Consider the following 56901-nt stretch of genomic DNA (forward strand, 5'->3'; position numbering starts at 1 on the left):
CAGCGATGCGTTGAGCTAACCGGTACTAATGAACCGTGAGGCTTAACCTTACAACGCCGAAGATGTTTTGGCGGATTGAGAGAAAGATTTTCAGCCTGATACAGATTAAACAGAATTTGCCTGGCGGCACTAGCGCGGTGGTCCCACCTGACCCCATGCCGAACTCAGAAGTGAAACGCCGTAGCGCCGATGGTAGTGTGGGGTCTCCCCATGTGAGAGTAGGGAACTGCCAGGCATCAATTAAGTGAAGAGCCCATCCTGACGGATGGGCTTTTTGCGTTTTTGTGGTCTGCGAATGACCGGACAGGAGTTGATCCTTATCCGGCCCCATATTTTACTCATGTACCAGATGCAATAACGGATAAGGTTTACCAAGATCGTCCGTCTCTGAACGCCCCGTCACCTTAAAGCCCATCTTCTGATAAAATCCGACCGCTTGCTCATTCTGCTCATTAACGTTGGTCGTCAACTTTGGCGCCAGCGTTAGCGCGTGTTCAATCAGTAATTTACCGACTCCACAGCCGCGGACCGTAGGGTCAACGAATAGCGCATCCATATGTTCACCCGTAAGAAGCATAAAGGCGACGGGCTCATCTTTCTCCGTTACCGCCACCCACAGCGGCGCTTCGGGTAGAAATGAACTCACCAGCGTTTCGAGTTCCACTCTATACTCTTTTGACAGGAAATCGTGTGTGGCATCAACCGACCGACGCCAGATCGCAACCAGTTTTTCCCCTTCATCATGCCGTGAACGGCGGATACTAATAACCATAATTGCTCCTTTTATTTGTTCTTATATTCTAACCTAAAAATCTCCGTGAAATTTTCTCACCCTGCACCTGCAGGCTCGACATTCACCTTATTCCTGGGTATCTTCAGCTGTCTGGATGTCTAAACGTTTATACGTATGCTATGAGGTAATAAAGTTATGCCAATTCGGGTGCAGGACGAGCTACCGGCCGTCAATTTCTTGCGTAATGAAAACGTCTTTGTGATGACGACAACTCGCGCGACGACTCAGGAAATCCGCCCGCTGAAGGTGCTCATCCTTAATCTGATGCCGAAGAAAATCGAGACTGAGAATCAGTTTCTGCGACTGCTTTCCAACTCTCCTCTGCAGCTTGATATCCAGCTGCTGCGCATCGATGCTCGCGAATCGCGTAATACCCCGGCGGAACACCTCAACAACTTTTACTGCAACTTTGAAGATATTTGCGATCAGAACTTTGACGGCCTGATTGTGACCGGCGCGCCTTTAGGGCTTGTTGAGTTTAATGACGTTGCCTACTGGCCGCAGATCAAGCAGGTACTGGAGTGGGCAAAAGATCATGTCACCTCCACGCTGTTTGTCTGTTGGGCGGTACAGGCTGCCCTTAATATTCTCTACGGTATTCCTAAACAGACCCGCTCTGAAAAGATTTCCGGCGTATATGAACACCATATCCTGCAACCTCATGCCTTGTTAACCCGCGGCTTTGACGATAGCTTTCTGGCCCCGCATTCGCGCTATGCCGATTTCCCGGCGGCGCTGATTCGCGACTACACCGACCTGGAGATTTTGGCGGAGACGGAAGAGGGGGACGCCTACCTGTTCGCCAGTAAAGATAAACGCATCGCCTTCGTGACCGGTCACCCGGAATATGACGCCAATACCCTGGCCAGCGAGTTTTTCCGCGATGTGGAAGCGGGCCTCGATCCGCAGGTTCCGTACAATTATTTCCCGCAAAACGATCCGCAGAACAAACCGCGCGCCACATGGCGAAGCCATGGCAATCTGCTGTTTATCAACTGGCTGAATTATTACGTCTACCAGATCACGCCATACGATCTACGCCATATGAATCCGACTCTGGATTAATCTTCTACACAACGCGATCCTAAAGCGTTTCAGCATTTTGCCTCTGGCACCTTCGGGTGCCTTTTTTATTTCCGAAACGCAGCTCATATTGTAATTAAACTTTATTTATATTGTTATCAATAGGTTAACTTTTAATTAAATTAAAAATGGAAATTGTTTTTGATTTTGAAAAATAAATGCGTAGTCTTAATTGTGCTGAACGAAAACTACACAACGATCTTACGTTCGCGCCAACTGGATCAACCAAGAGGAGCAGCACATGACGCAGCAGGCGACAATTACTGACGAACTGGCTTTTAGCCAGCCATATGGCGACCAGGAAAAGCAAATCTTAACGCCTGAGGCAGTGGAGTTTCTGACCGAGCTGGTGAGCCGCTTTACGCCAGAGCGCAACAGACTCCTGGCGGCGCGTATCCAGCAGCAGCAGGCAATTGACGACGGAAAGCTTCCTGATTTTATTTCGGAAACAGCTTCCATTCGTAATAGTGAATGGAAGATCCGCGGCATTCCGGAGGATTTGCAGGATCGGCGGGTGGAAATCACCGGGCCGGTTGAGCGCAAGATGGTGATCAATGCGCTCAATGCGAATGTGAAAGTCTTCATGGCGGATTTCGAAGACTCGCTGGCGCCCGAATGGAACAAAGTCATTGATGGGCAAATTAACCTGCGCGATGCGGTTAACGGCACCATCAGCTACACCAATGAAGCCGGCAAGATTTATCAGCTCAAGCCGAACCCGGCGCTACTGATCTGCCGCGTTCGCGGTTTGCACCTGCCGGAAAAACATGTGACCTGGCGCGGTGAAGCCATTCCCGGCAGCCTGTTCGACTTCGCACTCTATTTCTTCCATAACTACAAAGCGTTACTGGAAAAAGGCAGCGGCCCCTATTTCTATCTGCCGAAGACTCAGGCCTGGCAGGAAGCGGCGTGGTGGAGTGAAGTCTTTAGCTTTACGGAAGACCGTTTTGAGCTGCCGCGCGGCACCGTTAAAGCCACCTTGCTGATTGAAACGCTGCCCGCCGTATTCCAGATGGATGAAATCCTACATGCCCTGCGCGACCATATTGTTGGCCTGAACTGCGGGCGCTGGGACTACATCTTCAGCTATATCAAAACGCTGAAGAACCACCCTGATCGCGTTCTGCCGGATCGTCAGGTAGTGACGATGGACAAACCTTTCCTCAGCGCCTATTCGCGATTGCTGATTAAGACCTGCCACAAGCGCGGCGCGTTTGCGATGGGCGGTATGGCGGCCTTTATCCCCAGTAAAGACTCTGAACGCAACAATCAGGTGCTGAATAAAGTAAAAGCCGATAAGTCGCTGGAGGCGAATAACGGCCATGACGGTACCTGGATCGCCCATCCCGGGCTGGCTGACACCGCGATGGCCGTCTTTAACGGTGTACTGGGCGAGAACAAAAATCAGCTGTCGGTTACCCGTGAAGACGACGCGCCGATTACCGCTGAACAGCTGCTGGCCCCCTGCGAGGGCGAACGAACCGAAGAGGGCATGCGCGCCAATATTCGCGTGGCGGTGCAGTACATCGAGGCGTGGATCTCCGGCAACGGCTGCGTACCGATCTATGGCCTGATGGAAGATGCGGCAACGGCCGAAATCTCCCGCACCTCGATTTGGCAGTGGATCCATCATGAGAAAACCCTCAGTAACGGCACACCGGTAACCAAAGCGCTGTTCCGCCAGTGGCTGGCCGAAGAGATGCGGGTGATTCAGGACGAACTGGGCGAGTACCGCTACAGCAGCGGGCGTTTTGATGAAGCCGCTCGCCTGATGGAACAGATCACCACCTCCGACGAGCTGATCGATTTCTTAACCCTGCCGGGCTATCGCCTTCTGGCCTAATTCACCACACAACAATATGGAGCATCTGCACATGAAGACTCGTACCCAACAAATCGAAGAATTAAACAAAGAGTGGACGAAACCGCGCTGGGAAGGGATTACCCGCCCATACAGCGCCGAGGACGTGGTGAAGCTACGCGGCTCGGTCAATCCAGAGTGTACCCTGGCGCAGCTGGGCGCGGCAAAGATGTGGCGACTCCTGCACGGCGAAGCGAAAAAAGGCTACATCAACAGCCTGGGCGCGCTGACCGGCGGGCAGGCGCTGCAGCAGGCGAAAGCGGGCATTGAAGCGATTTATCTTTCCGGCTGGCAGGTCGCGGCGGACGCCAACCTGGCTTCCAGCATGTATCCGGATCAATCGCTCTATCCGGCAAACTCGGTACCGGCCGTTGTCGATCGGATCAACAACACCTTCCGCCGCGCGGATCAGATCCAGTGGTCTGCGGGCATTGAGCCGAACGATCCGCGTTATACCGATTATTTCCTGCCGATCGTCGCCGACGCGGAAGCGGGATTTGGCGGCGTGCTTAATGCGTTCGAGCTGATGAAATCGATGATTGAGGCCGGTGCAGCGGCCGTACACTTCGAAGACCAGCTGGCATCGGTGAAGAAATGCGGCCATATGGGCGGCAAAGTACTGGTACCCACGCAAGAAGCGATTCAGAAACTGGTTGCCGCGCGCCTGGCGGCGGACGTGATGGGCGTGCCGACCTTGGTGATCGCCCGTACTGACGCCGATGCGGCGGATTTAATTACCTCAGACTGCGATCCTTACGATCGTCAGTTCATCACCGGAGACCGTACCAGCGAAGGGTTCTTCCGCACCCATGCCGGTATCGAACAGGCGATCAGCCGCGGGCTGGCCTACGCGCCCTATGCCGACCTGGTGTGGTGTGAAACTTCCACCCCGGACCTTGAGCTGGCAAAGCGCTTTGCCGATGCGATTCACGCGAAATATCCGGGCAAACTGCTGGCCTACAACTGCTCGCCGTCGTTTAACTGGCAGAAAAAGCTGGATGATAAAACCATTGCCAGCTTCCAGCAGCAGCTGGCGGATATGGGCTACAAATATCAGTTCATCACCCTGGCCGGTATCCACAGCATGTGGTTCAACATGTTCGATCTGGCGCACGCTTACGCCCAGGGCGAGGGCATGAAGCATTACGTTGAAAAAGTCCAGCAGCCGGAGTTCGCGGCGGCTAAAGATGGCTACACCTTTGTCTCTCATCAGCAGGAAGTGGGTACCGGCTACTTCGATAAGGTGACCACCATTATCCAGGGCGGAACATCGTCGGTGACGGCGCTGACCGGCTCGACGGAAGAGTCGCAGTTCTGATTGCTGCCCGGTGGCGCTGCGCTTACCGGGCCTACGAAAGCGGTAGGCCGGATAAGCGTACGCGCCAACCGGCATGACCGGATGCTGGATGGGGGAAAGCGATGACGCGTGGCCTGGAATTATTGATTGCTCAAACTATTTTGCAGGGTTTTGACGCCCAATATGGTCGTTTTCTTGAAGTGACTTCCGGCGCCCAGCAGCGCTTTGAACAGGCTGACTGGCATGCCGTCCAGCAGGCGATGAAGCAGCGTATTCACCTTTACGATCACCATGTCGGCCTGGTCGTCGAACAGCTGCGCTGCATTACCGATGGTAAAAATACCGATACCGAATTTTTGCTGCGGGTGAAAGAGCACTATACCCGCCTGCTGCCGGATTACCCTCGCTTCGAAATTGCGGAGAGCTTTTTTAATTCCGTCTATTGCCGGTTGTTTGACCACCGCTCGCTGACTCCCGAGCGGCTTTTTATTTTCAGCTCGCAGCCGGAGCGGCGCTTACGTTCCATCCCGCGGCCGCTGGCTAAAGATTTCTTCCCGAACCGGGGCTGGGACACGTTATTACGCAAAGTGTTATCCGATCTTCCTCTCCGTCTGCCGTGGCAAAACAGCGCGCGCGATATCGGATATATCACCGCTTGCCTGCAGGAAGCGCTTGGCAGCGAGCTGCTTTCCCGCTCGCATCTGCAGGTGGCGAATGAACTGTTTTATCGCAATAAGGCGGCCTGGCTGGTGGGTAAACTCGTCACGCCGATGGCGACGCTGCCTTTTCTTCTCCCCATCCATCGTTCCGATGAAGGTGAACTGTTTGTCGATGCCTGTCTGACAACGCACGCCGAAGCCAGCATCGTTTTTGGCTTCGCCCGCTCCTATTTTATGGTTTACGCGCCGCTGCCCGGCGCGCTGGTTGAGTGGCTGCGCGAGATTCTCCCGGGTAAAACCACCGCCGAACTGTATATGGCGATTGGCTGCCAGAAGCATGCGAAAACCGAGAGTTATCGGGAATACCTGCACTACATTTCCCGCAGCGATGAGCAATTTATTGAAGCGCCGGGGATCCGTGGAATGGTGATGCTGGTGTTTACTTTGCCGGGATTTGACCGGGTATTTAAGGTCATTAAGGACCGCTTCGCGCCGCAAAAAGAGATGACCGCCGCCCACGTGCGCGCCTGCTATCAGCTGGTCAAAGAGCACGACCGCGTGGGACGGATGGCCGATACCCAGGAGTTTGAGAACTTTGTGCTGGAGAAACGGCAAATTGCGCCCGAACTGATGACCCTGCTGCAAACCGAGGCCGGAGCGAAAATTACCGATCTCGGCGATCGCATCGCCATCAGCCATCTTTATATCGAGCGGCGGATGGTGCCGCTCAATATCTGGCTGGAGCAGGTCGACGGTCAGGCGCTGCGCGATGCGGTGGAGGAGTACGGGAACGCCATTCGACAGCTGGCCGCCGCCAATATTTTCCCCGGCGATATGCTCTTTAAAAACTTTGGCGTCACGCGTCACGGCCGGGTGGTGTTCTACGATTATGATGAAATTTGCTATATGACGGAAGTGAACTTCCGCGAGATCCCGCCGGCGCGCTACCCGGAAGATGAACTCGCCAGCGAGCCCTGGTATAGCGTCTCGCCGGGCGATGTTTTCCCGGAAGAGTTTCGCCACTGGCTGTGCGCCGATCCGCGCATCGGGCCGCTATTTGAAGAGATGCATGCCGACCTGCTGCGCGCCGACTACTGGCGGGAGCTGCAAACGCGCATCCGCAACGGCCACGTGGAAGATGTCTACGCCTATCGCCGCCGTCAGCGCTTTTGCGTGCGTTACGGCAATCTGCAGCAGGCGGGGTAACAGGCGGGCTGGCTCAGGCCGCTTCGATAACGGCAAACTCTTCGTATACCAGCTCCATATCCGGCGCCCAGGTGCCCTCTCGTTCAAAGAAGGCCTGATGCGCCGATTGCCAGTAGGCGAGGCTCAAATCGCCTTCGCCTTCCCGCGCGGCGAGCTCCGGGCTCATTTCGTTAAAACGGATGAGCCTGAGCGTCAGGGTGCGTATCACGCAGACGGCTTTCCCTTTGCCGTCCAGCACAATGTGATATGCCCCTGGCGTCACGGGCGGCTGTTCCTGCTGATAGCTGACAAGCGAGCCGCAGGTGCCGCGCTTTTTCCCCGCGACGACCAGGGCCGCCAGCTCGTCGGCCAGCGCCGCGGAATCGCCGAAAGACCAGCAAAAAGCGGAAGGGTATTTATCCTGCCAGTAGGATTTCAGATCGCTCATTTAGCGCACTCCGCCGTAGGCCAGCGTGACTTCTTTCGCCGCCTTAATCACCATCGCGCCGAACTCGGTCACGCGATCATCGGTAATGCGGGAAATGGGCCCGGAAATAGAGATGGCGGCGAACGGCTCACGATGTTCATCATAAATGCATGACGCCACGCAGCGTAGGCCAAGCGCGTGTTCTTCATCATCAAACGAGTAGCCGCGTTTGCGCGTCTGGGCCAGGTCCTCTTTCAGATGCACCGGCGATACCAGCGTGGCGTGGGTATAAGCGTGCAGGCCTTGACGGTGCAGCAGACCGGTGACCTGATCTTCACTCAGTTGCGACAAAAACGCTTTTCCGGCGCCGGAAGCGTGCATCGGTAGCTTACCGCCAATCGGCGCCGACATGCGCATCAGCTGGGTACACTGCACCTGATCGATAATAATCGCCTGATGGTCGCTCTGGTCCAGCACCGCGAGGTTAACCGTTTCGCCGGAGTCTTCCATCAGCTGACGCAAAATCGGATGGACGATCGCCAACAGATTACGGCTTTGCAGGAAGCTGCTGCCGACGACGAAAGCATGCGCGCCTACCGACCAGTGTCCCAGCTCACCGACCTGACGAACAAAACCCAGCTGCTGCATGGTCGTCAGCAGGCGGTGCGTCGTGGAGTTAGGCAAACCAGCCTGCTGGGCCAGCTCGGTCAGCGCCACGCTGCCGTGGGATTCAGCAATCCATTCAAGCAGTTTCAGTCCGCGAGTCAGGGACTGAACTTGTCCGCCAGCCGGAGCGGCGGCGGGAGAGGCAGGTTTTCTGCCGCGTTTTGCGGGAGCGGGGGTCGCCATCGCGGACTCCTTTTTTCTGTATCGTGGAAATGATTTTCGTTTTATTTGGCGATAATGCAATCACTACCCGACTGATCGGATGAGTGAAGCTGAACATGTCTCATCTTGCCCGCTGTTCTCTTTTCCACCCCTTCGGTTTGTGCCAGTATGGTCTGTTGAGTTTTTTCGGTCTGGTTGAGCGTTGTCGGGAGCGAGTGTGAGCAGCAAAGTTGAGCAACTGCGTCAGCAGTTAAAAGCACGTATTTTGGTTCTGGATGGGGGCATGGGCACCATGATCCAGAGCTATCGTCTGAGTGAGCAGGACTTTCGCGGCGAACGCTTTGCCGACTGGCCGTGCGACCTGAAGGGCAACAACGACCTGCTGGTTCTCAGCAAGCCGGAAGTGATAACCGCTATCCACGATGCCTATTTCGAGGCCGGGGCGGATATCATTGAAACCAACACCTTTAACTCGACGACCATCGCGATGGCGGATTACCAGATGGAATCCCTGTCGGCGGAGATCAACTTTACGGCGGCGAAACTGGCCCGCGCCAGCGCCGATGCCTGGAGCGCCCGCACGCCGGAAAAACCGCGCTACGTCGCAGGCGTTCTCGGCCCGACTAACCGCACCGCGTCTATTTCTCCGGACGTCAACGACCCGGCCTACCGCAACATCACCTTTGACGGGCTGGTGGAAGCCTATCGTGAATCCACCAAAGCGCTGGTGGAAGGCGGGGCGGATCTGATTCTGATTGAGACGGTGTTCGATACCCTCAACGCCAAGGCGGCGATCTTTGCGGTTAAAGAGGAGTTCGAAGCGCTGGGTGTCGATCTGCCGATTATGATCTCCGGCACCATCACCGACGCCTCCGGGCGCACGCTGTCCGGCCAGACCACCGAAGCTTTTTATAACTCGCTGCGCCACGCCGATGCGCTGACGTTCGGCCTCAACTGCGCCCTCGGGCCGGATGAGCTGCGCCAGTACGTGCAGGAGCTGTCGCGTATCGCCGAGTGCTACGTCACCGCCCACCCGAACGCCGGTCTGCCAAACGCTTTTGGTGAATACGATCTGGACGCCGACACGATGGCGGCGCAAATTCGCGAATGGGCTGAAGCCGGATTCCTGAATATTGTCGGCGGCTGCTGCGGCACCACGCCGGAACATATCGCCGCCATGAGCCGCGCGGTGGCCGGCCTGCCGCCGCGCCAGCTGCCGGAAATTCCGGTAGCCTGCCGTCTTTCCGGCCTTGAACCGCTGAATATCGGCGACGACAGCCTGTTTGTGAACGTCGGCGAACGAACCAACGTGACGGGTTCAGCGAAGTTCAAACGTCTGATTAAAGAAGAAAAATATAACGAAGCACTGGACGTTGCCCGCCAGCAGGTCGAAAGCGGCGCGCAGATTATCGATATCAATATGGATGAGGGGATGCTCGATGCCGAAGCGGCGATGACGCGTTTCCTCAACCTGATCGCCGGTGAGCCGGATATCGCCCGCGTGCCGATTATGATCGACTCTTCCAAATGGGAAGTTATCGAAAAAGGCCTGAAGTGTATTCAGGGTAAAGGCATCGTTAACTCCATCTCGATGAAAGAGGGCGTTGAGCCGTTTATCCAGCACGCGAAAAAGGTGCGCCGCTACGGGGCCGCCGTGGTGGTGATGGCCTTTGATGAAGTGGGCCAGGCCGATACCCGCGAGCGGAAAATTGAAATTTGCCGCCGGGCGTACAAAATTCTCACCGAAGAGGTGGGTTTCCCGCCGGAAGATATCATCTTTGACCCGAATATTTTCGCCGTGGCGACCGGAATTGAAGAGCACAACAACTACGCCCAGGACTTTATCGGCGCCTGCGAAGATATCAAACGCGAACTGCCGCACGCGCTCATTTCCGGCGGCGTTTCTAACGTGTCGTTCTCCTTCCGCGGCAACGACCCTGTGCGCGAGGCGATTCACGCGGTATTCCTTTACTACGCCATCCGCAACGGTATGGATATGGGTATCGTCAACGCCGGCCAGCTGGCGATTTACGACGATCTGCCCGCCGAGCTGCGCGACGCGGTTGAAGATGTGATTCTGAACCGCCGCGATGACGGCACCGAACGCCTGCTCGATCTGGCGGAAAAATATCGCGGCAGCAAAACGGATGACACTGCCAACGCCCAGCAGGCGGAGTGGCGCAGCTGGGACGTCAAAAAACGCCTCGAATACTCGCTGGTGAAGGGCATTACCGAATTTATCGAACTGGATACCGAAGAAGCTCGCCAACAGGCCGCGCGTCCGATTGAGGTTATCGAAGGGCCGCTGATGGACGGCATGAACGTGGTCGGCGATCTGTTCGGCGAGGGGAAAATGTTCCTGCCGCAGGTGGTGAAATCCGCCCGCGTAATGAAGCAGGCGGTGGCCTACCTTGAACCCTATATCGAAGCCAGCAAAGAGAAAGGCTCCAGCAACGGCAAGATGGTGATCGCTACCGTGAAAGGCGACGTTCACGACATCGGTAAGAACATTGTCGGCGTGGTGCTGCAGTGTAATAACTACGAAATCGTCGATCTTGGCGTGATGGTGCCTGCGGATAAAATCCTGAAAACCGCCCGTGAAGTGAACGCCGATCTGATTGGCCTCTCCGGGCTGATTACGCCGTCGCTGGATGAGATGGTCAACGTGGCGAAGGAGATGGAGCGTCAGGGCTTTACTATTCCGCTGCTGATCGGCGGCGCCACTACCTCGAAAGCGCATACGGCGGTGAAAATCGAGCAGAACTACAGCGGCCCGACGGTCTACGTACAGAACGCCTCGCGTACCGTCGGCGTGGTCGCTGCGCTGCTGTCCGCGACCCAGCGTGATGATTTTGTCGCCCGAACCCGCAAAGAGTACGAAACGGTACGTATTCAGCACGGCCGTAAAAAGCCGCGCACCCCGCCGGTCACGCTGGAAGCCGCGCGCGATAACGATCTGGCATTTGACTGGGAAAGCTATACGCCGCCGGTGGCCCATCGCCTGGGCGTGCAGGAAGTGGAAGCCAGTATCGAAACCCTGCGTAACTATATCGACTGGACGCCGTTCTTTATGACCTGGTCGCTGGCCGGGAAATATCCGCGCATTCTGGAAGATGAAGTGGTGGGCGAAGAGGCGAAGCGCCTGTTCAGCGATGCCAATGAGCTGCTGGATAAGCTCAGCGCCGAGAAGACCCTGAATCCGCGAGGCGTAGTGGGGCTGTTCCCGGCTAACCGCGTCGGCGACGATGTCGAAATCTATCGCGATGAAACTCGCACGCACGTGCTGACGGTGGGGCATCATTTACGCCAGCAGACCGAAAAAGTTGGTTTTGCCAACTACTGCCTGGCGGATTTTGTCGCCCCGAAACTGTCAGGAAAAGCGGATTATATCGGCGCCTTTGCGGTGACCGGCGGCCTTGAGGAAGACGCGCTGGCCGACGCCTACGAAGCGCAGCACGATGATTACAACAAGATTATGGTGAAGGCGATTGCCGACCGCCTGGCGGAAGCCTTTGCCGAATATCTGCATGAGCGGGTGCGCAAGGTCTACTGGGGCTATGCGGCGAACGAGAACCTCAGCAACGAAGAGCTGATCCGCGAGAACTACCAGGGGATTCGCCCGGCGCCGGGCTATCCGGCCTGCCCGGAGCACACTGAAAAGGCGACGATCTGGGCGCTGCTGGAGGTGGAAAAACACACCGGCATGAAGCTGACGGAGTCCTTTGCCATGTGGCCCGGCGCGTCGGTTTCCGGCTGGTACTTCAGCCATCCTGACAGCAAGTACTTCGCGGTGGCGCAAATTCAGCGCGATCAGGTGGAAGACTACGCGTTACGAAAAGGAATGAGCGTGGCGGAAGTGGAGCGCTGGCTGGCGCCTAATCTGGGGTATGACGCTGATTAATTTGTAAAGTGGTCACCTTTTCTTACAACTAACAGGGCGCTCAATGAGCGCCCTGTCTCTTTATTGAGCGTAAACCCTTATACTTAAGAGCTTGAGATCGTTGTGGAGCGGATAAGCGAAGCGCCATCCGGCCTGTAACGGTTTATGAGTTCGGGAACGAATAAATATAAGGAGAAGCTGATTCCGTGTTAACTCTGCTACACCTGTTGTCCGCCGTCGCTCTACTGGTGTGGGGCACCCATATCGTCCGTACTGGCGTGATGCGCGTCTACGGCGCTCGCCTGCGCAGCGTACTCAGCAGCAGCGTAGAGAAAAAACCGCTCGCCTTCTGCGCGGGGATCGGCGTTACCGCGCTGGTCCAGAGCAGCAACGCCACCACCATGCTGGTCACCTCTTTTGTCGCCCAGGATCTGGTGGCGCTGGCCCCTGCGCTAGTGATGGTGCTGGGCGCTGACGTCGGTACCGCGCTGATGGCGAGGGTGCTGACCTTCGACCTGTCGTGGCTTTCGCCGCTGCTGATTTTTATCGGCGTGATTTTCTTCCTTGGCCGCAAACAAACGCGCGCGGGCCAGCTCGGGCGCGTGGGGATTGGCTTAGGACTGATTCTGCTGGCGCTGGAGCTGATCGTCCAGGCGGTGCATCCCATCACCCAGGCCAACGGGGTACAGGTGATTTTCGCCTCTTTGACCGGCGATATTATGCTGGATGCGCTGATCGGCGCGGTGTTTGCCATCATCAGCTATTCCAGTCTGGCGGCGGTGCTGCTGACCGCGACGTTAACCGCCACCGGCGTGATTTCGTTTCCGGTGGCGCTGTGCCTGGTGATCGGCGCCAACCTCGGCTCCGGACTGCTGGCCATGTTAAACAACAGCGGCGCCAATGCCGCCGCGCGCCGCGTTGCGCTCGGCAGCCTGCTGTTTAAGCTGGTGGGCAGCCTGATTATCCTGCCGTTTGTGCATCTGTTGGCAAACGTCATGGATGAACTCCCGCTGCAAAAATCCGAGCTGGTCATCTATTTCCACGTCTTCTACAACCTGATCCGCTGTATCGCCATGGTGCCGTTCGCCGGGCCGATGGCGAATCTCTGTAAGCGTCTGATTCGCGATGAGCCGGAGCTGGATGCGCGACTGAAGCCGAAGCACCTGGATACTTCGGCGCTGGATACGCCCGCGCTGGCGCTGGCCAATGCCGCCCGTGAAACCCTGCGTATCGGCGATGCCATGGAGCAGATGCTGGAAAGCCTGCGTAAAGTGATGCACGGCGAGCCGCGTGAGGAGAAAGAGCTACGGCGGATGGCGGATGATATCAACGTGCTTTACACCGCGATTAAGCTCTATCTGGCGCGGATGCCGAAAGAGGAGCTGGCGGATGAGGAGTCCCGCCGCTGGGCGGAAATTATCGAAATGGCGCTCAACCTCGAGCAGGCTTCGGATATTGTCGAAAGGATGGGGAGCGAAATCGCCGATAAATCGCTGGCCGCGCGCCGCGCATTCTCTATGGAGGGGCTGAAAGAGCTGGACGCGCTCTACGATCAGCTGCTCAGCAATCTGCAGCTGGCGATGTCGGTCTTCTTCTCCGGCGACGTGCCGAGCGCCCGCCGCCTGCGACGCAGCAAGCATCGTTTTCGCATTATGAACCGCCGCTACTCACACGCGCACGTTGACCGCCTGCATCAGCAAAACGTGCAGAGTATTGAAACCAGTACGCTGCACCTCGCGCTGCTGGGCGATATGAAACGTCTTAACTCGCTGTTCTGCTCAGTAGCCTATAGCGTGATGGAGCAGCCGGATGAGGACGATGAGCGCGATGATTATTAAGCGCTGATGAGCCGCCTGACATCCCCGGTTCGCGCTGCGCTTAGCCGGGCTACAGGATTACCGCCGTCTGCGGGCCGGTAGCCCGGGTAAGGCGTTTACGCCGCAACCCGGGGAATGCGCTGGCCCACGGACATCTGCGGAACGGTAGCCCGGACAGGCGCAACGCGCCGCCTCCGGGACAAGAGCAAGCAGGGATCAGAAACGATGGCCAGCGTTGAGGGTTACTGCTTCTTCTCCGGCTCTGAACACCAGCGTCGGATTCGGGCCGCCGAGGGTGGCGTGGCCCTGCGTCACCTGAATCCAGTTGCCTTCCGGCAGACCGATAATCGTCAGCTCTGGCGCAACCACCAGCAGCTCGCGGATCCGCTGCTCGCGGGTCTCGCCTTTATGGCCTTCCGGCAGCGCGTTGGTGAAATGCGGATTAATTTGCAGCGGGAACAACCCCAGCGCAGCAAAACCGTTAGGGTCGACAATCGGCATATCGTTAGTGGTGCGAATCGTCGGACAGGCCAGGTTAGCGCCCGCGCTCCAGCCGATATACAGCGCTCCGCGCTTCACCACATCCACCATCGGCGCCAGCAGGCCGCGTTCGCGACACTCTTTCAGCAGCTGAAAGGTGTTGCCGCCGCCGACGATAACTATCTCCGCATTCGCAATCGCCGACACCGGGTCCGCGACGCTGTGAATACCGGTGACCGTGACGCCCATTGGGCTGAAGACGGCGGCGGTTTTCGCGGTGTAATCGTCCCAGGTTTGCGTTACCCCGGCGAAAGGAATAAATACCGCAGAACGGCGGCCGTTTAGCTGCCCGGCAATGGTCGGCAGCGCATGTTCCAGCCAGGCTTTGCCCGGCAGCGTTGAGTTACTCAATAGCAGCAGTTCCATCATTTCTCCATTTGGCCAGATGATTATTCGGGCAGGGATGTTATCACAGGATATCTTACCGCTTGCTGACGTGGCTCACGCTGAGACGCGCTGAGCATAGCGGAACGGCGATTATTGGCGCAGCGACTCTCTGAATTAATCTGGAAAGCGCCTCGCAGACTGACTCTACCGGGCGTGACAGGTTAGCGGGAACCGCTTAGTTTTACGTTGATGATTCACAGGCAAAGGAATAGAAAATGCTCGTTTATTACGCTAATCTGAGGCATGTCATGCGCATTACCATGGGGGCTATCATGCGCACTACGTCGAACGTTAAAAAATCAGTCAATGTCTCGCTTTCGCCTGAAATCCTGGAAGAGGCGCGTAAACTTAAAATCAACATTTCGGCGGTTTTAACGGAAGCTTTACTTGAGAAATTTCGTGAGCACAAACGTGAAGAGTGGTTACGAGACAATAAGAAATCGATCGATACGATTAACCAATGGGTAGAAGAAAACGGTTCGTTTAGTGATTTTCAAAGGCCGTTCTGATGGAACAATATTGCGCTTATGAGAATACGGGAAGCGGTAAAAAGGTTTTCCCTTATTTAATCAACCTGCAGCATCCGGTCGCGAATGTCCTGAAGCATATCCTGGTTGCCCCTGTGATAGAACAAAACCAACTACCTGATACCCAGCCTCCGACCAAAATTTGTCCCGTGATTACGATTGCCGGTCAAACTTATATTGTGATGACGCATATGATGGCGGGTTTGCCGCAAAAAGAACTGGGCAAGTGCGTTGCTGATTTGACGGCGGACAGGGCTGCGCTGCGCGATGCAATCGACTTTCTGATCAACGGTTATTAGGGCGCCCTCCCTGGCGCTCTCCGTTTTGCCCCTACCCTCTGGCAAAGGCCGCGGCTTCAGCCACCAGCGCCGCGTCCGGACGCACGCCGGTGTAGAGCGCAAACTGCTCCACCGCCTGCAGGGCAATCACCTCCGCGCCGCTGATAACGCGCTTGTCCAGCCTCTGCGCCAGCCTGATAAGCGGGGTTTCCGGCGGTAGCGCGACCACGTCAAATACCACGGCGGCCCGTTCCACCATTGTCTGGCTAAAGGCCAGGGTTTCGCTTTCCGCACCGCCCGCCATACCGAGCGGGGTGACGTTAACCAGAATATCCGCCGCGATTCCCTCCGGCCTGGGCTGCCACTGAAAACCGTACTGCTTCGCCAGCGCCAGGCCGCGCTCGCGATGGCGGGCGGCGATAATCACATCGCGGAAACCGGCATCGCGGAAGGCGGCGATGACCGCTTTGCCCATCCCGCCGCTGCCCTGGATCATCACTTTGGCGGAGGCGTCGAGCCGATGGCTGTCAATCAGGCTTTTTACCGCGATATAGTCAGTATTCAGCCCGGTCAGCCTGCCGTCGTCGTTGACGATGGTGTTGACCGAATCAATCACCTTTGCCGAAGGGTCAAGCGCGTCGAGAAACGGTATACAGCTCTCTTTAAACGGCATCGAGACCGCGCAGCCGCGAACGCCTAATGCGCGCACGCCGTTTACCGCCGCGGCAATGTCCTGGGTCGTAAAGGCTTTATAGATATAATTCAGCCCGAGCTTTTCATACAGATAGTTATGAAAGCGGGTGCCGAAGTTGCCCGGGCGACCGGCCAGCGACATGCACAGCTGCGTATCGCGATTAATCATGAGCAATATCCTCCGTGTGGGCCAGCAGATACTCCTCCGCCTCTTTTGACCAGATACCGTGATGGCGCTCCATGATCGCCGCCAGCTGCGGATCGCGGATTTCTCCCAGCGGAGTCAGCGGGATATTTTTCCCGGTATAGACCAGCTTTTTACCGCCGCCAACCGCCGGTAAATCCAGGGTCGTCTCGCCCGCCGCGTTCAGCCCCAGAATATGTGTCACCACCTTCGCGGCCTGGACTTTTTTCGCCTGCATCAGCGCGACGGCGGCGCGCATATCGTCGGTATTGCCCCCGGAGGTGCCAACGTAGTGGGTAAAGGCGTAATGCACATCGTAAAAATTGATCGGCGCGCTGAACTGCTTATCCTGCGGACCGGCGAAGAAGTTCAGGCAGCCGTCTGCGGCCAGCAGCGAGGAAGCCAGGGTGATGAGCTGTTCATTTGGGACGAAGACGAAGATATCGTCAAAACCGTGGCCGCCGGAGAGCGCCATCAGCGTTTCGCGGCTGGCGTCACGCCCATCAAGATAGTGAATCAACGTTTGCGGCTCGGAGGGATAGTGCTGGCGCGCATAGCTGAGCTTGGGCTTATTGGTGTCGGTGACCACCAGCAGCGCCGGATTGATCGGGCCATGCAGCGCGTAGTCGATAGCCAGCAGCCCCATCGGGCCGGTGCCGCCGAGGATCAGCGTGCGCCCCTGTGGGCGAATGCCCATCACATGGTTATAGCTGCCTTCCTGCAGATGATAGTTGGCGTTGAACGCGCCGATCACGCAGGAAAGCGGTTCCACCAGCGAGCCTTCAAACCAGGTATCGCCTTCCCAGGAAAGCAAACAATCCTGTTCCATCACCTCGTTGGGGATCACCACGTGGGTGGCTTCGCCGCCGATCCACGGGAAGGAATAGCCGGGGCAGTCCGGGCGATCCGGCAGCTGCAGGTTGGCCTGAATAACATAGCGTTGACCAGCGCGAAACTTGTGCTGCCACTTTTTGCCGACGGCGATAATTTCCCCGCAGAACTCATGGCCGATGATGATCGGGTTGGTCGCCACATCGTCCGGCACCTTTTTGTGGTCCTCGCCCTGGTTCGCCTCTTTCCATGAGGAGAGGCACAGGCTGTCGGTGACCACCCGGGCGAGGATTTCATCATCCTGCATCGCCGGGAGTTCGAAGGTTTCCAGGCGCAGGTCGCGTTTGCCGTACAGGCGCAGGGCTGTTGTTTGCATATTTACCACCTCATCCCCTTCATCTTTCACATTACGGGTACGTTCGGTTGCCGCCTTGCCGTACTGCGAAATCTGTTGGGGCTAACTTGTTGAAGTAGCCCCGGCATCGTCGGGGCGGAATAATCAGGACAGGAAGCCCAGCGCGTTACCGAGTATCCCCAAACCGAACAGGGCGAAAATCAGCCATACCGGGTTCACTTTCTTATTGAGCAGACGCACCATCAGCAGGGTCAGGCCCAGGGCCAGCAGGCCGGGGCAGAGCTGATCGAGGATGTTCTGTACGGTCATGGTGACGGTCGAGCCATCGGCGCCCGGCGTTTGCGAGACCACTAGCGGTACGTTGATAGTGGTCCACTTGGTGACCAGCACGCCCATTACAAACAGGCCAAGAATGGAGGCGCCTTCGGTCAGTTTTTGCAGCAGGTTACCGCCCATCTCGCTGACGATATTGACCCCTTTACGGAAGCCAAGCTGCAGCCCGTACCACTTCATAGCCAGACGCACCGCATTGAAAATAAAGAAGAACAGCAGCGGGCCAACCAGGTTTCCGGAGAGCGCCAGCGAAGCGCCGAGGGCGGCGGTAATCGGCCGCAGCGTGCCCCACACCAGCGGGTCACCCACCCCGGCCAGCGGCCCCATCAGGCCGACTTTGATCCCGTTGATGGCGCCATCGTCGATAGCGGCGCCGTTGGCCCGCGCTTCCTCCATCGCGACGGTCACGCCAATCACCGGCCCGCACACCGCCGGGGTGGTGTTAAAGAACACCAGATGGCGCTTCAGCGCGGCGACCTGATCCTCCTTCAGCGGATAGAGGCGCTTGATGGCCGGGATCATGTCGTAGCAAAAGCCAAGCCCGTGAATACGCTCGAAGTTGAATGACGCCTGCTGCAGGTTGGAGCGCAGAAACATGCTCACCAGGTCGCCTTGGGTAATTTTTCTCTGTTCCATGTTGGGCTCCATCAGTCGTCAAGCTGGTCAAGGGCGGTGGAAGAGGTGGCGGCAGCCTGCGGTTCGGATTTGCGCCACTGTGGATTGAGCTGGATATAAATCAGCGCGATGATGACCCCTACGCCGCCGAAGGCCAGCAGGCTGAAATCGAGATAGCCGCCCGCAAGGAAGCCGAGGAAGAAGAAGGGCATCAGATACTTCACGCCCATCATGCGCAGCACCATGGCGTAGCCGACCACCACGATAAAACCGCCGGCGATTTGCAGACCGCGGGTAACGAATTCCGGGATGGCGTTGAGCATATTGCTGACCATATCCGCGCTGACAAACAGAGAAACGATGAGTGCGGGAATGGCGACGCGCAGCGCCTGAACGCCCAGCGCCGATACGTGCAGCAGATCGATTGTCCCGAAGCGCGCTTCTTCTGCTGCCTTATCCGCCGCGTGCTGAAACACCACGGTAAGGGTACGGGCGAACACGGTGAGCACCTGGCCCGCCGCGGCGACCGGCAGCGCAATCGCTATTCCGGTAGCGATACTTTGCTGGCCGACAATCACCAGGATAGCGGAGATAATGCTGGCTAACGCCGAATCCGGAGACTGCGCCGCGCCGACGTTCATCCAGCCGAGCGCGATCAGCTCCAGCGTGCCGCCGAGCATAATCCCGGTTTTTAAATCGCCGAGAATTAAGCCAATCACGGTACAGGCGATTAATGGGCGATGAGTCTGGAATTCATCCAGCACGCTGCCCATCCCGGCAATACAGGAAAAAATAAATATGGCGATGATTTGTAGGGTACTTATTTCCATAATTTGTCACCTTGAGGGTATAGAAATCCCTGCCTGTTACGGCATTTACACGCTGTCCTTCAGGCTGCCTCTTTGTTGACGACACTTTCTCGCCCCAGTCACATAGTTATCTATGCTGCTGGTGACTCGCTCATTTGTCGCCGCGATGCATCCAGAATGACAGTGTGTAATAAAACAGGAGCCTTTTATTATTCTGTTACGGACTGCTCTGCTATTTTATCGAGAATATTAACTGACGGATCCGAGGCTACGACGCGTAAATCAAGATTAACACCCAACTTATCTAACTGCTGAAAGGCATTAATATCCGCCTCGTCTAATGAGACCGCTTTGGTTAATTGTTTTTTACCCGGACGCCAGGCCATGCCGCCAATATTCAGGGTGGCTATGTTGACGCCCTGCTGCACCATGGTTAGTACATCCTGCGGGTTGGTGAATAAATAAAAAACGGTTTCGTCCTGATATTGCGGGTTGTGATAAACGGCGACGGCTTTCTCAAGATTCACCACGTTGACCTTCATGCCCGGAGGCGCGGCCTGGCGAAGCAGCGTGCGGCGAACGTCGTCATTATAAACGTCGTCATTACAGATAATAATGCGCTGGGCGTTAGCCACTTTTGACCAAACGGTGGTGACCTGGCCGTGAATCAGGCGGTCATCAATGCGTGCGAGCGTAATGTTCATCAGAAATCCTCCTCAACGGTTTCCGGCTGCCGCCAGGTGACGCAGCACTGGCTGGCGATGGTCTCAAGATGTTGGCACAGTTCTTCCGCATGCATCGTTTGCTGGTTATCCACCAGCTCCAGAGCCAGCGGTAGCGACAGGCCGCTGATGACCCGGAGCCGCGGGTTGCGCATCGCCAGCCCGGCGGCGGCGTTCCACGGGCTGCCGCACTGGAGATCGACGGCGATAAGCCACTCCTCCTCTTTGTGAGTACTTACCAACTTTTCAAGCTTATCGGCGATATCGCCCGCGTTTTCTCCCGGTACAAATTCCACGGCGCTAACGTTGACATCGCCGTAGACCATGCGCACCGAGTCGAGCATGGCGCAGGCTAGCTGGCCGTGGGCGCAGAAGATGACGTTAACCATTTTCCCCCCTTAGCCGCGCGTTTTTCCGCCGGCGATGTTAGTGGTTACTCCGGTCATGTAGCTGGCGCGTTCTGAGAGTAGATAGCAAACAAAATCAGCCACTTCAGTGAGTCGACCGGAGCGGCCAAGAGGAATAGAATTTTTGCTATAGCCTTCGCGCAGCTGTTCGACGGTAATATTACGGGTCCAGGCCAACGCTTCTTCATACTCCGGGGTACGCAGGCCGGTTTTTTCCAGAATGCCCGGCGCGACGCCCACCACGCGGATACCGTGCTTGCCCAGCTCTTTCGACCAGGAGCGGGTAAAGCTGTTCAGCGCGGCCTTGGTCGCGGCATAGCAGCTCTGGCCTTCCGAGCCTTCGAGGCCGCTTTCCGACGAGACGTTAACAATCACGCCGCTGCGCTGTTTAACCATCTGGCGCGCCACCGTCTGCGACATCAGGAACACGCCTTTCTGGTTGATATTGACCATTTTTTCGAATGCCGCTTCATTTAATTCATAGCGACCGGATGGTGCTTTCTCATCGACTAATAAGCGCGGGAAGTTAACGCCAGCGTTATTGACTAAACCATCGATGCGGCCAAAACGTTGAATAATATGGTCGACGGTTTTATGTACTTCGCTGGCGCTGGATATATCGGTAGGCCAGAAGTTATAATTACCGCTACTCTGATGCTTATCGCCACCGTGAATATCGATCATCTGCACGTTCGCACCCTGGGCTAATAACTCATCGACAATCGCCAGGCCAATTCCTGATGCGCCGCCGGTCACGATAATTATTTTTTCTTTTAAATTTAACCATGTATTCATTATCGACTCCTGTTTCTTTAGATAAAGGGATCCCCCGCAGCAGCGCTGCGTGAAAACATATTCCTGAAATTTACTTCAGTAATGACTCAGCGGTTTCTCGATTCGTCACCAGACAGTTAATGTAATGACCGTTTAAGGCACCAAGGATGCCGGAGTATTTTTCCGCGCCCATCGCGATGCCTACCGAATAGCGCGCCTGTCTGAGTTTCGCCATCTCAATAGAGAGCGTTTTCTCACTCATGGCGGTCTCTACCATCAGGCCATCAATATTATAAAAGCGTGAGCAGATATCTCCGGCAACCTGGCGGGCGTTGAGATCGTCGCTCTCTTCACTGCCGTAAAACGCGTGCCAGTTTGCGCCGTCGCGGATCGCCGGGGAACCAATCCCCACCAGCGCGACGTCCAGGTTATCCCAGTAGGAGGCAATCGTTTTAAAGTGCTGTGACTGCATAATACCGTTGCGAATCAATTTATTATCGAGAAGTGCCGGAAAGTCGGCGAGATGAGATTCCGCTTTCAGCTTCGCCGCTGCGCCGTAGGTTAGCGTATTCACGTGGTAGCGGCTTTCCAGTTTGCCGGAGGGGCCGCCGATAATCGGCACGCAGATAACCTGGCGGGACTGACCGGCCTGCGGCAGATTCTCCACCAGCGCGCGCACCGCCCGCCCCCAGGAGAAGCCGACGATATCGCCCGGCTCCAGCAGCCTATCAACCAATTGCGCGCCATGCTGGCCGATGAGATTGAGCTGATCCTCCTCCTGTAGAGCGTCGCTGGCCGCCACCACCACCTCTTTGAGGGCAAATTTTTGTTTTAGCTGCTGCTCAAGCCACAGATTTTCGTTGTAGTCATAGTTGATGGCGATAGTGACGATGCCCTGCTCGCGGCCGCGTTTCAACAGGCGGCTGATGGTGGTGCGATATATCCCCAGTTCGCGGGCTATCTGCGCCTGGGTCATATCCTGCTCGTAATAGAGCTGGGCGATTTTCACGATCAGACGAATATCGTCGCTGTTTTCCATCGTCACTGTCGGCTCCTGCACATTTGTGCAAATGAGAGAATGGCTGTCATGATCTGATATAACCCCATCAGCGGCCCGCTTCAAAGAAATTTTCCTCTATTTCAAGAGGGTGTTCTGACCGTTTGTGTTGCACATTTGCTTTGCTGGCAGGAGGTTGACGGCACGTTTGTGCCAGGCATGCTAACAGCCTGATTCTGCGTTATTTCGCTCAGTAAAGTTGCCGGGATCTCAAGAGTACACTTTTGTGTTGAAAGGCGGGGCAGATCACACTTAGCGCCAGGCGACGCGCGCGCGATTCTTTTTTATCGCCCGCAAGGTAGGGTATATTTCGCTTTTACAGGAGATTTTATGCTGCCCGACTCATCAACCCGACTTAATAAATACATCAGCGAGAGCGGAATTTGCTCGCGCCGTGAAGCCGATCGCTTTATTGAACAAGGCAACGTTTTTATCAACGGCAAGCGCGCCACCATTGGCGACCAGGTTAAAGCTGGCGACGTGGTAAAGGTCAATGGCCGGTTGATTGAGCCGCGCGAAGCGGACGATCTCGTCCTGATTGCGCTGAATAAACCGGTTGGCATCGTCAGCACCACCGAAGACGGCGAGCGCGACAATATTGTGGATTTCGTTAACCACAGTAAACGCATTTTCCCAATCGGTCGTCTGGATAAAGACTCCCAGGGGCTGATCTTTCTGACCAACCATGGCGATCTGGTGAATAAGATCCTGCGCGCTGGTAACGATCACGAAAAAGAGTATCTGGTCACCGTTGATAAGCTAATAACCGATGAGTTTATCCGCGGTATGGGCGCGGGGGTACCGATTCTCGGCACGGTGACGAAGAAGTGCAAAGTGAAAAAAGAAGCGCCGTTTGTATTTCGCATCACCCTGGTGCAGGGGCTGAATCGCCAGATTCGCCGGATGTGCGAACACTTTGGCTATGAAGTGACGAAGCTTGAACGGACGCGGATCATGAACGTCAGCCTGACGGGGATCCCGCTGGGAGAGTGGCGCGATCTGACCGATGATGAGCTGATCGATCTCTTTAAACTGATTGAGCGCTCGTCTTCAGAAGCGAAACCGAAGGCAAAAGCAAAGCCGAAAACGGCCGGCATCAAGCGCCCGGTGGTGGCGATTGAAAAAAGCGGCGAGAAATCTTCCCGCCCGGCGTCGAACGGCAAACGCTTTACCGCGCCGGGGCGCAGAAAGAAAGGGCGTTAACGTCTGCCGCGGGTCGGCGTATTGGCCGACCAGGAAAACGAGGCCTCTGCATCCGGTTTGTATGCCTGCTTTTTCTTCAGCTGGCGGGCTTTTTTCGCCTCGGTTTCCCGCTGGAGCATCAGCTTATCGATGTACTCTTTTTTCACGCTATTGGTTTCCGCGTTAGTCAGCGGACGGCCGTGGGCGATGCGCGCGCGGTCGAGCAGGGTTTTCAGTTCTCGCTGTTCGCGCTCGGTCATCTCTTTTTGGGTGATGCGGGGGAGTGCCATAGTCGTGCCCTCAGTTAGCCTATGGCTTCAGTGTACGGTATTGGGGCTGACGTCTCACGGTAAATTATTGTGCCTCGCAGAAAATCCCTGAGGCGGTGCTGCGCACCTGTCCGGGCTACAAAACCCGCAAGCTGCACGGACCGTAGCCCGGCTAAGCGCAGCGCAAGCCGGGAAAATTACGGGTTGTTAGCTCTCTTTTACCGTTTTACGCGATTTATCAACAATAGGCTTTCCTGACCAGTAACCGGCCAGCAGCGAGCCGGACAGGTTGTGCCAGACCGAGAACAGCGCGCCGGGCAGCGCGGCCAGCGGGCCAAAGTAGATTTTCCCCAGCGCGGCAGCAAGGCCGGAGTTCTGCATTCCCACCTCGATCGCCAGCGTGCGGCAGGTGGACTCGTCAAAGCCAAACAGCCGTCCGCCCCAGTAGCCGCCGAGCAGGCCGATGGTGTTATGCAGGATGACGGCGATAATCACCACAAAGCCTACGGAAGCGATATGCGACGCGGAACCGGCCACCACGGCGCAGATAATCGCCAGAATGCAGACCATCGAAAAGGCCGGCAGGAACGGCTCAACCGCCTTGACCACTTTCGGCAGCAGATGATGCACGACCAGCCCCAGCGCAATCGGGATCACCACGATTTGCAGAATGCTGAGCAGCATCCCCATCACGTCCACCTGAATATGCGCATCTACGTACAGACGCGTCAGCAACGGCGTGGCGACCACACCGACCAGCGTGGAAACCGACGAGATGGTGACCGAAAGCGCGACATCGCCTTTTGCCAGAAAGATCATCACGTTGGATGCCGTACCGCTGGCGACGCTGCCGACCAGCACCATCCCGGCGGAGAGCTCCGGCGGCATATGAAAAATCAGCGCCAGCAGCCAGGCGGCGAGGGGCATCACCAGGTAGTGGAGAAAAATGCCTGCGGCGACCGGCGCGGGGCGGGAAAGCACGCGCTTAAAATCGTCGACTTTCAGGTGCACGCCCATACCGAACATAATCAGCATCAGCAGCGTCGGGACCCACGGGCCAACGGGAGTGAAAGTGGATGGCGTGTAATAGGCGATAACCGAGAGCAGCAGCGCCCATAATGGGAACAGCCGCGTAAGCGTGGCGAGCATGTTGTTTTCCTTGCACGTAAGTTGTGTTTGCTTGTTATAGACCGGCCGGGATCGAGCCCGGCCATCGCTATTGTTTATCGTGCTAAGACATATTATTCAAACAAATTATGCTCATGTTCCGCTGCGGACGATCTCCCAACTGAGTCCGAAGCGCGCTAAATACTTGCGCAGACGGTCGGCATCGTTGGGATTGGCCTTTTTCTGCCGGGAGACGGCGAACAGCTCGCGTCCGGCTTCGGAGAGCGAAGCGCTGCGTTGGCAGACCGCCAGCACCGTTTCCAGCTGGCGGCGATCGAACAGATCGATTTCCATCGCAATATCAGCAGAAGATGTCGTGAGCTGCCAGCTCGCTTTCAGCAGCATTATCTCCTCTTCCGCAACGGCCAGCGTAATGCGCCCCTGCTCGGCCAGGGTCGCCATGCGCGTCACGGACGAACTAAGTTCGCGGAAATTGCCGCGCCATTGCGCCTGCGGCGAGCAGGCAAAGGCCAGATAGCGCTCGCGGGCGTCTTTATCGAAGCGGATCTGCGTCTGCCGCTCGTTGGCCAGTCGGCGTAATTCATACTCCACGTTCGGCGCAATATCTTCCCGCCGCTGCGCCAGGCCGGGGAGGGCAAAGCGCCACATATTGATGCGCGCATAAAGATCTTCGCGAAAGCGCCCCTCTGCCACCCACTGCTGCATATCGCGATGCGTGCCGGCGATCAGCTGGAAGTCGCTGTGCACCTCTTTATCCGAGCCAAACGGAAAAAAGGTTTTTTCTTCGATGGCCTTCAGCAGCATGGCCTGCTCATCCAGCCCCAGCTCGGCGATTTCATCGAGAAACAGCACGCCGCCGTCGGCTTCGCGTAATAGCCCGGCGCGAGGCGTCACCGCGCCGGTAAACGCGCCTTTGACATGGCCAAACAGCGTGGACATGGCGTTATCGCCGCGCAGCGTGGCGCAGTTCACCGCCATGAATTTTCCCGCCACCCGATGCCGTGACTGACGAAGCTGAAAAATACGTTTGGCGAGGACGGATTTACCAGCGCCCGTTGGGCCGGTAAGCAAGATCGGATCGGTCGATCGGATCGCCACGCGCTCAATACGATCGATAAGCGCGTTGAACGTCGCGTTCCGCGTCTCGATGCCTGCCTTCAGGAAGGAGACTGACTGCTGCTGCTCGCGCTGAAAGCGGCTGGTGAGCGCCGTATAGCGGCTTAAGTCCAGATCGATCACCGAGTAAATACCGGCGGCGACGGCTTCATCCGCTGCGCTTTTCGGCGCAGGGCTGGTCTGCAGCAGGCTGGCGGGGAGGTAGCGCGCTTCGGTCAGCAGGAACCAGCAGATCTGCGCCACGTGGGTCCCGGTGGTGATATGCACCAGATACTCTTCGTTTTCGGTATCAAAGCGATAGTGGTTGGCAAAGTCGAGAAACGCCGCGTAGACCTCTTCAAAATCCCAGGGATCGTTTATCTCAACCGTATGCGGGCGCACTTCGGTATGCGGCGAAAGCTGGGCGATATCGTCAATCAGCTTTTGCGCCATGCTTTCATCACGCGGCTGGTGGAGGAGCTCCAGCCGGTCGACGGGAAAATCGGCCTGCTGGCATAGCCCCACGGTGGGCCGCCATTTTTTAAAGCGGTTCGCTCGCTTGCCGCGTTTATCCAGTACCGTTCCGAGGACGCCTATCACCACTCGCCGCTTTTTCATGTTTATCCCAAAAGATAAGTATCGATATTTCAAGATAAAAAAACCTGCTGGCGTGAGCAAGCGTCACGGTGTGCTTTAAAAATAAAAACTTTACTAATTAATTAGTTAAAAAATAACTTTCGCCATTTTTGTTTTTGGCACGCATCTGGCAATAGTCCTTTCGTCACGATGCTGAAGACGCAGGGGATTAAACCCCGCCGGCACGCCAGGAACGGTACAGACCGTTTTTCGGGCGCGTTCCGTCAGCCGATGACCACCAATGGGTTCGATTCCCGATTTCATCTCCAATGAAAACTGGTTGTTAATCATAAAAACACAACGGGGTTGTGCGCAGTCGGCACTCCCCAAAGCAGGCCGCCGGTAAAGGCGCCGTGCCGCAGGCAAAAGGGAGTTCCCCTGCGGCTCCGCCCCTGCACCCGCGCCTGATTAACTGTTAAGGAATAAAAAATGACGAAAAAAATTACGGTACGTAAAGGTCAGCTTGGCCTTTTATCCCGCCAGGGTGACTACTATCAGGTTCTGGAAGCAGGCGAGCACCGCCTGCCGTGGTTCAACGTTCCTGACGTGCTGATCGTAAATCGGGACGGCAGCGAGGTGCCGGAAGCGCTGGCGGAGTATTTACGGCGCTTTCAGCCTGAATGGGTTGAACGCTACTGCCTGGCGGCGGATTTGACGGATATCGAAACCGGGGCGCTGTATGCCAACGGTGTGCTGCAGGACATTTTACCGCCTTCGACGCGCCGGCTGTACTGGTCCGCCGGTGACGAGATGCGGCTGCTACGTATCGATACCCGCCAGGTTGAGGTTCCGGCTGACATCATGAATGCGGTGCTGCAGCCGCGACGTCACGGGGCGGTAAAAGGCCGCGAAGCGATCCTCACCGTATCGGTGCCGGCGTGGCACGTCGGGGTGCTGAAAATCGACGGCGAGACGCAAGCGCTGCTGCAGCCTGGCCTGAGCGCGTACTGGAAGGTCAATCATCTGGTGGAAGCGGAAGTGGTCGATACCCGCCTGCAGGTGCTGGAGGTTGGCGGCCAGGAGATTCTGACCAAAGATAAAGTGAACCTGCGTTTAAATCTGGCGGCGAACTGGCGCTACAGCGATGTGCTGCAGGCGTTCGGACAGCTGACGAAGCCGCTGGATCATCTGTATCGCGAGCTGCAGTTTGCGCTGCGTGAAGCCGTCGGGACGCGAACGCTGGACGAGCTGCTGGAAGATAAGAAAATCATCGATGAGGTGGTGAGCGCGCAGGTTACCGAGCGCATGGCGGCATTTGGCATCGACGTCGCCTCGCTGGGCGTGAAGGATATTGTGCTGCCCGGCGACATGAAAGCCATTCTGTCGCAGCTGGTGGAAGCGGAGAAATCGGCGCAGGCGAATGTAATCCGCCGCCGTGAAGAGACCGCGGCGACCCGTTCGCTGCTCAACACCGCGAAGGTGATGGAAAATAACCCTGTCGCGCTGCGCTTAAAAGAGCTGGAAACGCTGGAAAGAGTGGCGGAACGTATCGATAAAATCTCGGTCTTTGGCGGTCTGGACCAGGTGCTGCATGGCCTGGTGAATCTAAAAGGATAATGAAAATGACGTATCACGGTGTGAATGCCGTTATGCGCCATAAGGTGCAACGGCAGTTAACGGACGTGGAGCGGCGCTACGGCGTCAGAGTGCTCTACGCCTGTGAATCCGGTAGCCGAGGCTGGGGCTTTGCTTCGCCGGACAGCGATTATGATGTGCGGTTTCTCTACGTTCATCCGCTGGAGTGGTATCTGCGGGTGGACGCGCCGCGCGATGTTATCGAGCTGCCCATTGACGATGAGCTGGACGTCTGCGGCTGGGAGTGGCGCAAAGCGCTGGGTCTGCTGAAAGGGGCGAATCCGACGCTGATCGAGTGGCTGGATTCACCGGTGGTGTATCGGCAGGATGACGCGACGGTTAAGGCGCTTAAAAAACTCATCCCGCATTGGTTTTCTCCGGTACGCGCCCGCTGGCATTACTACTCGATGGCCAGGAAAAATTTTCGCGGCTATCTGCAAGGCGAACACGTGCGGCTGAAAAAGTACTTTTACGTACTGCGCCCGCTGCTGGCCGTCCGCTGGGTTGAGGCGGGAAAAGGCGTACCGCCGATGCGCTTTGATCAACTGCTGGCGGGAAGCGAGCTGGAAACGGGGCTGCGTGAGGAAATAAACGCGCTGCTGGAACGTAAACAACGTGCGGGAGAGGCGGAGTACGGCCCGCGGCGACCATTACTGCATGCGTTTATTCAGTCCGAGCTGCTCAGAGGCGCGATCCCTCCCTCGCTGCCGGATAGCCGGACAGGGGATATTAGGGAGTTGGACAGATTGCTGATGACCACGGTGATGGGGAACTAAAAATGGCCCGGCAGAAATGACGGGCCATTTTTTCGCCATTACTCGAACAGATTATGATGCAGCTTCTGCACCACTTTTTCGGCATCCGCTCCCGGCACCAGGAAGCACAGGTTGTGGCTGGATGCGCCATAGCAAATCATTCGAATGTTGAACGGATCCAGCACGCCAAACACCTCTTTACCGACGCCGCACGCTTTCGACAGCTCATTACCAATGATGGCGACCAGCGCCAGATCCTGCTCGACCTCAACCCGGCACAGAGAGGAAAGTTCGGTCAACAGCCCTTGGGTGAGCAGGGTATCGCCAGCTGACGTCGAACCGGTGGTATCCATGGTTAGCGCCACGCTCACTTCCGACGTGGTGATCAGATCGACGGAGATGCTGTGACGCGCCAGAATACTAAACACTTCGGCCAGAAAACCACGCGAGTGCAGCATATTCAGGCTGTGCAGGGTTAGCAGCGTCTGCTTGCGGCGCAGCGCCAGCGCGCGGAACAGCGGCGGGTTTTTGGTGTTTTTGCACACCAGCGTGCCGCCGGCCTTCGGCTCTTTGCTGGAGCCGACGAATACCGGAATATCGCTGCGCACGGCAGGGAGCAGGGTGGCCGGATGCAGGACCTTCGCGCCAAAGGTCGCCATTTCCGCCGCTTCTTCAAAAGCGATAACGTCAATGCGTTTGGCTGCCGGCGCGACGCGCGGGTCGGTGGTGTAGATACCAGGAACATCGGTCCAGATATCGACGCGGGTGGCGTTTAGCGCTTCGCCGAGCAGCGCGGCGGTATAGTCGCTACCGCCGCGGCCCAGGGTGGTGGTACGGCCTTTGGCTTCGCTGCCGATAAAGCCCTGGGTGATCACCAGCCCTTCCGCAAGGCGCGGGGTCAGCTGCTGCTGGGTTAATTCAGATAAGGCGGCGATATCCGGTTCCGCGCGGCCAAAGCGGTCGTTGGTGCGCATAATTTTGCGTACGTCGAACCACTGGGCGGCGATACCGCGCTCGCGCAGGATCTCGACAAACAGCAGGGTAGACATCAGTTCGCCGTGGCTGACCAGCTCGTCGGTTAACGCGGTTGAACTGGCCAGGGAGGCAGCTTCCGCCAGGGTGGTGATGTTTTCCAGCAGGCGCTCTATTTCATCGCGGATCACGTTCGGATAGCGCAGACGCTCCAGAATATTGAACTGGATTTGACGCATGGCATCGAGTTTCGCGAAACGTTCGCCGGGTTCCAGCCCTTCCGCTAATGCGACCAGCAGGTTGGTCACGCCCGCTGAGGCGGAAAGCACCACCACGCGGGTATTGGCATCCAACAGCGCGACGTCTACGCTGCGGTTCATGGCATCAAAATCGGCAACGCTGGTGCCGCCGAACTTGGCTACAACTAAATCTGTCATAACAACCTCGTGTCAGGGGGCCTGACTTATTAAAACGATTCCAGAAAACCAATCCTGGCGGGGCTGGACGCAACCGGATTGCAATAAAATGTCTTAATAAGCCAGGCCAAATTATTCAGCCATGGCACAAGGGAAGAGCGAAAAACAGGGTGGGCGCAGAGCGATAAACAAACTACGATGTCACCCAGAAGTGCTCCACCTTGTAGACCCGCTTGCCGATGCTTTGTATCAGCTGGCGAGTATGAAACGCCCGACTGCGAACGTTTCTGGTGACAACCCAGGGGATTCAGCCCCTGTGGCCGGTGATGAGCGTAACCAGACGCTTATTCACCTCGGCGTTGCTCCCCCTCACGTATTTTCCCCGGACTGGCTCCTCCAATACGGTTACCTGGGCAACGCACCTCTTCTGGCAATTACCGACGTCTTTCACTTTGCCAGGGGGACGCGGGACATTATACCCCCCTGCAATACCCTTTCGCTGTAGCGTGAAATGCGCGATCCATACATACCTACGTATACGTAAATACTGCCGTTATATAAAGGCTTCAGGCGAAGTATGTCAACGTCAGGGTTATGCGGATTTTTCATGGGCGGGTCGCTGACAGAAAAAAGCCTTATGATGTCTATACTATCAGGGGCGTTTTGCGCCAAATCGGTCCAATTTCTGACGCGTATCATCGGCATAACATAAAAATCATCACAATTTTTCGTCACCGGCGCTACAATCGACCGCAGTCACAATTCTCAAATCAGAAGAGTATTGCTAATGAAAAACATCAACCCAACGCAGACCTCTGCCTGGCAGGCATTACAGAAACACTTTGATGAAATGAAAGACGTTACCATCGCGGATCTGTTCGCGAAGGATAGCGATCGTTTCTCTAAATTCTCCGCCACGTTCGACGATCTGATGCTGGTGGATTTTTCCAAAAACCGCATCACCGAAGAGACGCTGGCTAAGCTGCAGGACCTGGCCAAAGAGACCTTCCTGGCAGACGCCATTAAATCCATGTTCTCCGGCGAGAAGATTAACCGCACGGAAGACCGCGCGGTGCTGCACGTTGCGCTGCGTAACCGCAGCAATACTCCGATTCTGGTTGATGGCAAAGACGTGATGCCGGAAGTGAACGCCGTGCTTGAGAAGATGAAAACCTTCTCCGAAGCCATTATCTCCGGCAACTGGAAAGGCTACACCGGTAAAGCGATTACCGACGTCGTGAACATCGGTATCGGCGGCTCCGACCTCGGCCCGTTCATGGTGACCGAAGCGCTGCGCCCGTACAAAAACCACCTGAACATGCACTTTGTTTCCAACGTCGATGGGACCCACATCGCCGAAGTGCTGAAAACGGTGAACCCGGAAACCACGCTGTTCCTGGTCGCGTCGAAAACCTTTACCACTCAGGAAACCATGACCAACGCTCACAGCGCGCGCGACTGGTTCCTGGCGACCGCCGGCGATGAGAAGCACGTAGCGAAACACTTCGCCGCGCTCTCGACCAACGGTAAAGCGGTTGGCGAGTTCGGTATTGATACCGCCAATATGTTTGAGTTCTGGGACTGGGTTGGCGGCCGTTACTCTCTGTGGTCAGCCATCGGCCTGTCCATCATCCTGTCCGTCGGCTTCGACAACTTTGTTGAGCTGCTCTCCGGCGCACACGCGATGGATAAACACTTCTCCACGACCGCGCCTGAGAAAAACCTGCCGGTACTGCTGGCGCTGATCGGTATCTGGTACAACAACTTCTTCGGTGCTGAAACCGAAGCGATTCTGCCGTACGACCAGTATATGCACCGCTTTGCCGCCTACTTCCAGCAGGGCAACATGGAATCCAACGGTAAATACGTTGACCGTAACGGCAACGCCGTGGATTACCAGACGGGCCCAATCATCTGGGGCGAGCCGGGTACCAACGGTCAGCACGCGTTCTACCAGCTGATTCACCAGGGGACCAAAATGGTGCCTTGCGACTTTATCGCCCCGGCGATTACCCACAACCCGCTGTCCGACCACCATCCGAAGCTGCTGTCTAACTTCTTTGCCCAGACCGAAGCGCTGGCGTTTGGTAAATCCCGCGAAGTGGTTGAGCAGGAATATCGCGATCAGGGTAAAGATCCGGCGACCCTGGAACACGTGGTGCCGTTCAAAGTGTTTGAAGGCAACCGCCCGACCAACTCCATCCTGCTGCGTGAAATTACGCCGTTCAGCCTGGGCGCGCTGATTGCCCTGTATGAGCACAAAATCTTCACCCAGGGCGTGATTATGAACATCTTCACCTTCGACCAGTGGGGCGTGGAGCTGGGCAAACAGCTGGCTAACCGCATCCTGCCGGAGCTGAAAGATGGTTCCGAAGTGAGCAGCCACGACAGCTCCACTAACGGCCTGATTAACCGCTATAAATCCTGGCGCGCATAATCGCTAAAACGTTCGCAATGCCGGCCCATGTGGCCGGCATTTTTGTTATAGCTGGCGCAGCAGCTTTGCCGGGTTCCCGGCCCACACGCCTTTCTCAGTAATGGATTTGGTCACCACGCTGCCCGCGCCAATCACGACCCCATCGCAGATGCTGACCGCCAGAATGGTTGCGCCGCTGCCGATAGACACATCGTTGCCAATCACAATTCTTCCCCAGCTCTCGCGGTCGGCGTTGGGTTTTCCCTCGCGGAACATATCGTTGGCGAACATCACGCCGTGGCCGATAAAACAGCGCTCGCCGATGGTCACGTACTCGCAGATAAAGGTGTGGGACTGAATTTTGCTGTCGTTGCCGATGCGGGTATGGCCCTGAATCTCCACAAATGGCCCGACGAAGACGTTATCGCCAAGCGTGCAGTCGTAGAGGTTGGCGGGCTGGTAAATCACCACGTTTTCGCCGCTGGCGACGTTGCGAATGGCGGTTTCACGAAGGGTATGCATGCTGCCTCTCAGATTGGTTTAGCCAGAATATGGAGTGTGCTTTCCTGGGTTGCAGAATGAAATGCCACATCCTTCACGTGCTGCATCCCCTGGCGTTCATAAAAACGGCGGGCGCTGGTATTCGCGGCGAGCACTTCCAGCCATAGCCAGCGTTCACCCTTCTCTTTTGCTCGCGTCTCGACGGCGCGGAAAATCTGCTCGCCGTAGCGATGTCCGGTGGCGTCGGGCAGCAGATAAAGCTTATGCAGCAGCGTGCCGGAGGGACCCTCGGGATGAATATTCTGACCACAGGCGTATTTAGCAAAGCCGACAGGGCGCGCGGCTTCCGCAATCAACCAACAGCACTGCGGATCGGCCAGGCTGGGCGCCAGCGCGGCCATGGAATATTCTTGCTGCAGGTAGTGCTCCAGTTCATCGGCGTTGTGCCAGAGATGGGCAAAGTGGTGGCGATAGCTGGCATTGGCCATTTCGTTGAGCAAGGCTGCATCTTCTGGCCCTGCAATACGAATTTTGAACATGGTTGTTTCCTTTTTAACCTGTCAGTGTGGCAAGTGATTGTTACATTTACGCCGTCGGTGGCAAAAAGTTAGCGAATAATGTCGATCTGGATCACACTTTTGCGTTATACAGGTCACAAATAATGATGATTATGAGGTGTATCTATGCCGCCGGTTTATCGTCCGTTGGTGAGTTTTATTGCAACCGCAATGCAAACCGTTTTGAATCTTGGCCTGCTGTGCCTGGGGGTCATTCTGATCGTATTTCTGGGCAAGGAGACGTTGCATCTGGCGCACGTCCTGTTTACGCCGGAGCCTGTCAGCAAGTACAAGCTGGTGGAGGGGCTGGTCGTCTACTTCCTCTATTTCGAGTTTATCGCGCTGATAGTGAAGTATTTTGAGTCGGGATTTCACTTCCCGCTGCGCTACTTTGTCTATATCGGCATCACCGCCATCGTCCGCCTGATCATTATCGATCATGAGTCGCCTATGGCGGTGCTGATTTACTCCGCTGCGATCCTGATTCTGGTGATTACGCTTTGGCTGTGTAATTCCAACCGCCTGAAACGCGAATAAAAAAAAGCGGCCTCCAGGGCCGCTGACCAACAGTCACAAATAGAATTTATGTAGGGTCCAGTTGAGGATAGCAGTGGCATTTGCCTTACTTTTTCAGCTGAGGGCGGCGGCGGCAATGCCCGGTTGGGGACGCGCATTGCCGCTAAACCGCCGGCCCTCATCTGAAATTTGGGGCGGGTGTTACAAAAAAATTAACCTTTCACTCCGCCTGCCGTCAGGCCATTGACCAACCAGCGCTGGGCCAGCAGGAACACTACGGTAATCGGAATAGCGGAGAGCACCGCTGCAGCGGCAAAGTCGCCCCACAGATAGTTCTGCGGGTTGAGATACTGTTGCATTCCGACCGCCAGGGTATAGCTGTTCACATCGCGCAGCAGCAGGGAGGCCACCGGTACTTCGGTAATCGCGGCGATGAACGACAGAATAAACACCACCGCCAGAATCGGTACCGACAGCGGGAGCAGCACCAGGCGGAAAGCCTGCCACGGGGTGGCGCCGTCCAGCGCCGCCGCTTCCTCCAGCGAGCCGTCGATGGTTTCGAAGTAACCTTTAATCGTCCAGACGTGCAGCGCGATACCGCCCATATAGGCGAAGATGACGCCGCCGTGGGTATTCAGGCCGACGAACGGCACGTACTGGCCGAGACGGTCAAACAGGGCATACAGCGCGACCAGCGACAGAACCGCGGGGAACATCTGGAAAATCAGCATCCCTTTCAGCAGCGTGGCTTTACCCGGGAAGCGCATACGGGCAAAAGCGTAAGCGCAGGTAGTAGAGAGCGCGACGATGCCAATGGCGGTAATGCCGGCCACCTTGATGGAGTTCCACAGCCACAGCAGGACCGGGAAGGGGGGCGGCGTGACGCGACCGTCAGCGTGTTCAACGCTGAAGCCTAACGCCAGCCGCCAGTGCTCCCAGGAGATACTTTCAGGGATCAGGCTACCGGTGGCGAAGTTCCCTTCGCGCAGAGAGATAGCGATGACCATCAGCAGCGGGAACATAATCGCCGCGATAAAAACCAGCAGCAGGAGATGCGTGGTAAACAGGCGCAGCTTCTGAGATTTGGGTTGAACCATAGCCATAATCGTTATCTCCCTTAATCAAACTTCATACGTGTGGCTTTCAGGTTAACAATCGCAAGCAGGCCTACCAGCAGGAAGATCAGCGTGGCGATAGCCGCCGCGAGGCCGAAGTCCTGACCGCCGCCGCCTTCAAAGGCGATGCGGTAGGTATAGCTCACCAGCAGGTCGGTGTAGCCCGCTGGCGTGGTGGTGCCGAGCCGGTCCGGCCCGCCGTTGGTCAACAGCTGAATCAGCACGAAGTTGTTAAAGTTAAAGGCGAAGCTGGCGATCATCAGCGGCGTCAGCGGCTTGATCAGCAGCGGCAGCGTAATTTTGAAGAAGTTCTGGAACGGCGTAGCGCCATCCATTGCCGAGGCTTCATATAAATCGTCAGGAATCGCTTTCAGCAGGCCCATGCACAGGATCATCATGTACGGATAGCCCAGCCAGGTGTTGACGATGATAATCATCGTGCGCGCGGTGGTCGGGTCGCTAAACCAGGCCGGCTTGATGCCGAACAGCGCGCTGAGCATCATGTTGATCTCGCCAAAACTCTGGTTGAACAGGCCTTTGAAAATCAGAATCGAGATAAACGACGGTACGGCATATGGCAGAATCAGCAGTACGCGGTAAATCGCTTTGCCCTTCAGGGCTTCCCACTGGACCAGACAGGCGAGCACCATGCCGACCGCAACGGTAAGAATCACGGTCAGAACGGAGAACACCACCGTCCAGACGAAAATCGCGAAGAACGGTTTCTGGATCCCTTCATCCTGGAACACGCGGGTGAAGTTATCCCAGCCGATGGTTACGGTGTAGCCCGGGCTGAGCTTTTCGCTGCCCCAGCTGCCGTCGGCGTTGATCGCCTGATAGAAACCGACCTCGGCGTTGGGACGATATTTCACGCCGCTCTGGTTGTTGGTCAGCGTACCGTCATTGGCCAGCGCGTACAGCGGCTGAGTACCGGAGAACTGACGCAGAGAGCTCATAATGACTTTGCTTTCATCCGGCAGCACGGCGGTCAGCTGGTTCAGGGCGGTACGGTTTTGCGTAATCACGCGCAGCGTGGCGCGATCGCCTTCCGGCAGGGCGTCAGCCTCTTTTAAGGCCAGTTTCTGCTCGCCGCCGAATTTAAAGGCGTCGGAAAGATAGTTTTTGCCGCTTTCGCCGTCGGTCAGCGCCAGCTTCCACTCATCTCCCGCCGGATAGAGCGCGAAGTTGTAGGATTTGCCCGCCTGGAAGGAGCGGTCCATCAGTACCTGTTGGGCGCGTTCGAAGGTCAGCTGGTTAGTGCTGCTGTAGTTGGTGAAAGCGATTGCGATCGTGCAGATCAGCGGGAACAGGACGAACAGCCCCATCCCGGCGAGACCCGGATAAACATAGCGCCAGGCGTAGGCCTTGCGATTGGAAAAAATATACAGGCCAACCGAGCTTAAAATCAGCGTCATGATGGCAAACAGGTACTCCCCCTGGGCGTACATCAAAACAACAAGGTAACCCACCAGCAGGCACAGCAAGCCGATCACAGACCATGTGAGCTGCGGGCTTTGCCACCAGTGCTTCTTTTTCACGACATCCATGGGGATCATCCTCTTTACACTTTATCCTTCGCGCTACCTCTTTGTTGGCTGCGGATGCGCACCCCAGTCACTTACTGATGTAAGCGCCTGGGGATTTGTCATCCTTGCCGCCTCGATGTAGCGCGAATGATTTCGTGTAACAACGTATTCAACAAACCTTATTCTCTAAGAAATAAGGGAAACCGTATTACTTGGTGATACGAGACTGTGCGTCTTTCAGCGCCGCTTCGACGGTCTGGCGACCGCTAGCTGCGTTGATCACTGCGGTACGAACGGCATACCAGAAGGCGGACATCTGCGGGATGTTCGGCATGATTTCGCCTTTCTGGGCGTTCGCCATGGTGGCGGCGATACGCGGATCTTTTTCCAGTTTCTCCTGGAAGGATTTCAGCGCGACCGCGCCCAGCGGTTTGTCCTTGTTCACTTCATCCAGACCCTGGTCGGTCATCAGGTAGTTTTCGAGGAACTCTTTCGCCAGTTCTTTGTTCGGGCTGGCGGCGTTAATACCGGCGCTCAGTACGCCAACGAACGGTTTAGACGCGTTGCCTTTGAAGGTCGGCAGCAGGGTAACGCCGTAGTTAACCTTGCTCTTATCGATGTTAGACCACGCCCACGGACCGTTGATGGTCATCGCGGTTTCGCCTTTGTTGAATGCCGCTTCCGCGATGGAGTAGTCGGTGTCGGCGTTCATATGCTTGTTCTTGATAAGGTCGACCAGGAAGGTCAGGCCAGCTTTCGCGCCAGCGCTATCCACGCCCACGTTTTTCACATCGTACTTGCCGTTTTCAAACTTGAACGCATAGCCGCCGTCGGCAGCGATCAGCGGCCAGGTGAAGTACGGTTCTTGCAGGTTGAACATCAGCGCGCTCTTACCTTTCGCCTTCAGTTCTTTATCCAGCGCCGGGATCTCTTCCCAGGTTTTCGGCGGATTTGGCACCAGGTCTTTGTTATAGATCAGCGACAGCGCTTCGACGGCAACCGGGTAGGCAATCAGCTTGCCGTTATAGCGAACCGCGTCCCAGGTGAACGGATAGAGTTTGTCCTGGAAAGCTTTGTCCGGGGAGATTTCCGCCAGCAGGCCAGACTGGGCGTAGCCGCCAAAACGGTCGTGGGCCCAGAAAATGATGTCAGGGCCGTCGCCGGTCGCGGCAACCTGCGGGAATTTCTCTTCCAGCTTATCCGGATGTTCTACGGATACTTTAATGCCGGTGTCTTTTTCAAACTTTTTACCCACTTCAGCGAGGCCGTTGTAGCCTTTGTCGCCGTTAATCCAGATAACCAGCTTACCTTCTTCGATTTTTGCGAGGGCAGAGGCGGAAAACATCATCGTGGTCAATGCAGACAGCGCGAGGATGCGAGCGCCAGTTTTGATTTTCATATACCCGTCCTATTTGGTGATGTGCTCGTGGATACACTTGAGTGGCTTAACGGTGATGAGTTTCCTTTTTTAACAACCTCTTTCCATCCTCCCCATGTCTACGCCCCATCCCCAGATTGTGTGATCTCCATAGCAGAAATGCCGGTTATGAGTCCTGGAGCACATAAAAAGGCGGCCAATTTTGCAGGCTGCATCACGAAATCGGTACCGACCCGTCCCCCCCGGCGGCGAGACGTCATCTCTCATCCTCCCGTCTCCTCCCCCATGAAAAAGCCGGGGGGTGGAGGATTTACCAGACTAATGAATGCCGCATAGTCACCCCATCTTGAATGTGTCGTTAAGTGACAGGTTGTAACGAAGGGAGAAGGGCATGGCGAGCGTACAGCTGCGAAATGTAACGAAAGCCTGGGGTGACGTGGTGGTATCAAAAGATATCAATCTCGAGATCCAGGATGGGGAGTTCGTCGTGTTTGTTGGGCCATCAGGCTGCGGCAAATCCACCCTGCTGCGTATGATTGCCGGGCTGGAAACGGTGACCAGCGGCGATCTGCTGATTGGCGATACCCGAATGAATGATGTCCCGCCCGCCGAGCGCGGTATCGGGATGGTGTTTCAGTCTTATGCGCTTTACCCCCATCTTTCCGTCGCGGAAAACATGTCTTTTGGCCTCAAGCTGGCCGGTGCCAAAAAAGAGCTGATTAACCAGCGCGTGACCCAGGTGGCGGAAGTGCTGCAGCTGGCTCACCTGCTGGAGCGTAAACCGAAAGCGCTTTCCGGCGGTCAGCGTCAGCGCGTGGCGATTGGTCGTACCCTGGTGGCTGAACCGCGCGTTTTCCTGCTGGATGAACCGCTCTCTAACCTTGATGCCGCGCTGCGCGTACAGATGCGCATTGAGATTTCCCGTCTGCATAAGCGTCTTGGCCGCACGATGATTTACGTGACCCACGACCAGGTCGAAGCGATGACCCTCGCCGACAAAATTGTGGTGCTCGACGCCGGTCGCGTCGCGCAGGTCGGCAAGCCTCTCGAACTCTATCACTACCCGGCGGATCGCTTCGTCGCGGGCTTTATCGGCTCGCCGAAGATGAACTTCCTGCCGGTTAAGGTCACCGCTACCGCCATTGAGCAGGTGCAGGTGGAGCTGCCGAACCGTCAGCAGGTCTGGCTGCCGGTGGACAGCGCCCGCGTTCAGGTCGGCGCCAATATGTCCTTAGGTATTCGCCCGGAACATCTGCTGCCCAGTGATATCGCCGACGTCACCCTTGAAGGTGAAGTTCAGGTGGTCGAACAGCTCGGCCACGAAACGCAAATTCATATCCAGATCCCATCCATCCGTCAAAACCTGGTTTACCGCCAGAATGACGTGGTGCTGGTAGAAGAGGGAGCCACATTCGCCATCGGTTTGCCGCCGGAGCGCTGCCATTTATTCCGTGAGGATGGCACCGCTTGTCGTCGGCTGCATAAAGAGCCGGGCGTGTAAGGCTTCCCATTAAAAAAAACGTGCACCCTGCAGCGTCGAAAAACAGGCGCAACAACAGGCGAAGCGTTCAAAGAAAAGCAATGATCTCAGGAGATAGAATGATGATTACTCTGCGCAAACTTCCACTGGCGGTCGCCGTTGCGGCAGGCGTTATGTCTGCTCAGGCGCTGGCCGTTGATTTCCACGGCTATGCTCGTTCTGGTATCGGCTGGACCGGCAGCGGCGGTGAACAACAGTGCTTCCAGGCAACCGGCGCTCAAAGTAAATACCGTCTGGGTAACGAATGTGAAACCTATGCGGAACTGAAGCTGGGCCAGGAAGTATGGAAAGAAGGTGATAAGAGCTTCTACTTCGATACCAACGTCGCTTACTCTGTGTCACAGCAGAACGACTGGGAATCCACCAGTCCGGCATTCCGTGAAGCTAACGTGCAGGGTAAAAACCTGATCGAATGGTTGCCAGGCTCCACCATCTGGGCCGGTAAGCGCTTCTACCAGCGTCATGACGTTCATATGATCGACTTCTACTACTGGGATATTTCTGGTCCTGGTGCGGGTATTGAAAACATCGATCTGGGCTTCGGTAAACTCTCTCTGGCAGCAACGCGTTCTTCTGAATCCGGCGGCTCCGGCACCTTCGCCGATCGCGACAAGTTCGGTAATCGCGTCTATGACAATATCGTGCCGAATGATGTATTCGACGTGCGTTTAGCCGGTCTGGAAACTAACCCGGGCGGCACGCTGGAACTGGGCGTTGACTACGGCCACACAAACATCCCTGATGATTACTCACTGCAGCCGGGCGCTTCCAAAGACGGCTGGATGCTCACCGCTGAGCATACTCAGAGCATGCTGAAAGGCTTTAACAAATTTGTTCTGCAGTATGCGACTGACTCTATGACCTCCAGCGGTAAAGGTGTTCCGCAGGGCGGCAGCATTAATAACGATGGATCTATGTGGCGCGTGTTGGACCACGGTGCGATCTCTCTCGGCGATAGCTGGGATCTGATGTACGTCGGTATGTACCAGGATATCGACCGCGACAACAACAATGGTACCCAGTGGTGGACCGTCGGCGTTCGTCCAATGTACAAGTGGACGCCTATCATGAGCACCCTGATGGAAATCGGCTACGACAACGTCAAATCTCAACGCACCAGCGATCGTAACAGCCAGTATAAAGTAACTCTGGCACAACAGTGGCAGGCTGGGGACAGCATCTGGTCCCGTCCGGCAATCCGCGTATTCGCAACGTACGCCAAATGGGATGAGAAATGGGGCTATAACGATAGCGGCGTAGCGTATAACGACACCAGCGCTAAAACCTTTAGCCGTGGCGATAACGACGAGTGGACCTTCGGTGCCCAGATGGAAATCTGGTGGTAATCGAATCTAACCGTTCGTAACTAAAAGAGGGGCGTAAGCCCCTCTATCTTAGGCCCAGCGCGCTATTGCCTGGCTACCGCTCGGCCATCGGAATTGAGGTGATAACAATGAAAATGAAGAAAAGTCTCGTTGCCCTCTGCCTGTCCGTCGGCCTGATGGCCTGCGTACCCGCAGTCAGTTTTGCTGATGTTAATTTCGTGCCGCAGAACACCTCTGCCGCGCCGTCGATTCCGGCCTCTGCGTTGCAGCAGCTAACCTGGACTCCGGTCGATCAATCCAAAACGCAGACGACAAGGCTCGCCGTGGCCGGACAGACGCTCAATGTCCCCGGTATCAGTGGCCCGGTCGCCGCATACAGCGTTCCGGCGAATATTGGCGAGCTCAATATTACGTTAACCAGCGAAGTGGAAAAACAAACTGCGGTATATGCGCCGAACGTGCTGATTCTTGACCAAAATATGACGCCATCCGCGTTCTTCCCCAGCAGCTACTTTACCTATCTTGAACCGGGAGTGATGAGTTCAGATCGTCTGGAAGGCGTAATGCGCCTGACTCCGGCGCTGGGACAGCAGAAAATTTATGTGCTGGTTTTTACCACGCCGCAGGATTTGCAGCAGACCACTAAATTAATCGATCCGGCGAAGGCTTATGCCAAAGGTACCGGCAATGCGGTGCCGGATATTCCGGATCCCATCGCGAAACACGTTACAAACGGTACCATTAGCCTGAAGGTGAAAACCTCTACCGCCTCCAGCGTACTGGTTGGCCCGTTGTTCGGTTCGTCAGGTCCGGGTCCTGTTACCGTCGGTAATACCGCTGCTCCTGCCTATAGCGCGCCGGTCGCCGCTCCGGCCCCGGCTCCAGCGGCGAAAAGCGAACCGATGCTCGACGATACCGAAACCTACTTCAACAACGGTATCAAGCAGGCGGTTGCGAAAGGCGATATCGACAAGGCCCTGAAATTGATGAACGAAGCTGAACGTCTTGGCTCGAAATCTGCTCGTTCCACCTTTATCAGCAGTGTAAAAGGCAAGGGGTGACCGTCTCCCCGCAATGCTGATGTTTAGGCACAGCCTTTAGGTGCGTCCGTTCGGGCGCACTTTTTTTTAGCGCGCGGCGGCCTCTGTTGCACGGCTGTTGCGCGGATGATCGTATATTGACGTTTGCCCGCCCCCCATCCTCCATTCTGCGATACAATACCTTTACGTTATGTACCGGAGATTCAGGCATGCCACATTCCGCGCTTACGCAACTGCGTGCGCTGCGTTATTTTGCCGAGATACCCCCGCTGGATGCGCATCTGCGCGACTGGCTATTGCTGGAAGACTCAATGACCAAACGCTTTGAGCAGCAGGGGAAGAAAGTCAGCGTCATCATGGTTAACGAAGGCTTTGTTGGATGCGAGGCGCTGGCCGGTGAGGAGTCCCTGTTACCGAGCGAACCCCGCTACTGGCTGCGGGAAATCATTCTTTGCGCCAACGGTGAACCCTGGCTGGCCGGTCGCACCATCGTGCCGGAATCAACGCTGAGCGGCCCTGAACTGGCGCTACAACAGCTGGGACAAACGCCATTGGGCCGCTATCTCTTCACGTCATCGACGCTAACCCGCGATTTTATTGAAATTGGTCGTCATGCAGAGCTGTGGGGGCGCCGTTCCCGCCTCCGGTTGAGCGGCAAACCGCTGCTGCTGACGGAACTGTTTTTGCCTGCATCGCCGTTGTATTGAGAGGAAAATGAAATGGAGTGGAGTCTGACGCAGAACAAGCTGCTGGCGTTTCATCGCCTGATGCGTACTGACAAACCGATCGGCGCGCTGCTGCTGCTGTGGCCGACGCTGTGGGCGCTATGGGTGGCGACGCCGGGGATACCGCCGCTATGGATCCTCGCCGTTTTCGTCGCCGGCGTCTGGCTGATGCGCGCCGCTGGCTGCGTGGTAAACGACTATGCCGATCGCAAGTTTGACGGTCACGTCAAACGTACGGCCCGCCGCCCGCTGCCGAGCGGCGATGTGAGCGAAAAAGAGGCGCGAACGCTGTTTGTTGTGCTGGTGCTGCTTTCATTCCTGCTGGTGTTGACCCTGAACACCATGACCATTCTGCTGTCGATAGCGGCGCTGGCCCTGGCGTGGGTGTATCCGTTTATGAAACGCTACACCCACCTGCCGCAGGTCGTACTGGGCGCGGCGTTCGGCTGGTCGATCCCGATGGCGTTTTCGGCGGTGAGCGAGTCGCTGCCGCTGAGCTGCTGGCTGATGTTCCTCGCCAATATCCTGTGGGCGGTGGCCTACGACACCCAGTATGCGATGGTCGATCGCGATGATGACGTCAAAATCGGTATCAAATCGACGGCGATCCTGTTTGGCGACAACGATCGCTTAATCATTGGTATCTTACAGGTGGCGGTACTGGGCCTGATGGCCGCGGTGGGCTGGCTGAGCGGGCTGGGCTGGGAGTATTACTGGTCGTTGTTTATCGCCGCGGCGCTGTTCGCCTGGCAGCAGAAGCTAATATTTAAACGCGAACGCGATGCCTGCTTTAAGGCGTTTATGAACAATAACTACGTTGGGCTGGTGCTGTTTCTTGGCCTGGCGATGGGATATATGCAGTAGCGCTGTGGGTTTCCCGGCTTGCGGCGTAAACGCCAAAGCCGGGCTACAAAACCGCATGGTCCGGTAGCCCGGCGCAGGCCGGGATATCTTGTTAAACGTTACGCTTCATCTTGGGTAACGCTTTCAATCGTTAACCGCACATCAGAAGTAATCAGATCCGCCAGCATGCGGTAGATCTTCAACGTCTCTTCCGGCTCGGCGTCGCCGGTATCGCTGATATAGCCTTCGTCGCGTAGGGTCAGCACCAGCGTGCTGAACACCGCTTTATCGAAGAACTCCGGCGCATTGATGCCGTGCAGAACGGACAGGCGCTGCGCCACGGTGCGGCTCTCTTTCTCCAGCGAACTGCGGTTGATTGACGGGTTGGCGCTCAGCAGCCAGAAGGTGATGGCGTAGCGCTGCAGCGTTTCGCGCGCGCCTGCGGCCAGCAGCTGCAGAGAACGGGCGTGAGACGGATTAACGCTCACCTCATCGTCGTTCAGGGCGATCAGACCCTGACGCTGCATCTCGGCGATCAGCGCATCGACGACGCCCGCCAGCTCCGCTTTTTCCCAACGCAGGAACAGCTCGGCCTTGAGGAACGGATAGAACATCTCGACGTGACGCAGAATTTCGGCGCGGGTAATACGACGATGCTGAGTGACGATGGCGGCTAACAGCGACGGCATCACCAGCATATGGGCGATGTTGTTGCGATAATAGGTCATCAGGACGGCCTGCTCGCGCGGTAGAATGATGATATCGCCAATCGTATCTTTCTCGACTTCGAACTTGTTCATCTGCAGCGCGTGGTCGATAAGCTCGCTGGCTGAGGCCGCAGGCGTGGTCGCATCCGCTGAATATGGCACGTTGCGCAGCAGGGCGAGATAGCACTCCAGCTGCTCGGTGAGCTGCTCGCGGGTCAGCGAACGCTGACGCGATGCCAGCAGCGCGGTACAGCACAGGTTCATGGCGTTTGCCGCGCCGGCATTATTGATGCGTACCATCAGATCCGAGGCGATGTTATTCACCGTCGGCGTCAGCCAGGAAGGACGGACCGCTTCGATAGGGTCGATAGATTCGCGCCAGTCCGGCACGTGCTGGTTCAGATAGGCCATCAGCGGCAGCGGTTCGCCGAAGTTAACGTAGCCCTGGCCGAGATTGCGCAGCTTGCTCAAGCCGCGCAGCATCTGCGGCAGACTCTCTTTCTCTTTCGTCGCGCCGCGCAGCTCTTTGGCGTAGGTGCCGACCTCCATCACGTGCTCGTAGCCGATGTAAATCGGCACCAGGGTGATAGGGCGGTTACCGCCGCGCAGCATCGCCTGGATGGTCATCGACAGGGTGCCGGTTTTCGGATCCAGCAGACGACCGGTACGTGAACGACCGCCCTCAACGAAGTACTCCACCGAATAGCCGCGGCTAAACAGCTCGCCAAGATATTCGCGGAATACGGTTGAGTAGAGCTTATTGCCCTTGAACGTGCGGCGAATAAAGAACGCGCCGCCGCGACGGAAAATCGGCCCGGCGGGCCAGAAGTTCAGGTTGATGCCGGCAGCGATATGCGGCGGCACCAGGCCCTGATGATAAATGACGTAAGAGAGCAGCAGATAGTCCATATGGCTGCGGTGGCACGGGACGTAGACTATCTCGTGGCCTTCGTGCGCCAACTGGCGGACACGCTCGGCGTTATGGACGTTGATACCCTGATACAGCCGGTTCCAGGTAAAGCCCAACACGCGGTCGGTCAAGCGAATCATCTCATAGGAGAAGTTCGCGGCGATCTCTTCCATCAGGGCGATAGCGTTTTGCTGAGCCTTCTCATGGGAAATTTTCTTGCTGCGCGCTTCGTCTTCTACCGCGCGGGCAATGGCTTTTGACGCCAGCAGTTTATTAAACAGATCCTGGCGCGCAGGCAGGCGCGGCCCAACCGCCGCCAGGCGCTGGCGGGCGAAGTGCATGCGCGCCACGCGGGCCAGCTTCTGAGCGATAGTTTTATCGGTACCGTGCTCGTCCGCCATCTTGCGCAGCGAGACCGAAGGCGAGAAACGGACGAAGCTATCGCGGCCCAGCCACAGAACGGCGAAGAATTTTTGAATGCCGTTGAGCATACGCAGCGGCGGGTTAACCTCGCCTTTTTCACGCCCCGGCGCGCGACCGAACATCACCGAAACCGGCACCATCTGCACGTCAAGATCGGGATGATTGCGGTGTAAATCCAGATAGTCGTGAAAGAGCTTGATAGACTCTTCTTTCGGCGTGTAATAGGTGAACACGCGCGGCCCGCCGTGGATAAATACGTAGCGCGGAAGCAGGGCGCCGTCGATCTCGAGCGGCTCCAGCGGGTCCGGTAACTCATGTTCCAGACATTGCGCGCGCAGCGTCAGCAGGTCCGCCTTCGAATTGTAGGGCAGGACGTACATAATGGGACGCGAGGTATCCAGGCCTAATTCCTGCGCAGGTTGCGCCGGAATCGACTTGCTTTTTACCAGCGCCCTTAATGGTAAATTCAGTAATTTATAGTAAATTCGTTGCCAGCCAGACATAGACGATGTGAAGCCTCTGGTTAATCATGCAAATGCGCCGCAAGAATAACAGAAAGTGCGCAAAATTTCCGTTGTAACGCGGCAAACGCGTACACTCATTGACGTCATTTACATAAAAAGGTTTGTTTGATGGCCAATAATACCACTGGGTTAACCCGAATTATTAAAGCGGCCGGGTATTCCTGGAAAGGATTCCGTGCGGCGTGGGTCAATGAGGCCGCATTTCGTCAGGAAGGCATCGCGGCCGTTATTGCCGTGGCGATCGCCTGCTGGTTGGACGTCGATGCCATCACGCGGGTGCTGCTCATTAGCTCGGTCCTGTTAGTGATGATAGTTGAAATTATCAATAGCGCGATTGAGGCGGTGGTTGACCGTATCGGTCCCGAGCATCATGAGCTTTCGGGGCGAGCGAAAGATATGGGATCGGCGGCGGTACTGCTGGCGATTATCATCGCGCTGATCGCGTGGGGAACGCTGCTGTGGGCGAACTACCGCTAAGTCTTGTCGTAGCTGCTCGCAAAACGGAAAGAAACTCCTGATTTTTGTGTGAAATGTGGTTCCAAAATCACCGTTAGCTGTATATACTCACAGCATAACTGTATATACACCCAGGGGGCGGAATGAAAGCGTTAACGACCAGGCAGCAAGAGGTGTTTGATCTCATTCGGGATCATATCAGCCAGACGGGCATGCCGCCGACGCGTGCGGAGATTGCTCAGCGCTTGGGGTTTCGCTCCCCAAACGCGGCGGAAGAGCATCTGAAAGCGCTGGCGCGTAAAGGCGCAATCGAGATCGTTTCCGGCGCCTCCCGCGGTATTCGTCTGCTGACGGAAGAAGAAACCGGTCTGCCGCTTATTGGCCGCGTCGCGGCAGGTGAGCCGCTGCTAGCGCAGCAGCACATTGAAGGCCACTACCAGGTGGACCCGGCCATGTTTAAGCCGAACGCCGATTTTCTGCTGCGTGTTAGCGGTATGTCGATGAAGGATATCGGTATTCTCGATGGCGACCTGCTGGCTGTCCATAAAACGCAGGATGTGCGCAATGGTCAGGTGGTTGTGGCGCGTATCGACGAAGAAGTGACCGTGAAGCGTCTGAAAAAACAGGGTAACGTCGTGGAATTGCTGCCGGAAAACAGCGAATTCTCGCCGATCGTGGTCGACCTTCGCGAACAAAGCTTTACTATTGAAGGCCTGGCCGTCGGCGTTATCCGCAACGGCAACTGGCAATAATCTCTTCATCTCGCAGCATCATCATCTGAAGCATGATGCTGCGTCGTTTTTCCTCATTTAGGCGCTTTCTCCATGCTTTTTAACGCCGCCGACAAAGCCCTGTGGCGCTTAGCGCTGCCCATGATCTTCTCCAATATCACCGTTCCGCTGCTGGGGCTGGTGGATACCGCCGTTATTGGTCATCTCGACAGCCCGATTTATCTGGGCGGCGTGGCGGTTGGCGCAACGGCGACCAGCTTCCTCTTTATGCTGCTCCTTTTTCTGCGTATGAGCACCACCGGGCTGACGGCGCAGGCGTTTGGCGCCAGGGATCCGCAGCGGCTGGCGCGCGCGCTGGTGCAGCCGCTGGGCCTGGCGCTGGCCGCCGGGCTGGCGATTGTGCTTTTCAGGATCCCGTTGATAAACCTGGCGCTGCATATTGTCGGCGGTAGCGAAGCGGTGCTTGAACAGGCCCGACGCTTCCTTGAGATTCGCTGGCTAAGCGCGCCGGCCTCGCTGGCGAATCTGGTTCTGCTGGGTTGGCTGCTGGGCGTACAGTACGCCAGAGCGCCGGTGATTCTGCTGGTGGTCGGCAACGTCCTCAACATTGTGCTCGATTTATGGCTGGTGATGGGCCTGCATATGAACGTGCAGGGGGCGGCGCTGGCGACGGTCATGGCAGAATACGCCACTTTCTTTATCGGACTGATTATGGCGCGGCGCGTACTGGCGCTGCGCGGCGTATCCCTGTCGATGCTGAAAAACGCCTGGCGCGGCGATATACGCCGTCTGCTGGCGCTGAATCGCGACATCATGCTGCGCTCGCTGCTGCTACAGCTCTGCTTCGGGGCGGTGACGGTATTTGGCGCCCGCCTCGGCGCCGATATCGTCGCGGTCAATGCGGTCCTCATGACGATGCTGACCTTTACCGCCTATGCGCTGGACGGCTTTGCCTATGCCGTTGAGGCGCACTCCGGGCAGGCCTACGGCGCGCGTGACGACAGCCAACTGCTTGCGGTCTGGCATGCGGCCTGCCGCCAGTCAGGGTTGGTGGCGCTGGCGTTTGCGCTGATTTACGGCCTTGCCGGTGAACAAATTATCGCGTTGCTGACCTCGCTGCCTTCGCTACAGCAGTTGGCCGATCGCTATCTGGTCTGGCAGATGATCCTGCCGGTCATCGGCGTTTGGTGTTACCTGCTGGACGGTATGTTTATCGGCGCGACGCGCGGCGCGGAGATGCGCAACAGCATGGCGGTCGCGGCGGCAGGGTTTGCCCTGACGCTGTTAACCGTACCGGCGCTCGGTAACCACGGGCTGTGGCTGGCGCTGGCGGTATTTCTCGCCCTGCGCGGCGCTTCTCTGGCGGTTATCTGGCGGCGGCACTGGCAGCGTGGAACCTGGTTTTCATAGTGCATTTAGTTCATCTGATGGTTAAAGATTCCGAATAATAAATCTTACTCAGAATACTCATCTATAGTTAAGTCATGTCCGGTACACAGCGGGCTGTTCATTCACCGAACGATAACCGAACGATGAGGAATGCATGATGAATAAAGACGAAATCGGCGGTAACTGGAAACAGTTCAAAGGTAAAGCGAAAGAAAAATGGGGCAAGCTGACCGACGATGACATGACCGTCATTGAAGGCAAACGCGACCAGCTGGTGGGCAGAATTCAGGAACGTTACGGTTACGCCAAAGACCAGGCAGAGAAAGAAGTGACCGACTGGGAAACCAAAAACGACTATCGCTGGTAGCGAAAACGCCGTGTTTTAACCCACTGTTATTGCCTGCACGATCGGTACATGGAGGTGCCGCTACCCTTGTTTCCCGCTGCGGCTAACGCCTCAGCGGGCTTTCTTTTTGATCTGAATGGTATGGTCGTGGTGGCAGTGGCCCGGCGTACTGCTGGCTTCCACTTCAACGCAGGCGGCGCACAGGCCATGAGCCTCAATGACGTTGTGGCGCAGAGCGAACCCCATTCTTGCCGCCAGCGTATGCATAATATCTTCGACGCCTTCCGCACACTCTTCCTTGACGCCGCCGCAGCGGTCGCAGATAAACATCGCCGAGCTGTGGGTTGGCTGATCGAAAAGGTGACACAGCACGTAGCTATTGGTGGATTCCACCTTATGTACGAACCCTTGCTCCAGTAAAAACTCCAGCGCCCGGTATACCGTCGGCGGTTTCGCCTGAGGTTCTTTTTCACGAAGGAGATCGAGCAGGTCATAGGCGCTGATTGCCCCTTGCTGCAGGCTCATCAAACGCAATACTTCGAGGCGCTGCGGGGTCAGGCGCACGCCACGCTGCGCGCACAGCTTTTCAGCATGCGCTAACATTTGTTGCGAAGTGGTCTTATCCATGAGCGTCCTCTGGTCGCGTGAATCTGAAACTGTTACTTTATCACGATACCGGTAAAACGCCGAGACCCGGCGGGATATAGCCGTCACACTTCGTGTGACATGTGCGTTGGTCGCCCCGGTCATACGCTTCTGGGGCGCGCTATCTTGCCGCCTTATGCTATACCTGAAGCATCTCATTTTCGGGAGAAAACGATGAAACGACCTGATTGCATACGACACTGGCGTGAACTGGAAGGTGCGGATGATTCCACCTATCCCGACAGTACTGAGCTTTTCTCCATCGGCGCGCCGCTGGCGCGCGGCCTGCGGCTGAATCGTCTGGGGATCCACCATGAACGTCTGCCGCCCGGGCGTCGTACCTCTTACCCGCATGCGGAAAGTGATGAAGAAGAGTTCATCTACGTGCTGGACGGCTATCCTGAGGTGTGGATTAACGGCTACCTCTGGAAGCTGGAGCCGGGGGATAGCGTCGGTTTTCCTGCCGGAACCGGCATTTGCCACACCTTCCTCAACAACACCGAGCAGGAGGTGCGCCTGTTAGTCGTTGGTGAGGCAAATAAGAAATTCAATCGCATCTACTACCCGCTGAATCCCGGCTATGCCGCCACGCGTCAGGATCGCTGGGTTGACCATCCGCCGCAGTTTTTTGGCCCTCACGACGGGAAGCCGCGGAAAATATAGCGTTTATGGCGGGATAAAAAAGGTGAGCGCTGACGCTATGCGTCAGTGGTTTATCTTTGTGCTATAGTAGCGCCCCCTTTTTACCCGGATGCTTATTTATTCGCCATGATGTCAGAATCAACGCCTACTGCTTTCGCCGCTCACCGTTTTTCCATCGCGCCGATGCTCGACTGGACCGACAGACACTGCCGTTATTTTCTGCGTCAGCTGTCGTGCCATACGCTGTTGTATACCGAAATGGTGACCACCGGTGCGATTATTCACGGCAAGGGCGACTATCTGGCCTACAGCGAAGAAGAGCATCCGGTCGCCCTGCAGCTCGGCGGCAGCGATCCGGCTGCGCTGGCGCACTGCGCGAAGCTGGCGCAGGCGCGCGGCTATGATGAAATTAACCTGAACGTCGGCTGCCCGTCCGATCGCGTGCAGAACGGTATGTTTGGCGCCTGCCTGATGGGGAACGCGCAGCTGGTTGCCGACTGCATTAAAGCGATGCGCGACGTCGTGTCGATCCCGGTCACGGTGAAAACCCGTATTGGCATTGATGACCAGGACAGCTACGCGTTTCTGTGTGATTTTATCGAAACGGTATCCGGGAAAGGTGAATGCGAGATGTTTATCATCCACGCGCGCAAAGCCTGGCTTTCCGGTCTGAGCCCCAAGGAAAACCGCGAGATCCCGCCGCTGGATTATCCGCGCGTCTACCAGCTTAAACGTGATTTCCCGCATCTGACCATGGCGATTAACGGCGGCATTAAGTCGCTGGAAGAGGCAAAGCTGCATCTTGAGCATATGGACGGCGTGATGGTCGGTCGTGAGGCTTATCAGAATCCCGGCATTCTGGCCGCGGTGGATCGGGAAATTTTCGGCGTGGACGGCGTCGATGCCGATCCGGTCTCCGTGGTCCGGGCGATGTATCCCTACATCGAACGCGAGCTTAGCAACGGGACTTATTTGGGACATGTGACACGCCATATGCTGGGGCTGTTTCAGGGGATCCCCGGCGCGCGCCAGTGGCGTCGCTATCTGAGCGAAAATGCGCATAAAGCCGGGGCGGATATCAACGTGCTGGAACAGGCGCTGAAGCTGGTTGCCGATAAGCGTTAGTTTTTCGCTAAAACCTGGTCAAATTCACCACGCCCTGCACGTATCGTGTTGGGCGTTTTTGTTTTTATTCAATAAGTTATATTTGGCACGATTTTTGTAATATCCGGCAAGGTAGATAAAATTTCTTTAGGGGAAAGACGATGCTGGAACTCTTATTTGTAATTGGCTTTTTTGTCATGCTGTTGGTCACCGGCGTGTCGCTGCTGGGCATTATTGCCGCGATTGTGGTCGCGACCGCGCTGATGTTCGTCGGCGGTCTGTTTGCGTTAATGATTAAACTGCTGCCGTGGCTGCTGCTGGCCATTGTCGTGGTTTGGGTGATTCGGGCGATAAAATCGCCAGCCGCGAACCGCTATCGCGGTAATAACCGCTGGCGTTACTAAGGTATTGAGCGGTATGTCACAACCTGAAGATTTTTGCATAAAACAGCGTAGGCTTTGCTTATTAAATCTGTCACTATTAGCGCGTTAACGAATTCATCGCGCTGTACCCTACATACAGCCGAACAAAAAAAGTAAGGGCTTCCCATGTGGAAGCCCTAAACTTTTGTGCTCCGGCCATTACGGCAAGAGCAAGCTCGAACCCTGCGTCGCCCGGCTTTCCAGCACCTCATGCGCGCGTCTGGCGTCGGTTAACGCATATTTTTGACTCTCCGCGACATCCACTTTTATCACGCCGCTGGCGATCAGCGAGAACAGCTCGTTGCTGGCTTCCGTCAGCTCTTCACGCGTGGTGATATAGCCCTGCAGAGAAGGGCGGGTGACGTACAGCGAACCCTTTTGATTGAGGATCCCGAGGTTGACGCCGGTCACCGGGCCGGAAGAGTTGCCGAAGCTCACCATCAGCCCCCGACGCTGCAGGCAGTCAAGTGAGGCTTCCCAGGTATCTTTACCGACGGAATCATACACCACGCGGACTTTCTTACCGTCGGTGATCTCTTTCAGGCGCTCGACGATATTCTCTTCGCGATAGTTAATGATCTGCCAGGCGCCGGCCTGTTTAGCGCGTTCTGCTTTTTGCGCGCTGCCGACGGTACCGATCAGTTTAGCCCCCAGCGCTTTTGCCCACTGGCAGGCGATGAGCCCGACGCCGCCGGCCGCCGCATGAAACAGGAACGGCTCGCCCGCTTTGATTTCGTAGGTTTTACGCAGCAGGTAATAGACCGTGAGCCCTTTCAGGAATGAGGCCGCCGCCTGCTCGAAAGAGATTGCGTCCGGCAAAATAGCGGCCTTATCGGCGGGGACGTTGTGCACGGCGCTATAGGCCCCCAGCGCCGATTGCGCGTAGACCACCCGATCGCCGGCTTTAATATGCTTCACGCCGCTGCCAACTTTGCTCACCACGCCAGCGGCTTCGGTGCCCAGACCGCTCGGCAATGATGGCGGCGGGTAGAGGCCGCTGCGGATATAGGTATCAATGTAGTTGATGCCGATGGCCTTATTCTCTACCTGAATTTCGTGCTCTGCGGGATCTTTCGGCGTGAACTCTACCGCTTGCAGAACTTCAGGCCCTCCGTGCTGGTGAAATTCAATTCGTGTTGCCATGCTTCCCCCATAAATGTGGTAATCTTTCGACCCATTCACTATCTCGGTAACTCCATTCACTATGGCAGGAAATAAACCCTTCAACAAACCACAGACTGAACCCCGCGTGCGAGACTATCCGCTCGATGGGTTGAAGGTCCCGCCGCACTCGATTGAAGCGGAACAGTCGGTGTTGGGCGGTTTAATGCTGGATAACGAACGCTGGGACGACGTTGCCGAGCGCGTTGTTTCGGAAGATTTTTATACCCGTCCGCATCGCCATATTTTCACCGAAATGGCGCGTCTGCAGGAGTCTGGCAGCCCGATTGACCTGATTACGCTCGCGGAATCGCTGGAGCGTCAGGGTCAGCTGGACAGCGTCGGCGGCTTCGCCTATCTGGCCGAACTATCGAAAAATACGCCAAGCGCGGCGAATATCAGCGCCTATGCCGATATCGTTCGTGAACGCGCGGTCGTACGCGAAATGATCTCCGTGGCGAATGAAATCGCCGAAGCCGGTTTCGACCCCCAGGGCCGCACCAGCGAAGATCTGCTCGACCTCGCCGAATCCCGGGTGTTTAAAATTGCCGAAAGCCGCGCGAATAAAGACGAAGGGCCGAAGAATATCGCCGAGGTGCTGGACGCCACCGTGGCGCGTATTGAGCAGTTGTTCCAGCAGCCACATGACGGCGTCACCGGGGTCAATACCGGCTATGACGATCTCAATAAAAAGACCGCCGGTCTTCAGCCGTCAGACCTGATTATCGTCGCTGCGCGTCCGTCGATGGGTAAAACGACCTTTGCGATGAACCTCGTGGAAAACGCGGCGATGCTGCAGGATAAGCCGGTACTCATCTTCAGTCTCGAGATGCCCTCGGAGCAGATTATGATGCGTTCTCTGGCCTCGCTGTCGCGCGTTGACCAGACCCGCATTCGTACCGGCCAGCTGGATGACGAAGACTGGGCGCGTATTTCCGGCACCATGGGGATCCTCCTGGAAAAGCGCAATATTTATATCGATGACTCCTCCGGCCTGACGCCGACGGAAGTGCGCTCCCGCGCGCGGCGTATTGCCCGCGAGCACGGGGGGATCGGACTTATCATGATCGACTACTTGCAGCTGATGCGCGTGCCGTCGCTCTCCGATAACCGTACGCTGGAAATCGCCGAAATTTCGCGCTCGCTCAAGGCGCTGGCGAAGGAGCTGCAGGTGCCGGTGGTGGCGCTGTCGCAGCTTAACCGCTCGCTGGAACAGCGTGCGGATAAGCGTCCGGTGAACTCCGACCTGCGTGAATCCGGCTCCATTGAGCAGGACGCCGACTTAATCATGTTTATCTACCGTGACGAGGTTTATCACGAGAACAGTGATTTAAAAGGCATCGCCGAAATTATTATTGGTAAACAGCGTAACGGCCCTATCGGGACGGTGCGCCTGACGTTTAACGGTCAGTGGTCGCGTTTTGATAATTATGCTGGGCCACAATACGACGACGAATAAATCTCCGTCATCCTTCATGCCGCAGATGCGTTGACTACGCCTGTTCACCCCGGTCACTTAGTTTACTAAGCTCCCGGGGATTCTCAGGCTTGTCGCCTTCCTGCAACGCGAAGGATTCAGGAGATTCTTTTATTAAGGAATTCAAATGCAAGCGGCAACTGTAGTCATTAACCGCCGCGCTCTGCGACACAACCTGCAACGTCTGCGTGAACTGGCGCCCGCCAGCAAACTGGTTGCGGTGGTGAAAGCGAACGCCTACGGACACGGTCTTCTTGAGACCGCGCGAACGCTCCCTGACGCCGATGCTTTTGGCGTCGCCCGTCTTGAAGAAGCCCTACGCCTGCGCGCGGGCGGTATCGCCCAGCCGATTCTCCTGCTGGAGGGGTTCTTTGAGGCCGCCGACCTGCCGGTGATTTCCACCCAGCGCCTGCACACGGCGGTACACAGCCCGGAACAGCTGGCGGCGCTGGAGGAGGCAGATTTACCCGAGCCGGTCACCGTATGGATGAAGCTGGATACCGGGATGCATCGATTAGGCGTTCTGCCCGAACAGGCCGAAGCGTTTTATCAGCGTCTCAGCCAGTGTAAAAACGTCCGCCAGCCGGTCAACGTGGTCAGCCATTTTGCCCGTGCGGATGAGCCCGAGTGCGGCGCGACCGAACGTCAGCTGGATATCTTTACCACCTTCACGGAAGGGAAACCGGGGCTGCGCTCTATCGCCGCATCCGGCGGTATATTGCTGTGGCCGCAGTCGCATTTCGACTGGGCGCGTCCGGGGATCATTCTCTACGGCGTGTCGCCGCTCGACGGTGGCTCTACCGGCGCGGACTTTGGCTGCCAGCCGGTGATGTCTCTGACCTCGAGCCTGATCGCGGTGCGCGAGCATAAAGCCGGGGAGCCGGTGGGCTACGGCGGAACCTGGATCAGCGAGCGTGATACGCGTTTAGGGGTGGTGGCGATGGGCTACGGCGATGGTTATCCGCGCGCCGCGCCGTCCGGAACTCCGGTGCTGGTCAACGGCCGCGAAGTGCCGATTGTCGGACGCGTGGCGATGGATATGATTTGCGTCGATCTCGGGCCCGAAGCGCAGGATAAATCGGGCGACCCGGTCGTGCTGTGGGGCGAAGGCCTGCCCGTCGAGCGTATTGCCGCAATCACAAAAGTAAGTGCTTACGAACTTATTACCCGCCTGACTTCGCGGGTATCAATGAAGTACGTGGATTGATTTCAGCCAGCGCTCTTTCCCCCGGTGGCGGCTGACGCCTTACCGGGGCTACGGGTTCGCTACCGGCTGCGGGCCGGTAGCCAGGATAAGGCGTTTTAAGCCGCCATCCGGGATGGGCGATCAAACCCAGCCATACGCCAACATCCTCTCGACCTTCTTTCACATCCGGTTTATTGTGTTATGACGAGCCCATGTAAACCTGGAGAAACATCCCGTGTTTCAGAAAGTTGACGCCTACGCTGGCGACCCCATTCTCTCCCTGATGGAGCGTTTCAAAGACGATCCGCGTAGTGACAAAGTAAATCTCAGCATCGGTCTTTATTACAACGAGGACGGGATTATTCCGCAGCTGCAGTCGGTTGCCGCAGCGGAGGCGCGCCTCAATGCCCAGCCGCACGGCGCCTCGGTCTATTTACCGATGGAAGGGCTGAACACCTATCGTCACGCTATCGCGCCGCTGCTGTTCGGCGCCGATCATCAGGTGCTGGCGCAAAATCGCGTGGCCTCCATTCAAACGCTGGGCGGTTCCGGCGCCCTGAAGGTGGGCGCTGATTTCCTGAAACGCTACTTCCCGGGCTCGCGCGTATGGGTGAGCGACCCGACGTGGGAAAACCACATCGCTATATTTGAAGGGGCAGGATTCGAAGTAAGTACTTACCCTTGGTTTGATGAGAAGACCAATGGCGTGCGTTTCGCGGCGTTCCTGGAAAAACTCAATTCGCTAGCGGAGCGCGATATCGTGCTGCTGCATCCGTGCTGCCATAACCCAACGGGAGCCGATCTCAGCAACGCCCAGTGGGATCAGGTGGTTGAGGTACTGAAAGCGCGTAATTTGATTCCTTTCCTCGATATCGCCTATCAGGGCTTTGGCGCCGGAATGGAAGAGGATGCTTACGCTATTCGCG

Annotated in this window: 53 protein-coding genes, 1 rRNA gene and 1 riboswitch (1 of these 55 only partly in view); of the genes, 29 read left to right on the forward strand and 25 right to left on the reverse strand. The window is 56.6% G+C overall.

Translation table 11 applies throughout. The features are described 5' to 3' along the window. Positions 1-119: 119 nt before the first annotated feature. Positions 120-235: ribosomal RNA gene (rrf, locus tag CMQ96_RS15855) — 5S ribosomal RNA — on the forward strand. Between the two features lie 99 nt (positions 236-334). On the opposite strand, the gene CMQ96_RS15860 is transcribed toward rrf, so the two are convergent. Continuing rightward, positions 335-772 (reverse strand): acetyltransferase, encoded by a 438-nt coding sequence (locus tag CMQ96_RS15860; RefSeq protein WP_004138452.1) that lies wholly within the window; start codon positions 770-772, stop codon positions 335-337. A 156-nt stretch (positions 773-928) separates the two neighbouring features. Between CMQ96_RS15860 and metA the strand changes: the two genes are divergently transcribed. The 4 genes from metA to aceK all read left to right on the forward strand — a co-directional run bounded on the left by metA (position 929) and on the right by aceK (position 6899). Continuing rightward, positions 929-1858, forward strand: a complete 930-nt coding sequence (gene metA / locus CMQ96_RS15865) for a homoserine O-succinyltransferase (protein WP_004138454.1) — start codon at positions 929-931, stop codon at positions 1856-1858. Between the two features lie 259 nt (positions 1859-2117). After that, positions 2118-3719 carry a malate synthase A gene (gene aceB / locus CMQ96_RS15870; RefSeq protein ID WP_098067013.1) on the forward strand — a complete coding sequence of 534 codons (1602 nt, stop codon included), beginning with the start codon at positions 2118-2120 and terminating at the stop codon, positions 3717-3719. Positions 3720-3750: 31 nt separating this feature from the next. After that, entirely contained in the window at positions 3751-5055 is a 1305-nt protein-coding gene (aceA, locus tag CMQ96_RS15875) for an isocitrate lyase (protein ID WP_024360167.1), read from the forward strand. A gap of 101 nt (positions 5056-5156) precedes the next feature. Further along, the gene (gene aceK / locus CMQ96_RS15880) at positions 5157-6899 is read left to right on the forward strand and encodes a bifunctional isocitrate dehydrogenase kinase/phosphatase (RefSeq protein ID WP_004138461.1); all 1743 of its coding nucleotides are present in this window, start codon (positions 5157-5159) and stop codon (positions 6897-6899) included. Between the two features lie 13 nt (positions 6900-6912). On the opposite strand, the gene CMQ96_RS15885 is transcribed toward aceK, so the two are convergent. Beyond that, positions 6913-7317, reverse strand: coding sequence for an ASCH domain-containing protein (locus tag CMQ96_RS15885; RefSeq protein WP_098067047.1), 405 nt, complete (start codon positions 7315-7317; stop codon positions 6913-6915). Between the two features lie 9 nt (positions 7318-7326). Continuing rightward, positions 7327-8154 carry a glyoxylate bypass operon transcriptional repressor IclR gene (iclR, locus tag CMQ96_RS15890; RefSeq protein ID WP_024360169.1) on the reverse strand — a complete coding sequence of 276 codons (828 nt, stop codon included), beginning with the start codon at positions 8152-8154 and terminating at the stop codon, positions 7327-7329. A 196-nt stretch (positions 8155-8350) separates the two neighbouring features. Here iclR and metH point away from each other — a divergent pair, with 196 nt between their 5' ends. Beyond that, a complete protein-coding gene (gene metH, locus CMQ96_RS15895; RefSeq protein WP_049089227.1) occupies positions 8351-12034 on the forward strand; it encodes a methionine synthase in 3684 nt (1227 codons plus the stop codon). A gap of 185 nt (positions 12035-12219) precedes the next feature. Beyond that, positions 12220-13851 (forward strand): Na/Pi cotransporter family protein, encoded by a 1632-nt coding sequence (locus CMQ96_RS15900; RefSeq protein ID WP_004127714.1) that lies wholly within the window; start codon positions 12220-12222, stop codon positions 13849-13851. A 195-nt stretch (positions 13852-14046) separates the two neighbouring features. On the opposite strand, the gene pepE is transcribed toward CMQ96_RS15900, so the two are convergent. Next, entirely contained in the window at positions 14047-14736 is a 690-nt protein-coding gene (pepE, locus tag CMQ96_RS15905) for a dipeptidase PepE (RefSeq protein WP_004138468.1), read from the reverse strand. A 236-nt stretch (positions 14737-14972) separates the two neighbouring features. Here pepE and CMQ96_RS15910 point away from each other — a divergent pair, with 236 nt between their 5' ends. Continuing rightward, positions 14973-15266 carry a type II toxin-antitoxin system CcdA family antitoxin gene (locus CMQ96_RS15910; protein ID WP_004138471.1) on the forward strand — a complete coding sequence of 98 codons (294 nt, stop codon included), beginning with the start codon at positions 14973-14975 and terminating at the stop codon, positions 15264-15266. Continuing rightward, the gene (locus CMQ96_RS15915) at positions 15266-15583 is read left to right on the forward strand and encodes a CcdB family protein (protein WP_049131419.1); all 318 of its coding nucleotides are present in this window, start codon (positions 15266-15268) and stop codon (positions 15581-15583) included. Before CMQ96_RS15910 ends, CMQ96_RS15915 begins: the two co-directional genes overlap by 1 nt. A gap of 31 nt (positions 15584-15614) precedes the next feature. Here the strand turns inward: CMQ96_RS15915 and CMQ96_RS15920 are convergent, their stop codons facing one another. The 8 genes from CMQ96_RS15920 to CMQ96_RS15960 all read right to left on the reverse strand — a co-directional run bounded on the left by CMQ96_RS15920 (position 15615) and on the right by CMQ96_RS15960 (position 22324). Beyond that, on the reverse strand, positions 15615-16424 hold the full coding sequence (locus CMQ96_RS15920) for a shikimate 5-dehydrogenase (protein ID WP_098067014.1): 810 nt from the start codon (positions 16422-16424) through the stop codon (positions 15615-15617). Beyond that, a complete protein-coding gene (gene sorE / locus CMQ96_RS15925; protein WP_098067048.1) occupies positions 16417-17646 on the reverse strand; it encodes an L-sorbose 1-phosphate reductase in 1230 nt (409 codons plus the stop codon). Before sorE ends, CMQ96_RS15920 begins: the two co-directional genes overlap by 8 nt. Positions 17647-17769: 123 nt before the next feature. Next, positions 17770-18594: a PTS system mannose/fructose/sorbose family transporter subunit IID gene (locus CMQ96_RS15930; protein ID WP_004137598.1), complete on the reverse strand. Its 825-nt coding sequence runs from the start codon at positions 18592-18594 to the stop codon at positions 17770-17772. Between the two features lie 11 nt (positions 18595-18605). Beyond that, complete coding sequence (locus CMQ96_RS15935) at positions 18606-19403, reverse strand: PTS mannose/fructose/sorbose transporter subunit IIC (RefSeq protein ID WP_049087459.1); 798 nt, start codon at positions 19401-19403, stop codon at positions 18606-18608. Between the two features lie 188 nt (positions 19404-19591). Continuing rightward, positions 19592-20086: a mannose/fructose/sorbose PTS transporter subunit IIB gene (locus tag CMQ96_RS15945; RefSeq protein ID WP_004137596.1), complete on the reverse strand. Its 495-nt coding sequence runs from the start codon at positions 20084-20086 to the stop codon at positions 19592-19594. Then, positions 20086-20493, reverse strand: coding sequence for a mannose/fructose/sorbose PTS transporter subunit IIA (locus CMQ96_RS15950; protein WP_024360174.1), 408 nt, complete (start codon positions 20491-20493; stop codon positions 20086-20088). The genes CMQ96_RS15945 and CMQ96_RS15950 overlap by 1 nt, the downstream gene beginning before the upstream one ends. Before the next feature lie 9 nt (positions 20494-20502). Further along, a complete protein-coding gene (locus tag CMQ96_RS15955) occupies positions 20503-21306 on the reverse strand; it encodes an SDR family oxidoreductase (RefSeq protein ID WP_024360175.1) in 804 nt (267 codons plus the stop codon). Positions 21307-21376: 70 nt separating this feature from the next. After that, positions 21377-22324, reverse strand: coding sequence for a sugar-binding transcriptional regulator (locus CMQ96_RS15960; RefSeq protein WP_082236848.1), 948 nt, complete (start codon positions 22322-22324; stop codon positions 21377-21379). Positions 22325-22672: 348 nt separating this feature from the next. Between CMQ96_RS15960 and rluF the strand changes: the two genes are divergently transcribed. Then, on the forward strand, positions 22673-23545 hold the full coding sequence (gene rluF / locus CMQ96_RS15965; protein WP_098067015.1) for a 23S rRNA pseudouridine(2604) synthase RluF: 873 nt from the start codon (positions 22673-22675) through the stop codon (positions 23543-23545). On the opposite strand, the gene CMQ96_RS15970 is transcribed toward rluF, so the two are convergent. The 4 genes from CMQ96_RS15970 to CMQ96_RS15985 form a co-directional block, all read right to left on the reverse strand. Then, positions 23542-23814, reverse strand: coding sequence for a DUF3811 domain-containing protein (locus CMQ96_RS15970; RefSeq protein ID WP_004137590.1), 273 nt, complete (start codon positions 23812-23814; stop codon positions 23542-23544). The two genes, rluF and CMQ96_RS15970, sit on opposite strands and share 4 nt — an antisense overlap. 186 nt (positions 23815-24000) lie before the next feature. Further along, complete coding sequence (gene panS / locus CMQ96_RS15975; RefSeq protein ID WP_004137589.1) at positions 24001-24942, reverse strand: ketopantoate/pantoate/pantothenate transporter PanS; 942 nt, start codon at positions 24940-24942, stop codon at positions 24001-24003. Between the two features lie 111 nt (positions 24943-25053). Then, a complete protein-coding gene (gene rtcR, locus CMQ96_RS15980) occupies positions 25054-26634 on the reverse strand; it encodes an RNA repair transcriptional activator RtcR (RefSeq protein ID WP_049131416.1) in 1581 nt (526 codons plus the stop codon). Positions 26635-26739: 105 nt separating this feature from the next. Next, on the reverse strand, positions 26740-26943 hold the full coding sequence (locus CMQ96_RS15985; RefSeq protein ID WP_071830618.1) for a hypothetical protein: 204 nt from the start codon (positions 26941-26943) through the stop codon (positions 26740-26742). A 138-nt stretch (positions 26944-27081) separates the two neighbouring features. Between CMQ96_RS15985 and CMQ96_RS15990 the strand changes: the two genes are divergently transcribed. Together CMQ96_RS15990 and CMQ96_RS15995 are read left to right on the forward strand one after the other, a co-directional pair. Next, entirely contained in the window at positions 27082-28209 is a 1128-nt protein-coding gene (locus CMQ96_RS15990) for a slipin family protein (protein ID WP_082236847.1), read from the forward strand. 5 nt (positions 28210-28214) lie between these two features. Further along, complete coding sequence (locus CMQ96_RS15995) at positions 28215-29003, forward strand: nucleotidyltransferase domain-containing protein (protein ID WP_098067049.1); 789 nt, start codon at positions 28215-28217, stop codon at positions 29001-29003. 38 nt (positions 29004-29041) lie between these two features. Here CMQ96_RS15995 and lysC read toward each other — a convergent pair whose 3' ends face one another. Further along, positions 29042-30391, reverse strand: a complete 1350-nt coding sequence (lysC, locus tag CMQ96_RS16000; protein ID WP_004137585.1) for a lysine-sensitive aspartokinase 3 — start codon at positions 30389-30391, stop codon at positions 29042-29044. 180 nt (positions 30392-30571) lie between these two features. Continuing rightward, a riboswitch (Lysine riboswitch) is annotated at positions 30572-30805 on the reverse strand. Positions 30806-31157: 352 nt separating this feature from the next. Here lysC and pgi point away from each other — a divergent pair. After that, the gene (gene pgi / locus CMQ96_RS16010; protein ID WP_024360180.1) at positions 31158-32807 is read left to right on the forward strand and encodes a glucose-6-phosphate isomerase; all 1650 of its coding nucleotides are present in this window, start codon (positions 31158-31160) and stop codon (positions 32805-32807) included. Between the two features lie 45 nt (positions 32808-32852). Here the strand turns inward: pgi and CMQ96_RS16015 are convergent, their stop codons facing one another. Both CMQ96_RS16015 and CMQ96_RS16020 read right to left on the reverse strand, forming a co-directional pair. Continuing rightward, positions 32853-33308: an acyltransferase gene (locus CMQ96_RS16015; protein ID WP_049131414.1), complete on the reverse strand. Its 456-nt coding sequence runs from the start codon at positions 33306-33308 to the stop codon at positions 32853-32855. A gap of 8 nt (positions 33309-33316) precedes the next feature. Beyond that, positions 33317-33826 carry a GNAT family N-acetyltransferase gene (locus CMQ96_RS16020; protein ID WP_024360181.1) on the reverse strand — a complete coding sequence of 170 codons (510 nt, stop codon included), beginning with the start codon at positions 33824-33826 and terminating at the stop codon, positions 33317-33319. A 144-nt stretch (positions 33827-33970) separates the two neighbouring features. Here CMQ96_RS16020 and psiE point away from each other — a divergent pair, with 144 nt between their 5' ends. After that, positions 33971-34381 (forward strand): phosphate-starvation-inducible protein PsiE, encoded by a 411-nt coding sequence (gene psiE / locus CMQ96_RS16025; RefSeq protein ID WP_004097754.1) that lies wholly within the window; start codon positions 33971-33973, stop codon positions 34379-34381. A gap of 191 nt (positions 34382-34572) precedes the next feature. Here the strand turns inward: psiE and malG are convergent, their stop codons facing one another. The 3 genes from malG to malE form a co-directional block, all read right to left on the reverse strand. Beyond that, positions 34573-35463 (reverse strand): maltose ABC transporter permease MalG, encoded by an 891-nt coding sequence (gene malG, locus CMQ96_RS16030; protein ID WP_004137581.1) that lies wholly within the window; start codon positions 35461-35463, stop codon positions 34573-34575. A gap of 14 nt (positions 35464-35477) precedes the next feature. After that, positions 35478-37022: a maltose ABC transporter permease MalF gene (gene malF / locus CMQ96_RS16035; protein ID WP_004137580.1), complete on the reverse strand. Its 1545-nt coding sequence runs from the start codon at positions 37020-37022 to the stop codon at positions 35478-35480. Between the two features lie 187 nt (positions 37023-37209). Further along, entirely contained in the window at positions 37210-38400 is a 1191-nt protein-coding gene (gene malE / locus CMQ96_RS16040) for a maltose/maltodextrin ABC transporter substrate-binding protein MalE (RefSeq protein WP_004137579.1), read from the reverse strand. Positions 38401-38770: 370 nt separating this feature from the next. Here malE and malK point away from each other — a divergent pair, with 370 nt between their 5' ends. The 5 genes from malK (at position 38771) to ubiA (ending at position 43873) form a co-directional block, all read left to right on the forward strand. Then, positions 38771-39880, forward strand: coding sequence for a maltose/maltodextrin ABC transporter ATP-binding protein MalK (malK, locus tag CMQ96_RS16050; RefSeq protein ID WP_004097762.1), 1110 nt, complete (start codon positions 38771-38773; stop codon positions 39878-39880). Positions 39881-39978: 98 nt separating this feature from the next. After that, a complete protein-coding gene (locus CMQ96_RS16055; RefSeq protein ID WP_004137578.1) occupies positions 39979-41265 on the forward strand; it encodes a maltoporin in 1287 nt (428 codons plus the stop codon). A gap of 107 nt (positions 41266-41372) precedes the next feature. Beyond that, positions 41373-42305: a maltose operon protein MalM gene (malM, locus tag CMQ96_RS16060; RefSeq protein ID WP_098067017.1), complete on the forward strand. Its 933-nt coding sequence runs from the start codon at positions 41373-41375 to the stop codon at positions 42303-42305. Between the two features lie 188 nt (positions 42306-42493). Then, positions 42494-42991 (forward strand): chorismate lyase, encoded by a 498-nt coding sequence (ubiC, locus tag CMQ96_RS16065; RefSeq protein WP_004137576.1) that lies wholly within the window; start codon positions 42494-42496, stop codon positions 42989-42991. A 12-nt stretch (positions 42992-43003) separates the two neighbouring features. Then, on the forward strand, positions 43004-43873 hold the full coding sequence (gene ubiA / locus CMQ96_RS16070) for a 4-hydroxybenzoate octaprenyltransferase (RefSeq protein ID WP_024360182.1): 870 nt from the start codon (positions 43004-43006) through the stop codon (positions 43871-43873). Positions 43874-43971: 98 nt separating this feature from the next. Here ubiA and plsB read toward each other — a convergent pair whose 3' ends face one another. After that, positions 43972-46395, reverse strand: a complete 2424-nt coding sequence (gene plsB, locus CMQ96_RS16075) for a glycerol-3-phosphate 1-O-acyltransferase PlsB (RefSeq protein ID WP_004137573.1) — start codon at positions 46393-46395, stop codon at positions 43972-43974. Between the two features lie 129 nt (positions 46396-46524). Between plsB and CMQ96_RS16080 the strand changes: the two genes are divergently transcribed. The 4 genes from CMQ96_RS16080 (at position 46525) to CMQ96_RS16095 (ending at position 49359) form a co-directional block, all read left to right on the forward strand. After that, positions 46525-46893 (forward strand): diacylglycerol kinase, encoded by a 369-nt coding sequence (locus tag CMQ96_RS16080; RefSeq protein ID WP_004127797.1) that lies wholly within the window; start codon positions 46525-46527, stop codon positions 46891-46893. A 122-nt stretch (positions 46894-47015) separates the two neighbouring features. Continuing rightward, entirely contained in the window at positions 47016-47624 is a 609-nt protein-coding gene (lexA, locus tag CMQ96_RS16085) for a transcriptional repressor LexA (protein ID WP_004097774.1), read from the forward strand. Between the two features lie 72 nt (positions 47625-47696). After that, positions 47697-49013 (forward strand): MATE family efflux transporter DinF, encoded by a 1317-nt coding sequence (gene dinF / locus CMQ96_RS16090; protein WP_098067018.1) that lies wholly within the window; start codon positions 47697-47699, stop codon positions 49011-49013. Between the two features lie 136 nt (positions 49014-49149). Beyond that, positions 49150-49359 carry a CsbD family protein gene (locus CMQ96_RS16095; protein WP_004137568.1) on the forward strand — a complete coding sequence of 70 codons (210 nt, stop codon included), beginning with the start codon at positions 49150-49152 and terminating at the stop codon, positions 49357-49359. A gap of 90 nt (positions 49360-49449) precedes the next feature. Here CMQ96_RS16095 and zur read toward each other — a convergent pair whose 3' ends face one another. Further along, positions 49450-49965, reverse strand: coding sequence for a zinc uptake transcriptional repressor Zur (gene zur / locus CMQ96_RS16100; RefSeq protein WP_098067019.1), 516 nt, complete (start codon positions 49963-49965; stop codon positions 49450-49452). Between the two features lie 192 nt (positions 49966-50157). Between zur and CMQ96_RS16105 the strand changes: the two genes are divergently transcribed. From CMQ96_RS16105 to pspG, 3 genes are all read left to right on the forward strand, one after another. Beyond that, positions 50158-50646, forward strand: a complete 489-nt coding sequence (locus tag CMQ96_RS16105) for a cupin domain-containing protein (protein WP_004127806.1) — start codon at positions 50158-50160, stop codon at positions 50644-50646. Positions 50647-50751: 105 nt separating this feature from the next. Further along, positions 50752-51750 carry a tRNA dihydrouridine(20/20a) synthase DusA gene (gene dusA, locus CMQ96_RS16110; RefSeq protein WP_098067020.1) on the forward strand — a complete coding sequence of 333 codons (999 nt, stop codon included), beginning with the start codon at positions 50752-50754 and terminating at the stop codon, positions 51748-51750. Positions 51751-51890: 140 nt separating this feature from the next. Next, a complete protein-coding gene (gene pspG / locus CMQ96_RS16115) occupies positions 51891-52133 on the forward strand; it encodes an envelope stress response protein PspG (protein WP_004137559.1) in 243 nt (80 codons plus the stop codon). A 177-nt stretch (positions 52134-52310) separates the two neighbouring features. Here the strand turns inward: pspG and CMQ96_RS16120 are convergent, their stop codons facing one another. Beyond that, positions 52311-53294: a quinone oxidoreductase gene (locus CMQ96_RS16120; RefSeq protein WP_024360185.1), complete on the reverse strand. Its 984-nt coding sequence runs from the start codon at positions 53292-53294 to the stop codon at positions 52311-52313. A 61-nt stretch (positions 53295-53355) separates the two neighbouring features. Here CMQ96_RS16120 and dnaB point away from each other — a divergent pair, with 61 nt between their 5' ends. The 3 genes from dnaB to tyrB all read left to right on the forward strand — a co-directional run. Continuing rightward, the gene (gene dnaB / locus CMQ96_RS16125; RefSeq protein ID WP_024360186.1) at positions 53356-54771 is read left to right on the forward strand and encodes a replicative DNA helicase; all 1416 of its coding nucleotides are present in this window, start codon (positions 53356-53358) and stop codon (positions 54769-54771) included. A 145-nt stretch (positions 54772-54916) separates the two neighbouring features. Continuing rightward, positions 54917-55996: an alanine racemase gene (gene alr, locus CMQ96_RS16130; protein WP_004137549.1), complete on the forward strand. Its 1080-nt coding sequence runs from the start codon at positions 54917-54919 to the stop codon at positions 55994-55996. A gap of 214 nt (positions 55997-56210) precedes the next feature. Continuing rightward, positions 56211-56901 carry the 5' portion of an aromatic amino acid transaminase gene (tyrB, locus tag CMQ96_RS16135; protein WP_049087465.1) on the forward strand. It continues 503 nt past the right edge of the window, so 691 of the gene's 1194 nt are visible here — the first part of the coding sequence; it begins with the start codon at positions 56211-56213; its stop codon lies off the right edge, out of view.

This window comes from Klebsiella sp. MBT K-1 (assembly GCF_002556465.1).
In the GTDB taxonomy this organism is placed as follows: Bacteria; Pseudomonadota; Gammaproteobacteria; order Enterobacterales; family Enterobacteriaceae; genus Klebsiella; species Klebsiella grimontii.

Coding starts and splice junctions, on each gene's coding strand:
- lexA (WP_004097774.1), top strand. CDS start 47,016: ATGAAAGCGTTAACGACCAGGCAGCAAGAGGTGTTTGATCTCATTCGG.
- dusA (WP_098067020.1), top strand. CDS start 50,752: ATGATGTCAGAATCAACGCCTACTGCTTTCGCCGCTCACCGTTTTTCC.
- aceK (WP_004138461.1), top strand. CDS start 5,157: ATGACGCGTGGCCTGGAATTATTGATTGCTCAAACTATTTTGCAGGGT.
- CMQ96_RS15990 (WP_082236847.1), top strand. CDS start 27,082: ATGACGAAAAAAATTACGGTACGTAAAGGTCAGCTTGGCCTTTTATCC.
- CMQ96_RS15995 (WP_098067049.1), top strand. CDS start 28,215: ATGACGTATCACGGTGTGAATGCCGTTATGCGCCATAAGGTGCAACGG.
- metA (WP_004138454.1), top strand. CDS start 929: ATGCCAATTCGGGTGCAGGACGAGCTACCGGCCGTCAATTTCTTGCGT.
- pspG (WP_004137559.1), top strand. CDS start 51,891: ATGCTGGAACTCTTATTTGTAATTGGCTTTTTTGTCATGCTGTTGGTC.
- alr (WP_004137549.1), top strand. CDS start 54,917: ATGCAAGCGGCAACTGTAGTCATTAACCGCCGCGCTCTGCGACACAAC.
- CMQ96_RS15935 (WP_049087459.1), bottom strand. CDS start 19,403: ATGGAAATAAGTACCCTACAAATCATCGCCATATTTATTTTTTCCTGT.
- CMQ96_RS15930 (WP_004137598.1), bottom strand. CDS start 18,594: ATGGAACAGAGAAAAATTACCCAAGGCGACCTGGTGAGCATGTTTCTG.
- iclR (WP_024360169.1), bottom strand. CDS start 8,154: ATGGCGACCCCCGCTCCCGCAAAACGCGGCAGAAAACCTGCCTCTCCC.
- malF (WP_004137580.1), bottom strand. CDS start 37,022: ATGGATGTCGTGAAAAAGAAGCACTGGTGGCAAAGCCCGCAGCTCACA.
- malM (WP_098067017.1), top strand. CDS start 41,373: ATGAAAATGAAGAAAAGTCTCGTTGCCCTCTGCCTGTCCGTCGGCCTG.
- CMQ96_RS15985 (WP_071830618.1), bottom strand. CDS start 26,943: ATGATTAACAACCAGTTTTCATTGGAGATGAAATCGGGAATCGAACCC.
- CMQ96_RS16015 (WP_049131414.1), bottom strand. CDS start 33,308: ATGCATACCCTTCGTGAAACCGCCATTCGCAACGTCGCCAGCGGCGAA.
- CMQ96_RS15910 (WP_004138471.1), top strand. CDS start 14,973: ATGCTCGTTTATTACGCTAATCTGAGGCATGTCATGCGCATTACCATG.
- CMQ96_RS16055 (WP_004137578.1), top strand. CDS start 39,979: ATGATGATTACTCTGCGCAAACTTCCACTGGCGGTCGCCGTTGCGGCA.
- zur (WP_098067019.1), bottom strand. CDS start 49,965: ATGGATAAGACCACTTCGCAACAAATGTTAGCGCATGCTGAAAAGCTG.
- sorE (WP_098067048.1), bottom strand. CDS start 17,646: ATGCAAACAACAGCCCTGCGCCTGTACGGCAAACGCGACCTGCGCCTG.
- panS (WP_004137589.1), bottom strand. CDS start 24,942: ATGCTCGCCACGCTTACGCGGCTGTTCCCATTATGGGCGCTGCTGCTC.
- ubiA (WP_024360182.1), top strand. CDS start 43,004: ATGGAGTGGAGTCTGACGCAGAACAAGCTGCTGGCGTTTCATCGCCTG.
- dinF (WP_098067018.1), top strand. CDS start 47,697: ATGCTTTTTAACGCCGCCGACAAAGCCCTGTGGCGCTTAGCGCTGCCC.
- lysC (WP_004137585.1), bottom strand. CDS start 30,391: ATGACAGATTTAGTTGTAGCCAAGTTCGGCGGCACCAGCGTTGCCGAT.
- CMQ96_RS15960 (WP_082236848.1), bottom strand. CDS start 22,324: ATGGAAAACAGCGACGATATTCGTCTGATCGTGAAAATCGCCCAGCTC.
- rluF (WP_098067015.1), top strand. CDS start 22,673: ATGCTGCCCGACTCATCAACCCGACTTAATAAATACATCAGCGAGAGC.
- ubiC (WP_004137576.1), top strand. CDS start 42,494: ATGCCACATTCCGCGCTTACGCAACTGCGTGCGCTGCGTTATTTTGCC.
- CMQ96_RS16095 (WP_004137568.1), top strand. CDS start 49,150: ATGAATAAAGACGAAATCGGCGGTAACTGGAAACAGTTCAAAGGTAAA.
- CMQ96_RS15970 (WP_004137590.1), bottom strand. CDS start 23,814: ATGGCACTCCCCCGCATCACCCAAAAAGAGATGACCGAGCGCGAACAG.
- aceA (WP_024360167.1), top strand. CDS start 3,751: ATGAAGACTCGTACCCAACAAATCGAAGAATTAAACAAAGAGTGGACG.
- malG (WP_004137581.1), bottom strand. CDS start 35,463: ATGGCTATGGTTCAACCCAAATCTCAGAAGCTGCGCCTGTTTACCACG.
- CMQ96_RS15945 (WP_004137596.1), bottom strand. CDS start 20,086: ATGAACATTACGCTCGCACGCATTGATGACCGCCTGATTCACGGCCAG.
- CMQ96_RS16080 (WP_004127797.1), top strand. CDS start 46,525: ATGGCCAATAATACCACTGGGTTAACCCGAATTATTAAAGCGGCCGGG.
- CMQ96_RS15920 (WP_098067014.1), bottom strand. CDS start 16,424: ATGATTAATCGCGATACGCAGCTGTGCATGTCGCTGGCCGGTCGCCCG.
- malE (WP_004137579.1), bottom strand. CDS start 38,400: ATGAAAATCAAAACTGGCGCTCGCATCCTCGCGCTGTCTGCATTGACC.
- CMQ96_RS15950 (WP_024360174.1), bottom strand. CDS start 20,493: ATGGTTAACGTCATCTTCTGCGCCCACGGCCAGCTAGCCTGCGCCATG.
- plsB (WP_004137573.1), bottom strand. CDS start 46,395: ATGTCTGGCTGGCAACGAATTTACTATAAATTACTGAATTTACCATTA.
- malK (WP_004097762.1), top strand. CDS start 38,771: ATGGCGAGCGTACAGCTGCGAAATGTAACGAAAGCCTGGGGTGACGTG.
- CMQ96_RS15955 (WP_024360175.1), bottom strand. CDS start 21,306: ATGAATACATGGTTAAATTTAAAAGAAAAAATAATTATCGTGACCGGC.
- aceB (WP_098067013.1), top strand. CDS start 2,118: ATGACGCAGCAGGCGACAATTACTGACGAACTGGCTTTTAGCCAGCCA.
- CMQ96_RS15915 (WP_049131419.1), top strand. CDS start 15,266: ATGGAACAATATTGCGCTTATGAGAATACGGGAAGCGGTAAAAAGGTT.
- psiE (WP_004097754.1), top strand. CDS start 33,971: ATGCCGCCGGTTTATCGTCCGTTGGTGAGTTTTATTGCAACCGCAATG.
- CMQ96_RS16020 (WP_024360181.1), bottom strand. CDS start 33,826: ATGTTCAAAATTCGTATTGCAGGGCCAGAAGATGCAGCCTTGCTCAAC.
- pepE (WP_004138468.1), bottom strand. CDS start 14,736: ATGGAACTGCTGCTATTGAGTAACTCAACGCTGCCGGGCAAAGCCTGG.
- dnaB (WP_024360186.1), top strand. CDS start 53,356: ATGGCAGGAAATAAACCCTTCAACAAACCACAGACTGAACCCCGCGTG.
- CMQ96_RS15860 (WP_004138452.1), bottom strand. CDS start 772: ATGGTTATTAGTATCCGCCGTTCACGGCATGATGAAGGGGAAAAACTG.
- CMQ96_RS16105 (WP_004127806.1), top strand. CDS start 50,158: ATGAAACGACCTGATTGCATACGACACTGGCGTGAACTGGAAGGTGCG.
- rtcR (WP_049131416.1), bottom strand. CDS start 26,634: ATGAAAAAGCGGCGAGTGGTGATAGGCGTCCTCGGAACGGTACTGGAT.
- CMQ96_RS16120 (WP_024360185.1), bottom strand. CDS start 53,294: ATGGCAACACGAATTGAATTTCACCAGCACGGAGGGCCTGAAGTTCTG.
- pgi (WP_024360180.1), top strand. CDS start 31,158: ATGAAAAACATCAACCCAACGCAGACCTCTGCCTGGCAGGCATTACAG.